This is a genomic window from Blautia luti, assembly GCF_013304735.1.
Taxonomy (GTDB): domain Bacteria; phylum Bacillota; class Clostridia; order Lachnospirales; family Lachnospiraceae; genus Blautia_A.
On record NZ_JAAITI010000006.1, the window covers coordinates 1 to 57,671 of the forward strand.

Sequence of the window (57,671 nt, forward strand, 5' to 3'; positions counted from 1 at the left end):
CTTCATAGGCTTCTGCCAGTGCATCCAGTCTTTCATTCAGTTCCGAAAGCCACTGGGGATCCTCCAGCTTTTCTTCCAGATAATCCGTGATCTCCGGATAGATACTGCGAAGATGTGGTAAGTCCTCTTCGTCAAAAACAATCTCCGCTACTCCTTCTGCCATATCCCCTTTCATATAGGCAAGAGCCTGGGCGTGTTCTTTTACTGCATTACTTCTTGCCGCATCCAATACAGACTGCGGTGCATATTCACCCTGGTCTAAAAGCTGATGGATACGTCCGCTGACATCTTCCCATGATAAAAATGCCTTATCTAAGATATGGTCTGTAACCGTATGCCCTACTGCGATCTGCATCCCGGTTTCATCAAACCAGACTGAATATTCATTTCCATCAATCTGAAAACCTTTTCCACCTTTACGGTATTCACGCTTCACAAACTCCGTATATTCCTCCGGTGTCTGTTCACTCATGAAATTATAGATGATCCGGAGCTGGCTGGCTTTCCGGTTTCCTCCTGTCCGTAAGATCTCATCAACAACTTGCTCTGGAATCGGAATTTCTCCGGCATAAAGGGCAGCTGCCCTTTCCTCGATCTGCCGTCTTTGTTCATTTGCGGTGGGATATTCGGGCAAAGATAAAGCAGAGGCGATCTCTTCCTCTGCTTTACTCAATCCATCTTCTCTTGTATCTTCGACTAACTGTATACCAATTCCGTCAAGATGCTCTCTTCCGCTGTTGCCATCAGTGCGTTCATGTGTGCTGTCCATGCCATCGGATCTGCTTCCTTGTCCGGTGCCGGATTCTTCTCCAGTAATTTCTCCATCTGGCTGTCCATTCTCTCCTGTGCTGCTTTCTCGATCTCTGCCAGATGGCTGTTCAGCTTCCCGGTCAGGAACAGGCTCTGATAAAGGCTGTTCTTGTGTTCTTTCAGAAATGTCCTCCGTAGCATCCCATATTTCCCGATCGTCACTTCTTCCTCTTCGACGGTCAGATTCGGAAACAGGTAATCTCCCTTGCGATGATATGTCAGTTCCATAATCGTTTCCTCCTTCATTTTCAATATTTTCTTCTTTTTTCGTTTCTGCATCCTGATTTTTATTTTCGCGTATTAACGTGGTAAAGCTATTATAATTCCTTTCATTGGATTTTTCAACCTCTTTTCTCGCTTCTTCCAGAGAAATTTTATGTACGGTCTTTCCAATATCAATCAGAATACTCTCACTGAGCTGGCTTGCCGCATTTCCAAGGAAGGTGAGAACTGACAGACGGTTATAATCTGTGATATGCATGAAGTCCTCTTCTTCCAGAAGTTCCATCGGGTCAAGCCCGCATCGCCTGGAAAGCAGATAGTAAACACTGTCTGTTGCCAGCTGACGAAAATCACTGCGGATCGTCACCTCATCCAGATCTTCCAGATAAGTACCTTCTACAGCATATTCCAATCCATCCAGGTATTCCTCCAGATTGTCATTGACCATTTCCCTTGCGACCGCCATCAATGCGTCCTGCAAAGTTGCCGCATCCTTTTCTTCCAGAGCATAGACTTCTGCCAGATGGGTGAGGATCTCTTCTCTCTGGTGTTCCTGCATCTTCCAAAGATATGGGCTTCTGCCTCCGGCTACCATGTGGGTATCCGAAATATCAAACACATAACGAAGTTTGGTATTCTGCCAGGTTTCATCAAACAAGGCAATTCCTCTTGCACCACGATTTACCCAGCGTAACATCTTTTCATTCCATAGTTCCAGTGATGCACAGGCTGTTGCGTCTGGACGCTGTGCATGGATCAGAAGCTGGTCTGAAAAAGAATACCGATATAACCTTGATGCTGTGTCCATATAATCCATCCAATCCCCTGGCGAACTGCTCACCGATACGGCATGTTCCTGCGCCAAGTTTCGGATGTCCTGTAGTTTAGACATTTAACTTCCCTCCTGTCAATAAAAAAACAGCCCACTCTTTTTAGAATTGGCTGCATAAAATGTACTTTACTTTTTGGAGAGAAAATGCTATATTCTAATTGAAAAGAGTAACCGCCCACAAGGTGGATGCTCCTGGATTAGGTTTTAATTTATTTTGCTCTCAAAGAGAGCTGCCTATCCTGTTGGCAGACAGGGTAGGCTATTTTTTTCGCTTGTTGTCCCTATTATCCAAATAGGCAAGCAAAGCAATCAGAAACGTACCGCCTAAGAACAATAAGCTCAAGACTTCGTATGTATCCATTCGCTCCACCTCCCTTCTTCTGTATCCCTTAAAGGGGATCTGAAAATCCAGGAGGTTTTTACCAACCCTGTACACGGTTACTCCAGTAATATTCTAACAGGTAACTCTCCGCAAAGCAATTCCTTTTTACTTCATACGGTTTTATATTCTGTTTTTCTCTTATCCTCTGGCCAATGCAGTTTCCATTCCAGATATTCCTCTTCTGTGATTCTTCCATCGCTCAGTTTCTGCTTTTTCCCCATCCATTCCTGCAGATAAGACATTGTTTTTTTATCCCTTATTGTGATTCCAACTGTTTCACTTTCTGAATCATTTAGCAGGAACAGATGAAAAAGCCCTCTATTTTCTTCATCCATCCAGAATAAAGTTTCCATTAATTCGTCCATTGTCGCAATTCCAGGACTTAAAAAATTTCGGACATCAACTTCCAATATTTCTGCTATCCGGATAAGCGTTTCCTGCTTCGGTGTACGCTGTCCACTTTCATATTGGGCGATTCTCACATCCGCACTACTTTCCCCATATCCTAATCTGCGTCCCAATTCCTTTTGAGTTATGTTGCGAAACATACGGATTTTTCTTATTCTTGCTCCTAATTTCAATTTCTTCTCCTTTTCAAAATGGGGCTGTGCAGTAACCACAGCCCCAGAACACTATTTATATTATCATTTGCGTTTTCTCTTAACTGTCACTACAGTTCCCAGACATCCTGCTGATACTGCAAGTGCCAGCACAAAAATAGCAATATTTGTATTATCTCCTGTTTTTGGTGAATTGGATACAGAAGCCGCATCAGAACCATGGGAACCAGGAGTGCTGACTCCCTGGTTTTCTGATGTTTCCGGAGTGTCTTTTTCCGGAGCTTTCTTATTTGTCAGATCCAGAGTATATTCAATCACAGGAGTACGGTCATTGACATATTCAAACTGAATCTTATGCTCGGTTTCATCAAGCTGATAGCCATCCAGTGTTTTTGTTTCTTTCAGGATATATGTGATTGCTTTTTTATACTGCCCATTCTTAAAAGTCGCAATCGGATAATTCTTTGATTCTGCATGGCCAGCACTGTCTGTTACCAGAGTTTCCAGAACTTTACCTTTGCTGTCACAAAGGGCAAATTCTACACCTTTCATTGGCTTCTTGGTATCTTTATCCGTTTTATTTAAGATTACCTTGCCCATTGCCTGTTCATCTTCCATTTTGGCTCCCTGAACATCTCCGGTGTCCTTAACCTCAAATGTCACTTTATTTGCCACAATATAGCCTTTCGGTGCTGTTTCCTCCAACAACGTATAAGTGCCGACTGAAAGTTTCTCTACATAATGGGGCTGATCACCAGACGTCCAGCTTTCCATAACTTCCTGGTTTTCATTAAGAATATACAGTTTAGCACCTTTTACCTCGCTGCTTCCATCTGTCATATCAACTTTACTGATCAGAATTTTTGTTGTATCATCCTGCATTTCTACTTTCTGTATATCTGCAGTATTTTCTACTACAAACGTAATGGATTCTGCAGTTGCATAACCATCAGCAGGAATTGTCTCTGTTAATGTATATTTCTTTCCAACTTCCAGTTCCTTAATGATGTGTGGTGTGCTTCCGGATGTCCACTCATCCACAACGTTTCCCTCTGAATCGAATACTTTCAGTTTTGCACCTGGTAATTCTTCCCCGGTTGTAAGATCTGATTTTGTGATTTCAAAAGTAGTTGGCTCATCTTCATAAGTGAACTCAAAGGATACTTCTGCAACCTCTTCTCCCGCATAAGCAAAATCAAATTCCTTGATTTCTTCTGTTGTCACAAATCCAGCAGGAGCCTGCACTTCTTTTACATAGTAGCTGCCATTGATTGGAAGATCTGCCGTAAATACAATCCTTCCATCCTGATCCGTAGCTTTCTGCTCGATCATGGTATCTGCTTTCAGGATTACTTCGCCTTCTGCATTTAAAATATCATTCTTTGTATAAAGTGCAAATACTCCGCCTTCCAGAACACGGTCTGTATTTTTTTCTTTCTTAACTACAGTTACTTTTGCTTTCTGGCGGTTATTCTGCCAGTCCTCATCATAAGTCACAACCGGAGTATTCTGATCACGATAAGTCAGATCAACCTCTCTGATTTCTCCATCCAGAACATATCCATCCGCCGTCTCTTTTTCCTTTACATAATATTTGCCTAAAGGAAGATCTTCTGATCTTGCATATCCAAGAGCATCTGTCGTAATTGTTGCTACCAGTTCGTCCTTTTTATAATAATCACTGCTTTCCCCATCTGCAGCCTTGATATCCTCCGCTGCATAAATTTCAAAAGTAACATCTTTCAAAGAACCTGTAACATAGCCAAATGCTGCGTCCATGCCGCCTGCCAGCATATCTTTCCAGGTAACTTCTTTGACAAATTCACCTTTTTTATTGATGATGATTCGTCCAACCGGAACAGCATCCTTCATTTCTACTTTTTGAACATCTGCAGTATCAGAAACTGTAAATTTCACTTCCTCCGCCTGCAGATAACCATATGGTGCAAACTCTTCCCGAAGTGTGTAGGTTTTTCCCACATGGAGTCTTTTTATTACATGAGCTTTTCCTTTTACAGAAGTCCATTTTTCTACTTCTTTTCCGTCTGAATCCAAAACCGTCAGTGTTGCTCCGTCAAGTTCCACACCTGTTGTAATATCTGATTTCGTAAATTCAGTTGTTGTCGGCTCATTCTTAAAAACGGTTTCCAGTTTTACTGTTTTTACTTCCTGTCCCTGATATTTCGCAGTCACCTCAATCTGCTCATCTGAAGATACAAAACCATCTGGTGCTGCCAGTTCTTTTATATAATAAGTTCCAAATGGCAGATCCTGCTCAAAAACAGTTTTTCCATCTTCACCTGTTACCGCTTTTGTAAGCAGTTCGTCTGCTTTTACCAGTACCTTATCCCCTGCTTTTATATCCTCTTTTGCGTAAAGACCAAACTCTGCTCCAGAAAGCCCTTTCTCATTTTCAGCATCTTTTTTCACAACTGACACTTCTACTTTCTGGCGGTCATTTATAAACTCTGCACTCTGTGAGATCACTGGTGTATCCTGGTCTGCATAGACGAAAGAAATCTTCTGTTCTTCTTCATTTAATACAAATCCCTCCGGTGCAGTCTTTTCTACAACTTTGTATTCTCCTAGAGGCAGATTATCAAGCTCTGCTTTTCCGGATTCATCCGTTGTCAGTTCTGCAACTTTTTCACCCTTTGCATATTTCAGGATTCTTTTTCCTGTGTCATCTTTCTGGAAATCAGCTGTATAAATATCCTCTGCAGCATACACTTCATATACTGCACCGGAAAGATTCTGAACTTCATACTTAAAATCATTCTTATAGGTCGAAAGAACCTCTCCTTTTTTCTGTACAGTGAGTTTTCCTTTCACCGGATGATTCTCATATACAACTTCAATGATTGCATCACCTGATACCGGATCAGTCTGATACAGGGTATTGGTGTCCACCTGTATTTCGACATAATTTTTGTTAATGGTATAACCGTCCGGTGCTGTTACCTCTTCGATTCTATAATGACCGATTTTTAAATTCTGCGGCAGGATCAGATATCCATCTGTATCTGTGAAATAAGAGATATGTGTAACGGTTGTCGGGTATGTAGTTACCTGCTCTACATATTTTTCATGATCCATATCATAAATTTTAAACTCTGTTCCCGGAATTAGAACAGATTTTTTAGTCTCATCATCCTGTTTGATAATTTTCAGTTTTGCAGAAAATTCTTTATCCAAAAGAACTCTCCATGTCTGCGGCTCTGTTGGTTTATTCTCTGTAATCCGGACAATAAAATCATCTACAGGTTTGTAATTATGGGGTGTTGTAGTTTCTCTCACCAGATATGTTCCATATGGAATTGCAATGGATTTTACATAGCCTTTCTCATTTGTAAAAATTTCCGTTGCTCCATTTTCACCGATCACAACCGGCTCTGCAGAGGAAAAATCATAATTTTCATCCTCTTTTACCACCAAAGAAGATACCAGATATGCACTAAATCCAGCTCCGGATAGTAATGCAGCATCTGTGTCTCCATTATTGGCAGCTTTAATAAGTTCAAACGGCTGTTTCTTCACCGTTTCCAGTGAGGTACACTCTTTTTCTACAACCGCTGTCAGATCACCTTCATCACTGCATACAAGATCATATTCATGCTCGTCTGCCAGATATCCTACGGATGGGGTAATTTCCTTGATGTAATACTCTCCAAGATAAAGATTCTCTATCCTTGCTTTTCCTTCTTTATCGGTAGTTAGCGTACCAATCTGGCTTCCGGCTTTATAAATAACGCCTGTCTTTCCATCTGGATGGGTAATGTCGTTTCTTGCATAAAGTCCATACACCGCATTTTCCAGGGAAGCATCTCCCTGTGCCTTATTTTCTTTTGTCTCGGCATCTTTTTTATTCAAAGAGATTGCAGCACTGACCCTGTCATTCACAAAAGTATGACTGAAAGAAATTTTTGCCTGTTCATCATTGGTATAACTGAACTGGAAAGAATAAGTATCTTTCTCATTTCTGACATAACCAGCCGGAGCCTGGACTTCTTTTACATAATAAGAAAATCCCACTGGAAGATCTGCTTTAAATGTTGCTTTTCCATCAGTACCAGTAATTGCAGTCTCAATCAGAGCATCTTTTTTTACTGCTACTTTTCCATCCACAGTTTTCATATCCTGCGCTGCAAACAGAGCAAAATGCCCTCCGGATAGTGTATTTTCAGTATCTTTGTCTTTCTTTATCACCTGCACCACTGCTTTCTGACGGTCATTTGTAAAGGTAGTCTCTGAGAAAGCCGCTTCTGCAGTCTGCCCTGCATAAGAAATGGTTACTTTTTTTGTTTCTTTTGCATTATAAAAATTTTCCGGGGCCTGTGCTTCTGTTACATTATAGCTTCCAAGCGGAAGATTCTTTACCGTTACAGAACCGTCCTCACCTGTGATCAGATTTTTCGCTACTTCTGCGCCTTTTTTGTAAACTGTTTTTCCACCTGCTGTTACAATATCCTCGGCAGCATATACGTTATAAACGGCTCCTTTCTGACGGCGTTTCTCATACTGGAATGAAGTTCCATTTTCATCAGATACAGCTCCTACAAAAACTTCTCCCTCTTTATAAACGGTCAGATTTCCTTTCTGCTCTTTGTCCGTTACAGTCTGTTTGGTTGTACTGCCAACTACTAATTTCACTCCATACGAAGAAGCCTGGACAACATAACCTTCCGGTGCTGTGATTTCTTTTAAGTAAACAGTATCCTGTGTCTTGGTAAGAGTTACACGTGAAGAACCATTGCTGTCTGTTGGCGGCATCTTAACAATCAGCTTTGTGCAGGCGTTATCACTATATACTCCATACACGGCTCCGGCCAGATTTTTTCCAGTATCGCCGTCTTTCTTTGTAATTTCAATAACTGCTTCTTCCGGCCAGTCAACTGTAATCTGCAGGTCAGAGGAATCTGTATAGTAGCCAAAACCAATGTCCTGTGAACTCTCCAATTTTAAGAGCATTGCATGGAAATCCAAAGGGAAATTAGATGTGATCGCATACTTTCCTTTCAGGCTACCCATATTGGCTGTTGTAGCTACAAGATGGAATTTCTCTCCACCCTTTACAGTGACATTTCCAGATGCCGTTTTTCCTGTGGTTTCATTAACAAGGCTTACTCCGTTCTCCAGATGAATGGTAATGGTAAATGCTTCATTTGCCTTCCAGGTAAAACTTTCTGTTTCCTTTCCCGTTGCATTAACGGAAAGTCCTGGAAGAAGTTTCATTGCTGTCGGATCAGGCATTTTAGCAAGAGCTGCTTTAATCTCTTTCAGCATATTTTTAGCGGTTGTAGAAAGCGCACCTCCAAATCCGGATTCGCCATCATATAAATAGTCAACCAGGTAATGCTGCATGGCTCTTGTCTCAGAACTGCATCCATATTTTTCCATGATGGATTTTACATTATATCCATTGAATGTATGTCCCCATCCTGGACCGCCATATCCATAGAACAAAGCTTTCCGCAGATACTTATCATCTCCGCCCTCATCCAGTTCAACCATATTTTTATATGTTGTCCCACTTGGAGGTGACTGCATGGAGTGCTGCATACAATACGCATTTACTGTATAAGTCTTTCCGCCTGCTTTGTAACGAACATATTTGTAGCTGTCATTTCCACCCTGTCCCATAACTGTATCAAACGGATGAAGCTGGCCATCTGAATAATAGTAATATTTATTTGCTTCAATATTTGTTGCATCATCCCATGGAGTATCGGTTGCAAGTAACATGATACCGTTTTCTGCCTGATCCATGGAAACACTTAGGTCAATGTCATCTGCTGGCATTTCAAAACTGAATTTATCCGATTCTTCGTGATAAGTCACCTCTGAATACAATAAATCTTCTGTATTCTCTGTCTGGTTTGCCTGTACTTTTGTTGTTCCTACTGCAATTAAGCTGCCTTGCGGCATATCTCCGGAAAATACAACGGTTTCTCCTGGCTGATACTGTCCATCTTCATGGTTCAGCTCAATATGAAATTCCTCTCCACGAACAATATTTACCTGATAATTTCCATCTGCATCTTCTGTTTTCTCTGTTCCATCTGTAAAAGAGTCGTCTGTCGCCTCTGGCATTTCTTCCGGATCTGTATCTGTAATTTCTTCAAATGTGCTGTCTGTATCCGGATTATCATCTATGGCAGGTTCTTCTGTTGAAACTTCCTCAGACGGGTTTTCCGGGATTGGTGTATCTATTGGCTCTTCCTCAACCGGAATTTCTGTCGGAGTTACTTCTTCATAGATTTCATCCTCTGACGGAATTTCTACATTTACCTCATCCTGCACAGGTTCTTCACTCTCTGCAGTGCCTATGGCTGGTTCCTCGCCTTCTGCTTCATTCTCATCTTCCTGGTTGCTTACAGATTCCTGATTCTCAGATTCAGCAACCTGCACCACCGCTTCCTTTACAATCAGCTTACGATTGATCTGATAAATTGGGTGGCCACTTACTGGCTCTACATAATAAACAGCTTTGTATGTATCTTCGTAATCTGTTGTAAAATCCTGCTTTTCCTCATTTTTTGCCTCATGGAAAGTGATCTTCACCTTTTTTTCATCTGGTATTTCCAGTCCGGTAAAATCTTTCTCCACTTCAAAAATACTGCCTGTTTCCAGTTCCAGATCTTTTGCTTTTACCACCTCATCTGCATCAAGTTCATTTTTTACCTCTTCGTATAACGGTGGCTCTTCTGGCACTGGCACTACATCTGCCGCATAGGACAGTATTGGAGATAGAATTGTAGATAACACTGTAAGCATTGCCAAGAATCCCGACAAAAATCTTCTCATATTTTTTTTATTCTTCATTCTTTTTTCCTTTCTTCCGTTCCGGGAAAATCAACTGAAACTTTGGATTTCCGGTTTCTGAAACCTCCATCTTTATAGTTGCTTCATACTTCCTTTTTGTTTTCTCTGATACCAGATCTTTGAAATGCACCTGCTTCTCACTCAGCAGCTTCCTGACAGTTGCTTCATCAAGCGTTTTTCCCTGACTCTCAAAAAATCGGTTATTTTTCCATAAAGTAAAACTGCAATCACTTCCTGAACAATAATAATTTCTCTTTCCCACATAAACCTTATTGCCGCATCTAGGGCATTTTCCAATTTCTTTCCGACCATCTGAAAATAGTTTCTGGTATTCTTCCACTGGCTGTCCATTATCACTTACCAATTTGGAAACCATTTTTTCAATTTCGAAGAGAAATTCTTCTACATTTTTCTGGCCTCTGGAAATCAGTGTCAGATCATTTTCCCATTCTGCTGTAAGTTTTGGTGATTTGATCATTTCCGGAAGAATCCTGATCAGATTTCTTCCATCTGCTGTAGGTAATATCTGCTTCTTTTTACGCTCAATAAAGCCTTTCTCAATCAGTTTTTCAATAATCGCTGCCCTGGTAGCCGGAGTTCCAAGCCCTTTTCTCTCTGCGTCTTCTATCGTATCCGAGCTTCCAGCGTGTTCCATGGCACTAAGGAGCGTATCCTCCGTATAATGTTTCGGCGGTGCTGTAAAATGTTCACTAAATTTTACAACAACACATTCAAATACCTGTCCTATTTTTATATCTGGAAAATCACTTTCCTCCTCTTCTGGCTTTTCTGCATTTTTCCCATATGATTTAAAGAACCGTTCTTCCAGTTCTTTCCATCCATATTGGAGAACATTCTTTCCAGATGCAGTAAACAGTTCTCCATGACAGGAAATTTCAGTCTTAATACTCTCATATATGTATTCCTGTTCCGATGCACATAATAACTTTGATGCAATCAGCATAAGAATTTCTTTTTCTCCACCCGGAAGTGCTTTTAAATCCGTGTTTGCAATTTCTACCGTTGGTATAATTGCATGATGATCTGATACCTTTTTGCTGTTTAAAAGTCTTTTTATCTCTGGTTCCGAACCCTTCATTGATATTTCTGGAAATACTCTATTTACCGCATCAATAACCAAAAACGCATTTTCTTCCATATCATCTGTAAGATATTGGCTATCCGTCCTTGGATACGTCACCAGTTTCTTCTCATAAAGGCTTTGGGTATAGTCCAAGGTTTGCTGTGCCGTAAATCCAAGAAGACGATTTGCTTCCCTCTGTAATGTGGTCAGATCATATAATTTCGGCGGCTGTACCTTTTTCTTCTCTTTCTTTACTGAAAGAATCTGTGCAGTTTCATCCTTCATATCCTCCATCATCTGAACGGCAGCACTTTTCTCTTTTATCCGGTTGCTTACAGCATCCAATCCATCCATCAGAAGATGAACCAGATAATACTTCTCTTTCTGGAAGTTCTCGATGCTCTTTTCCCGTTCCACCAGCATTGCAAGTGTAGGTGTCTGCACCCGACCTACAATCAACCGATGGTGATACAGCACCGTAAACAGTCTGGTGGCATTAATTCCCACCAGCCAGTCTGCTTCACTTCTCGCCACCGCAGAATAATAAAGATTATCATATTCATGTCCATCTTTCATCTGCTGAAATCCTTCCAGAATTGCTTTTTCCTCCATGGAAGAAATCCACAGTCTTTTAAAGGGAAGTTTACATTCTGCCTGGTTATATACCAGACGGAAAATCAACTCCCCTTCTCTTCCTGCATCTGTTGCACATATAATTTCTGTGACATCTGCTCTGTGAAGCAGTTCCTTTAAAACCCGAAACTGCCCTTTGGTACTTTCTTTAATCTGATATTTCCAATTCTCCGGGATCATGGGAAGTGTTTCATATTTCCATGCTTTCCAGTCATACCGGTACTGATCTGCACTGGCCAGTTCAATCAAATGCCCAATACACCAGGAAACCAGATACTCTTTTCCTTCCAGATAGCCATCTTTTACGTTTGTGGCATGAAGCACCTTCGCAATGTTTCTGGCTACGCTGGGTTTTTCCGCAATTACAAGCTGCAATTTTCTATCTCCTTTCTGCACCTGTCGCTGTAATTAAGTGAAACAAAGTTATTCCTCTGATTCTTCGTCTTCTACTTCACCTTCCATTTCATATTCTTCTAATTCTTCATCATCCTCACGAATTGTATCTTCTTCCTCCTCATCGTCGTCCTCGTCCTCTTCATAATCAAAAGAAGTATTTCTTCCTTTCATAAATTTCCAATAATAGTAAGCACCACAAACTCCTGCCAGAACCAGCAGCATTAATAAAATCGTGCCGGAATTATTGCTTTTCTTCTCAGGTTCTTCCTTTTCTTCCGGTATGATCGTAACTTCTGGTTCCGGTGTCTCTGTGATCTTCTCTGTTTCAAGTGGCAGTGCGGATTCTGCAATAGCCTGGTTCTGTGGAAGTGTGACCATGTTGGTATCCGTAAAGTTCAAAAGATCATTTTCGCCTACCTCTGTAAGAAGATAAACATTTTCATCCGTTTTATCCTTATCTACAATCAGATAAAAAACCTTATCACTTTTTGTCTTGATCGTATAAAATTCCTTTCCCCCTTTGTCCTGAACTGTTCCTGTTGTCATGCCGGAAGCAGAACTTTCTCCCTGCACCCGTCCGGTATCTGCTTCTGTATCCGTTTCATTTCCTGTGTTTTCTGGTTCTGTTGGTGCAGTAGCAGTCTCGTTCGTTGTCTGATGTTCCGTTACGGTTGCCGTAGCACTGGTGGGCTTACTTGCAGTTCCATCGGCTGGCAAAGAAGCTGCATTCTGCTCCGTTCCGGAAACCTCTGTATTCTCTTTTACTGCATCTGGATTTTCATAATAAGGGTTTCCTACTTTATAGATCTCTGACATATTTCCTGCTTTGTCTTTTGCCTGCAGGGTAAAGTATTCATAGGAAGTATCCACTTTTTGCAAACGGACATTTAACGTATTATTCGTCAGTTCTGTGAATTCATTTCCATTGACATACAAAGCAGCAATTCCCGATTCCGCATCAACTCCCTGCACGATCAGTATCCCATTCTTCGCAGCCGCAATAATAGTTGGTTTGGTTTTATCAAAACACTCTATGTAACGATTCTGCTCATAAGTATTTCCATTCTGATCGGTAACTCTCACATAAACACTACAATTAGAAGAGATGGATACTTCCATATTTCCGGTTATGTCTGACCATCCTCCATTTTCTGAAAGTCTTGCTTCTACTTTTGCAATAGAAAAAGCACCTGTATTCTTTGTATCTTCCACTTGAATTTTTACGGTTGCCGTATCTGTCTGCCAGCCTTCGGGTTCTGTAAAGGTAATCCCTACTTCTGGTGTTTCCGTCACATCATTTCCTGCATCTTCCTGTGCCTGTTCCACTGGATCTGCATGAATTTCAACTTCTGATCCATCTGAAAAATCAACATCTTCCGGGCTGCTTTCTTCTGATGATTCCACTTCTACATTATCTGCCCATACAGTCAGACTTCCGGGCGAACTATAAAAGAAAGCTCCTGCCGGAAGTCCTGCTAACGTAGCTGCGGTTAAAAATACAGCTGCTCTTTTATGAAATTTCTTCATTTTCTGTCTGCTCCTTTTCTCTGGTTTCCAATATCTTTTTTTGTTCCTCCTTGCTGATATCAATCATCAACTGAAGTTCCTCTGCGGAAACTCCATTGCTTCGGATAATTTTTAGATACTCCATATCCTCTGCCTGTTTCTTCTGTTCTTCCAGATCCCTTGCTTTTTTCTGTAGCTTTTCAATCTTAACGTAGGTTCTTGCAAGTTCTTCTTTTATTCGTTCAATGTTCAAATACGCCCCTCCTTATGGCCTGCCAAAAGCATAAAAATGAGACTGCCAGTATGCAGAATTAATGGACGTATACTGAATTGGATTTCCACAATGGATCATCTGTCCATCTCCGGCATAAATTCCTACGTGGGTAACCGGCTCTCCCGCATCATACGTCCCAGTAAAAAAGATAATATCTCCTGGCCTTGCTTCTTCTGGTGATACAGGCATACAAATGTCATAAATTCCCTGTGCAGTAAGTCTTCCCATATTGCAGACACCCGAATTGGTAAACACATAGCTTACAAAACCAGAACAGTCAAAAGAAGTCTCCGGGCTGGAACCGCCCCATACATACGGCATACCAAGATATTTGTCTGCTTCCGCAAATAATCTCCGCACAGTCTCATCATCATAACTGCCGCCTCCACCATACAGCCCGCTATCTCCGGTACTGATATAAAAAACAGGATTATAATATTCCCCATCTTTGACCAGTTCCAAATATAACTGGCTTCCGGTTGCACTTCCTGTACTTCCCGTTGTACCAATTACAGTATCTGTTGTTACTTCCTGACCATTTGCTACCGAAATGCTCTGCAGATAAGCGTATTTAATCTGCACACCTTTTTTATCCTGCGTAACTACATAATTTCCAAAAGTTCCGCTATATCCTACATCTACAACAAAACCATTCATCGCTGACTTCACTTCTGTTCCCTGTCGTACATTAACCGTCACACCTCTGTGAAGTTGTGTCTGCCCGGTTCCATTGTTTACAGAATACCCATAATAGGTACTGATATAGGCATACCAGTTTAACTCAACCGGAGTTTTATATGTCTGTAAATTTCCTCTGTTGGAATAGACCTCTTCATAAATTTCCTGCTCATCCTCTTCCATTCTGGACAGAATAACACTTCTAAGCGGTTTTGCCTGAACAGAAACATTCAGTACATCTGCAGTTACTGTACGGGTAACTTCCACAGAGTTCTGATTGCCCTCTGCCAGAAAACATTCCCAGGTCTGATGACCATGTGCCTCAGCTACTGCGTGATTATCATAATAAACATCAAACTGGACACCATACTGGGCAAAGTTTCCAGTATCTTCTACGGTGTACTCAATCCCATTCATCACCACTTTCGTCCCTATTGGAAGAAATGGGTTTGCAGCATCAACCGCAAGCGTATGATTAGCCTGTGGCATTGCCCCTGAAGCAGTCGGTCCTCCACTCCACACGCCACAGCAGATGGGACAGTTACAATATCCACTGGTCACAACATTTCCCAATGACTGCCCTACCTGTATCGTAGATGTTTCCTGCCGGGTTTCACTTTTTTCCTCTACGGTGATTCCGTACTGTAAAGAAAAAATTGTTTCCAGTTCTCCTTTTATCTCTTCAAACTTAAAATCCCCATACCTGGCAGTCAGATAACTGATCAATGTATGGGGATCATGGCCGATTTCACCAATGTTATATCTGTATTCATCTTTTCCTGGATACCGGGCTTCCATCTGGTTTATTTTCTGTTGAAGACTGGCTTCCAACTGCGTATAATACAACTCTGCTTTTTCAATTTCGTCCGGATCCGCAATGTAACTGGAAGCAATTACCGTAGAAATTCCATTAGAAAACATAGCCGAACAGGAAGCAAATCCTGTCATTACGGAAAGAAGCAAAATCAATAACAACCCCATTGAGATCAGAGTAGTTACATTTCTTACAAATACCTCCTGTGCCTTTCTTGCAATTTTAGTAGCAAGATTTACTGACCGGATTGAGGTGTCTTTTGTTTCTTTTGCAATCTTCCCAGCCCGGTATGCCATCTGATACTCTCGCTTAATCCTCTGCTTCTGTATTAATTTTCTGATCAGCTTTTTCTGCATCTCTGGATGTTCTTCCAGATATTTCTGATATTGATACCTTGCTGCACTCTTCCAGGCTCTTTGCTCTAAACGGTTTTCTTTATGTATCTGACTGCGGTTCTTCCGGATATTTCGACTGCTATGTTCCTGTAATATCCACTCACTCGAACGCACCAGCTTATGTGCTGCATCTACAGCACTGTTTTCCTCTTCGTCTTCGCCTGCTTTCTGATATACTGCATTTTTTAATGCTTTCTTTGGAACAGAAGACAATGTTTTCTTTTTACCATCCGTTTTCCCTGTTTTTTTATCGAAATATAAATGATACTTTATCTTTGCCTTCTGTTCCTCATTTGTTTTCTTGGTATAAACAGAATCTTTCGGGACTTGGTTCTGCCTTTCAGCTTCCAGTTTTCTTGCAGCCTTATCCACTTCCTGATAAGTTTTTATTGTTTTTCGGCTATATTTCTGCTTTCCTTTTTTTCGGTTTGTAGAAACATCATTCTTCTCTGCCTGAAAATGTCCTCCATCTGTTTCAGCCGAAGTTTTCTTTTCTTTCTTCAGACTTCCATCTGTCTCCAGTTTTCCAAACTGCAGTCTCTGCTGTTTCTTTTTCTGTCGCTGATACTGGCTCCTGTGTTTTTCTTTGCGCTCACGTATTTCTACCGCTGAATCCACAGATACACCTGCAGGCTTGTCCCGGTATCTGTACCGTCCCTGTGTTTTTCGTTTTCCCGGAGGACTGTTTGCAGCCTCTTCTTTTTTGGCAGGATTTCCCTCCTGAACTTTTTCGGAAAATTGTTTCTTTTCAGCTTTTTTATGAGAGTTTTTCTTCTTTTCAGAAGTAATAAATGCCTGTTCTACATCCTTCTGTTTATAAGGCAACTCCTGATCGCTGTTTGTAACTTTTCTGGTCTCCTTTGTTGCAAGATTTTCCTCAACCAGACCATTTCTGGTCATACGGCTGACTTTCTTCTCTTTCGCCGTATATTTTTGTTTTCCCAATGTACCTCACCTCTGCTTTTTTGTCCGTTAAGTCTGAATCTCATCCGGTTTAGTACTCATCAAAGCATAGGTTCTGGTATCCTGCGGATATCTGTCTGCAAAAGGTATGATTACATTTCCGTAAAAAAGCAGCCCTTCTCCTGCATTACTGTTATTTACAAAAGAAATCTGATGCTTGGAAATATTCAATTTCTCCGCAAGGATCTTCTGATCCCCGCTGTGCTGATTTAACATCAGGATAAAATCACTGTTTCCCACAATACTTTCTACTGCCAGAGAGCCAAGAAAATCTGTTACATTCTGACTGATTCCTGTAATGATTCCACCCCACTTACGAAATCTCTTCCACATTTCAATAGAATAATTAGCAGTCTGTGGCTGGTTCAGCAAAAGGTGAAATTCATCCACATAATAACGGGTTGATTTCCTGCGACTGCGGTTCTGTGATACTCTTGTCCAAACCATATGCTGGACAATCAACATCCCTGCTTTTCGTAGTGTGGTTCCAAGTTCCCGGATATCAAAGCATACCACTCTGTTCTGCGTATCGACATTACTTCGATGGTTAAATACATTCTGCGATCCTGTTACATACAACTGCAGACTGTTGGCAATGTTCTGTGCTGCTGGTTTATCTGGTGCATAAAAGTTCAGACGTTCATAGAAATCCTGCAAAGTCGGCATATTTTCCGGTTTTGGATCATTGTAAAGATATTTTTTATAAATGTCTTTTACACACAGGTCAATCATGGAAACCTCATCACCATTTAATTCTGCATTTTGAGGTTTCTTCATAATGACCTCGCAGAAAGATGTGATAAACTCTGCTTTATCAGCAATAATGGTATCAATATCCTCCACATCGCCATTAATCCTGTATTTCTCCGGATGATAAATAACATCCAGGTTCACTTCCATAGGATTGATGTAATCATTACTTTTTGCACTGATTTTAATAACTTCACCATTTAAGGCATTTACCAGCGGAAAATATTCTCCCTCCGGGTCACAGATAATAATGTCATCGTCTGTAATCAGGAAAACATTGAGAATTTCTCTTTTCGTTGCAAAACTCTTACCGGAACCAGGAGTACCCAAAATCAGGCCGTTAGGTGTTTTCAATCGTTTCCGATCCACCATAATGAGATTGTTTGACAGTGCATTTAAGCCATAGTAAAGAGCTTCACCGCCTTGGAAAAGTTCCTGTGTGGTAAACGGAACAAAGATTGCTGTAGAAGTCGTAGTCATAATTCTCTGTATTCCAGTCTGGTTCATTCCCAGTGGCAGTGATGCCACAAGTCCCTGTTCCTGCTGATATTGAAGTCTCCGTATATTGCAATTATATTTCTGGGCGATTCCTGCAGTCTGATACACAATATTGTCCAGTTTTCTCTTATTGTCCGCTGTATTCATCAGCAAAAAAGTAAGTTCAAAAAGTTTCTCATTCCTAGACTGGATTTCATTGAGCAATCCCTCCACATCCTCTCCGTATGTAGAAATGTCCGTTGGAATAATATCCATATCATATCCGCTTCTGACCGCTTTCTTCTGTTCTTCAATTTTCATTTTCTGAATATTTGACAGCGTACTTTTCAGGCTTTTAATAGCTGCCTTGGGATCAATTGGACGCAGGTGCATATTGATGATAAGATTCTCTTCCAGATCCAGCAGATCTGCCAGCAGTTTATCCGTAAGTTCTGGTGATGTAATCTGTAAATATGACACGCATCCAAAAGTCTGTCCCATCCTAAAATAGCTGTCATTGCGAAAATCAAATCCGGTAGGTGCAATAAAGTCTTTTGTCTGCAGACCTGTTTTTGCAACCATCCCATAATGGAAATGGAAAGATTCTTTTGTGTCCATATTCATCACATCATGCAGAATTTTCAGACGTTCTACCCCATTTAAAGGCTCTGCCATGGCTCCCATCACCTTAAAATTATTCAATACACTGGCTTCAATTCTCTCCAGCCTGGATTTTGCATTTCGCAGATTATCCGCCTTAATGGAAAATGTGATATATTTTGTTTTTACAAGCCCGTTATTTCCTTTGGAAAGCTGCATTTTCAACATATCCGAATATTCTTTCCGGATATCATTGAAACAGTCATCCTGCTCTGGAATATCAATATTTTTTGCATACTCATCAAAATTCACCTGTTGATTAAGAAATGTAATTTGTACCTCAACAGAGCTGTCAAATGAATTCAGGAACTCACAATAGTTCTCAAAAATAGCCGCTTTATCATCATTCTGCGCTAACTGGTAATTTATATCGTAAAACTGCACCATTTTTGAATAATAGTTATCATCCGTCCTGCAGATACCATCCTTATATATTTCCTTATATGGAATCGTATCCTGCGCTGTAAAAGGCTTCCTCTTCTTCTGATTCTCCGCTTTTATCATCCGAAGTTCTTTCAGACGCTTTTTTTCTTCTTTCGTAAGTCCGGTTTTCTGTTTCTTATTTTTTTCGGTCTGCTTTTTTAAGGAAATGGAACGGATTTCTCGCTTCCCTGGCTTCTTTTGCCTTTTTCTCAAGCCATGCACCCTCTTTCTCTAATTTATCGTACTCTATAATCCGGTCATATAAGTTTTGGGAACGATAGAACCTGATTCCAGGTCTTAAAAATTTCTGCCGGATAATGTGAAGCAATATTTTCTCTGCTGGAAATCCATCCTTTTCATACATTGCAAAAAAGAAAAATGGCAGCATCACTATGATCATAAGCGTTGCTGCCACATCTGTTCCCAGTCCTGCTTTTGTCAGCAAATAGACCGGAACACCACAAATTCCTGCCAGAGAAAAACATATAATTTGTCTTTTAGTTAAATTCAGTGCTAATTTTGTCTTTATTTTTGAAAAATCTTTCGGCACTGGAACATATGCCATATTCTTGTTTCCTCCTAATGTGCATTGAAGATTGATTTTGCCAGGGAACTGGTCTTAAACAGGCTGAAACATAAAATAACTGTATATGCTGCAACTGACCAGATAGCTGTATGAAGATTATCCGCAACTGTAATAGCATTTACCAGAACTGCATAAATCGCAACACATACCATCATAAAAAATCCCTGGAATCCCAACGCTAATAATGCCTTCACATAATTATTTCCAATACTTCCCCATTCCCTGTTCGTAAATGTTGAAAACGGAATAGGTGCCACAGAGACATAAAGATATATTTCTATCATTCGTCCATATAAAATGACGGTAATCAGGACTGATATGATTTTTAGACATAAACTGACCAGCATCGTTTCCAGACCAAGCCCCAGTAATTCTCCGATTCCCATATCTTCAATCTGCGTTTCAAGAAGCGTTTTCAATGCTTCTGTAACATCAATAGATGCGGAACCGGTTATCATACCGCCAGCATTGGATACCACATGATTCGCTACATCAAAAATTGCCATCGCAATATCAAAAGTATGAGTAACCAGATATACCGCTACCCACATCTTAAAAATGTATTTGAAAAACATAAACGTATCCGTATCGTGCATATTGTTTTTTTCCATAATCATGGAAATCAGCTCATAACACAGTACAAATGTAATAATCATCCCCGCAATGGGGACAATGACATTATCCGACAGATTTTTTATCATGGAAAAAATGCCACTGTTCCAATTTTGGGGTGTTTTCCCAACCTCTGTAGCAATCGTTTCTACTTTGGTATTTACATCGGTGAACATGGTATCCAGGTTTGATGTGATCCAGCCTGTTAGCAGATCCTTTATGAACTCTGTTATTTTTTCGGTTATTCCACCCATTTATTTATCCAAACAAAGTTGCAAGCTGTGGAATCAGGTTTATTCCAATCAGTACGATGCCACCGCCCGCCATCAACTGTTTTATTCCTTGTGACTTTGCTGATGTGTGATAAAGAAGTAGTAGAAGTGTAAAAAATTTTGCCGTTCCTATCCGGCGTTTGCGCATTGCGCCGGATAGGTCGGGCGGTCATTCGGGCAGGTCTACCTTGCCAACGAAAGAGTAATAAATATCAATGTCCTGTCTGCGTGTGCCGTTCTCGTCATAGCTGCACTCATGCACAACGATTTTCTCCACAAACTCACGCAAAAGGGTAGGGGTAAGTTCTTCAAAGCTGGTGTACTTGCGGACAACATTCATAAACTTTTCTGCGTTTACCGTGGCTTCCTGCGCTTTGGAAAGCTCTGCCCGGATAGCGGCGGCTCTCTCTTTCAGTTCTTTCTGCTCGGCTTCATAGTCTGCCGACAGCTCCGTGAAACGCTCGTCTGAAATGCGCCCGGTCACGCTGTCCTCATACAGCCGCTTGAAGATAGCGGATAACTCGCTGATACGCTTCTCGGCGGCTTCCAGCTCCTTTTTCCTTGCGGCGTTCCTGCGCTTGCCCCCGTCCTCGTTCTGCTCGATCAGCAGCTTCATAAACCGGGCTTCGTGCTTCGCTGCATAGCTGGTGACTTTCCGCAGATTGTCGGTCACTCCGGCGGTCAACAGGTCGGTGCGGATAAAGTGCGCCGTACAGTCACGGGTACGCTTCTTGTAGCTCCCGCAGATATAACAATCCTGCTTGCGGGTGGCGTTCTGGTAACGCTGCTGGTAAAGGACGCTGCCGCAGTCGGCACAAAAGAGTATGCCGGAGAATAAGCCCACTTCATCATAGCGGTTCGGGCGTTTGCGCTGCTTGCGTAACTCCTGCACACGCTCCCACATCTGGGTGTCAATGATAGGCTCATGGTGGTTCTCGAAAATCGCCTGTTTCTCAATGGGGTTCTCTACGCTGTGCTTGGTCTTGTAGGACGGCTTCTCCGTCTTGAAGTTTACCAGACAGCCCGTGTACTCCCTGTTTTCAAGGATATGTACCACGGTATTGGTCGCCCACTTGCACTCATAGCCGGGGTGGTAGCGGCGGGTGCTTCCCGTCCGACGGTATTCCAGCGTTCCCGGCGTGGGGATCTCCTGCTCTGTGAGCATACGGGCTATCTTGGTCGGCCCGTTCCCGGCAAGGCACAAGCTGTAAATCTGCCGCACAACAGGGGCGGCTTCCCCGTCAATGATAAAATTTTCGTCCTCGTCCATAAAGTAGCCGTATACGGGTTTGCTCGTGACGGGCTTCCCGCTCATACCCTTAGACCGTTTTACTGCTTTGATTTTCTTGCTCGTATCTCTCACCAGCCATTCGTTAAAAATGTTCCGCAGAGGGGCAAAATCATTGTCGCCCTGTGCGCTGTCCACTCCGTCATTGATAGCGATAAAGCGGACGCCTTTCTGTGGGAAAATCATTTCCGTATACATTCCCACTTGCAGATAGTTTCGCCCTAACCGTGACATATCCTTGACGATAACGGTGCCGACTTTTCCGGCTTCAATGTCCGCAAGCATGGCTTGAAAACCGGGTCTTTGGAAGTTCGCCCCAGAATAACCGTCATCTGTGTACCATTGCAGATTGGAAAAGCCGTTCTGCTTCGCATAGGTTTCAAGAATACGCTTCTGGTTTGAAATAGAATTGCTCTCACCTTGCAGCTCGTCCTCGTGGGATAATCTCGGATAAAGGGCGGTAATAAGGTTTCGGGTGGTCTGTCTTAACATAGTGTCCTCCATTTCCGACAGCCAGCCCCACTATTCCGTATGACTATCATACCACACGCCGGGGCTGGCTGTACAGTCCTTTCTGCTTCTTTACGTCCCGTCAAATTGCCGATTTTTGTGTAGCAGCTTCCGCTTCCAGCACTTTCAGCATTTTATCGGCGGCGGTGGCGGTGGTGTCCTGCTTGAAATAGCCGGAAACGACAAGGACAGAATTACCTATGCGGATTTCCGTCACGCAATCCGGGCGGCGGGTGCTGCGGTCATTCTTTGGGGTGTTGGTCATAGGCGGCTCTCCTTTCTGTTCATCAGCTTTTTCAGTTGTCCCATTTTCTCCTGCGCCGTGGCTTTTCGGAAGTTGCTCCCGGTAAAGCGGACAGGAGAACACATTTCAATCAGACGGTCATAAATGCGGGCGTGGGCGGTGTCCTCCGGGTGCTGCAAGTCCTCCAGCGTGAGATTAGTCGTGACGATCAGCGGCCTGCCGCTGCGGTAACGGCTGTCAATCACGTTGTAGACCTGCTCTAAGCCGTATTCCGTTCCCCGTTCCATTCCAAAATCGTCAAGGATAAGCAGCGGGAAGCTGCAAAGTCGGGAGATATATTCATTCCTGCCCTCAAAGCTGGCGGCAAGGTCACCCAATATCAATGCAAAGTTTGTCATGCACACGGGGATTTCACGCTCCATAAGGGCATTTGCGATACAGCCCGCAAAATAGCTCTTGCCTGTGCCAACGCCGCCCCATAGCAGATAGCCAATGTTGCGCTCTTTCATGGTTTCCCAGTTCTCCACATAGAAATGGGCGTGTTCCATTTGCGGGCACTTGCCGTTGTCGTTCTCAAACGTCCAGCCCTGCATAGCCGGGTCTGTAAAGCCCCGCCGCTTCAACCGCTCGACAGTTTCAAGGTGACTGCGCTGTTTCTCTGCGGCTTCCCGTTCCTCACGCTCTGCCCGCTGGCAGTCACATTCTGCCGGGTGGCGGTCACGCCCCAGCCATGCGGCGGTTTCTTTGGGGAAATAGCCCTCTTTGGGCTTGTGGCACTTCCCGCAGTATAAAAGCCCGTCCTCGCCGGTGTAGTCCTCCGGCTCCGGCGTGGTGTCGGTCATATTCAAAATCATTTCATCAAATCCATTCGTCATAAGCTCTCGCCCTCCTTACAGGTATAATCGGGTATGCCCTTTTTCGGGGCTTTCTTGGCTGCGTCCTCCTGCGCCCACTTGAAAATCGTGGCTGCATGGCTCTTGTATTTCCTCCCGCTGGAAGCGATATGGCAGGATAGGCGGTCAATGTAATACTCCCACTTGCCGGGAAGCTCTGTTTTCAGCCCGTCAAGCTCCGTATCGGAAAGAATGACATTGTGGTATCTGCCATAGGCGGCGGGGGCGGGGTGTCCCGTTTCTAACTCTCTCTCTTTTTCTATTTCTATATCTATCTCTTTCTCTATCTCTATCTCTGGTGGACAAATGTCCGCTCGATATGGTGGACATTTGTCCGCCCCTGTCTGCGGCAGGGCTTTTTGTTCCTGCAAAGCCAGCCGCGCCCTGCGCTTGCGCTCCCCCTCGGTAGAGGACTGGCCGATTAAAAGCTCAATGTTGCTCATGTAGAGTGCGCCGCTTGGCAAAGGCTCCACAAGCCCCAGCTTCATAAAGATTTTCAAAGCTCTCTCTACGGTACCTACCTGCTGGCGGGTAATGGTCGCAATCATCTGGGCGGTGTAGGGGATATTCTCGTCAAGCTGCAATTTCCCGCCGTTTTTCAGCGATTTCAAGTACAGCTTCAAGAGAATGTTGGAATAGATAACGCCGTCCTGCATACTTTCCAGCAGAACGATTGCATCATCGTCAAAATAGCTCTCTTTCAGCTTGAGGTAGTAATATTTGCGGTTATCTGCCATAGGCTGCGTCCTCCTTTTTCCAGCGTTTGGAATAATAGCGAGGGCATAGTATGATAACCGCCCGGAAGCTCTGTTTGCAGTCACGGGTGCAGCCCCGGCATAGGTCGTTGTAAGTGATACGGTTGCGGTGGTTGAGGAAGAAAGACCATTCCAGCCGCCGCTTCTTGCTCATTCTCGGCAATGGTAAGCTCCTTTCTGCCGTTCCTATCGGTGTAGCGGGATAGGGGGCATTTTCTGTATGTTCTCGGTATCATTTTCGGGCTTTTTCTGCCCTGTAAGCCCCGTTTGGAAGTCGGGGAGTATTGCGGTAAGGGTTCATATCATACCTGTATTTTTGTAGGGTTTCGGTATCATTTCGGGGCGGTCTTTAACGCTCCTGTTCACGCTTTTTCTGCTGGCTCGGTGCGCCCCTTAAAATCTGGTCGATATTGCGTCTGACTGTCTGAAGCTCCTGCGCCCGCTGGCGTTTCTCCCGGTAGTCGTTATATCCGGCGTTCTTCTGGACGGTAAGCTGCTCAATCTCCCTTTGCAGGGCTTTGCTGGCTGGCAGCTTGGTTATTCCATGCTCCCGGAAATAACGGGCGGCTGTGTCCGCTATGATAAAATCGCTTTCGTGCTGTTCCCGGTAGGCTCTCCGGGCTTTCTCCGATTTCTGCGCTTTCAGACCGTCACGGGCGGGCTTCGTGCCGATATAGCCCAAAAGGTTGCGCTGCAATTCCTTTTTCTCCCGGATAGCGGCTTCCAGCCCTTTCAGTCCGGCAAGGCTCTCCTGCGTGGCGGTGTTGGCTGCGGAAATGGCAGCGTCCAGCTCGTCCGGGGAAGAAAAGCCATACTGCTGGTAGAGCATGAGGGTAGCCGACATCTGTTTGAGGTTGTGCATGGTCGCCCACTTCTCATAGCCCCGTCCTTTCCCCTCGGCTCGCTTGGCGGCTATGTCTACCATGCGCTGTACAGCGTCATTGTTCGGGGCGTTTTTCGCTTCTTTTTTCGTCCGTAAGCGGTCTTTGATACTGCCGGGGTATTCCGCTATGGCTGCGGGTTTTTCGGCGGCTCTGGCGGCGTTCTGCTCCAAAACGGAGAGGACAGCAGCCCGGTCAAAATCGTCCCCCAGCTTCCGGGCGGTAATTGGCTTCGTCCTGTCCGGCGTGAGGTAACTTAGCCGCCCCCGGCTCTCCTTGACGGTCACACCATGCCGGAGAAGCAGGGCGGCAAACTCATCAAAGCCGGAAGCAGCGGCAAGGGCTTCCCGGATAGTCCGGCGCAGCTTCGCCTTATCCGTTTCAAACTTGGTCTGCCGGGGCGCGATACCGTCCGCAGCAATAGGGGCGTTGGCTCTGTCAAGGGCAGCCTGTCCTTTCTTCTGCGCCCAATACTCACGCTCGGTAATGCGTTCTTTGCTGCCGTTCAAAAGGTCTATCTGGTAAAGCCCCTCGCTGTGGCACATCTCCATAACTTCGGCTTTCAGATAGTTCATAGCTGCGTCCGTACAGCGGTGCTTGCAGCCTGCTTTCCTGTCCGCTGGCCTGTCCATGTGGGGCAGCATGGGAACCTCCGCAATCCGCAGACTGTTAATGACGATATGCACATGGATATTTTCGGTGTGGCTGTGTCCGTCCGGGTGGGTGCAGACAAGGGCCTGGTGTCCGGGGAAATGCTCGGCGCAGAACTTCTCGCCCAGCTCCTGCGCCCGATCAACGGTCAAGCCGTTGTCCGGGCCGTCCCGTGGGTCAAAGCTGATGATGTAGTGGTGGCTCTTTACGTCCTCCCGTTTCTGGTTCTTGCCGTAGCGGAGATTGGAGCGCATACAGGCAACGGCAAAATCCTCCCCGCCACAATTCAGAGAGGATATGCGGTAGTCTACCCTCGGTATGAGCCGCCCGTCTGCGTCAAGGGTGGGCTTCATGGTAAACTCGTCATGCTCGAATGTGAGGTATTTTTCAGCGTCCCCGTAGTTGGCATTTTTAGAGCTGATATGTTTGAGTATCGCCAACGGCTTCACCTACTTTCTGCAAGACTTCAAACTTCAAGGCGGCAAGGTCGGCGGCGGCTCCCCGCACTTCCTTTTCCAGCCCCCGGTAGGGGCTTCCGTATTCGTTCAGGCTCCGGGCAATCTGGTTTAAGTTGCCGCCGATTTTCCCGTACTCTGCCGTGAGCTTGGAGAGGGCGGCAAGCAGCCCGTCATTGACCGGGGAAACGGTGACAATGGGGCGTATGGTCGCTTTCCGTATGGCTTGCCGGATAAACTCGGACTGGCTGATTTCATAAGCCGCCAGCCGCCCGGTGAAGTCGGCGTATTCTTCATCGGTCATGCGGGTCTTTACCACATGACGGCGGTGGGGCGTATTGTATTTCTTTCGCATGGTCTGTGACCTCCTTTCTCGCCCGACAGGGCGCATAGCAGGGTTTGGGGAAGGCACTCCCCAACAAGATTCCCGCAGGGGCAAAAATAAGCGGAGAGCGAATTTTGGCACCTCGGTAGAATCTTGCTCTGAAAAACTCCGGCGTTCCCCGGCTCCCGTCCTTTCCGCTAACAAAACGTTTCAAAAGGGCTTTGCTACCCGCTATTCCGGCTTATCTTGAAAATTTTCCTTTCACTACCTACAACACCACGCAAAGCAAAATGGACGGAGATTTTTAGAATTTCCCCTCTATTCCCTACAACACCACGCAAGCCGGAATAGGCGGACAATGGCAGTATTTTTTTCTTTGATACCCTCTACGGATAAGTAAGGGATTTTGCCAACTGCGGCGGCTATTTTCCCTTTTGTTTTTTCATACTGGGGATTTTCAAAAATGCCAAACAGGAACGAAAAAAAGCAGCAAATCTGTTGAATAGATTTACTGCTTTCTGGTTGCCGGCGAAGCGGCGGTTATTCAGTTGTAGGCGGTAGGGCTATCTCCCAAAGCGGAACTTGAAAATAGCTGTGAGAAGCGTCTGGGTGATGTAGTCCTCTGTATCTTGGTCTACCCGTCCATTCACACGGGCGGCACATTGTATGCGGCGGCGGTAATACTGCAATACAGTTCCCACCGCTTCCGGCTCCCCGCTGGCGGCTTGGACGATTGTTTCATAGGGGAGAAGCCTATTATTTCTCATATGCCATTCCCTCCATTTCCGCTTGGAGCTGCCGTAGGGCTTTTCGGATATGGTAGCCCGCTGTGCTGCGGCTGCGCCCGTACTGTCTGCCAATTTCGTGCTGTGGAATACGCTTGAAAAAGGACAGGTAAATCATTTCCCGCTCCCGTTCGTCCAGCCGTGACAGGGCTTCCGCAAGTAAACCGCTGCTGAAAATGACCGTATCGCCGCAAAGGGTAAGTATGTATTCCTCGTCCGGCTCCGGGGCTTGGAAATATTCATCTGTCGTGCCTAAAGGGTAGTGCTTTTCGTCTGTGAGGTATTCAAGGGATATTTCTCTTTTGTGCTTCCTGCTCCGTGTCCTCGCTGCGTTGATCGTTGCATTTCGGATAACGACTTTGCAAAAGGCATGGAAAGTGTACTCGATATGTTCCCGATATTCTTCTGTACAGGTCATGGAAAATCCCCCTTTCCTCCCAAAAGGGCTGTGGCTGGTTAGTAGTTGCTTTTTATGATAGTAAGGGGCGGCAGCACTTTAGGCTGTCGCTCCTTGACTGCCTAACTGCAAAACCGGGCGGGGCTGTCAACGGCGGGCGAAGCCCGTTCATCTTGACCGTTGACTGGCTCGGCCGGGTTTGCTATTTATCCGGCAAACTTGAATTTATTTTAAGCTATCACGTTTTACCTTTTTAAGCCTTACTATCATTACCATAGGAATTTCTTTATTGTTTTTGAAACATTCTTCATAAAATCCATCAATGACAAATCCAGCTCTGAAACAAAGGTTAAAAATATCTTGTATGGAACGATGATAATAAATCTGCTCCTCCGGCTGCCCTTCGATCGCTATATCATAGTAACTGTGCGGTGTCATATATTTTTCAGTCAATGTGATAAAACAAGGGTGCTGCGTTGCAAAGACAAAAATCCCGTTTTCCTCCAATAGTTCATAAACAGCCATAAAAAGCGGTTCAATATCCGTAATATCCATAATTGCCATATTAGAAACTGCTTTCGTAAAGGCTCGATTTCTTTTTAATCCTAATAAGCTTTCTCTATTGGTCGCATCCGCTACGCAAAACTCAATTTGTTTTGCATATTGTGATCGCCGTCTTTTAGCCAATTCTATCATTTTTTTGCTGTAATCAAAAGCGACGACCGAAGCGCCTCTCTGTGCAAGATACGAAGAATAATTTCCATTGCCGCACGCAATATCCAAAATGTAATCCGAAGGATCAGGAGAGAGAAGTTCCGTTACTTTGGGACGTACTACCTCTCTGTGAAATTCATTGGATTCGTCACCCATTGCATCATCCCAAAATTGTGCGTTTTTCTCCCAGATCTTTTTGCTTTCCTCTGTTCCCATGTTCTCTCCCACTCCCAAAATTTGCCTTTTTGCTTCCATTAAATCTTCCTTACTATATTCCATTGTTACCCTCCATAACTTCTGATTGTTGCCGTCTTGACTATTATGTATCTTTTCTTTCCAAAATGGTATAGGCTTTTATTTTTATAATGCTGCAAAACTTTTCTTCTGTAAGGTATTCAAAGGATATTTCCCTTTGCCGCCGCTATTGGAAAGCCAAAAGCAGCGGCTTTTTTACGCGATATGACCGAAAAGACTAGAAAGCAGGATATGTCATCATTTGTCATTTCTTCTCAATGTAATAACTGCATGGCATATCAAGCCAAATACAAGAGAAAAACAGCCACCGCCAAATAGTGATGCTCCCCACCCTGCACCCGACATTGTCATAAAACCGCCAACAAAGAAAATACCAATGCCAAGAAATATCCCGACACCATAAAAAAGTCCAATTGCCATATCATACTTATTAAATTGTCGTTTCTCTTTTTTTCACATGTTTCCATTTTTGTTATTACCTCCTTCGCAAAATCGTCCATGTGGACTCCAAAAAGAAAACAAATTTTTTTCAACGTATTTAAATCGGGTTCATTAACATCTCTCTCCCAATTCGATAGCGCCTGCCGGGTAACATTCAATTTCCCAGCCAGTTCTTCCTGTGTCATTCCCGATTGTGTTCGCAGATGACGTATTTGCTTTCCTGTTGTAATATCCGTCTGTTTCTGGTTCAAAATGGTTCCTCCTCTCTGATGCTGATTTTATCAATGATATTTCGCAATAGCCAGCAATGAACGTTTGCATTGCGCAAGATGTTACATTATCTTCTGAAACATATGCCGGATCTTGTCTAAACGGCTGTTCGGGCGGCGTGGCTGAAACACAGGCTCGCCGGAAGTTTCCTGATACCCTTTTAATTCTGTAATGCAGACACTTCTTCCATTTGTATAAAAATTCAAATCATTTCTATATTCACCAATACAACGGGCAGGGATTTCCCCCTTAAAAATAACTTCATCTTTTTCAAGTCTGGTTGATTCAATGATTGCGCAATACTTTGGTGCGTCATTATAAGCCCGTGAAAGATATTCCTGCGGTGCAAAAAGGGTAAAGGAAAGGTATGGTTCCAACAGTTGTGTTCCTGCTTTTTTCAATGCCTGCTCCAACACGACAGGCGCAAGAAAACGAAAATCAGCGGGGGTGCTGACCGGGCTGTAATAAACTCCATAATCAAAACAAATTTGGCAGTCTGTCACTCCCCAGCCATATAAGCCCTGCTCCATTCCATAACGCACACCCTCCATGACGGCATTTTGAAAACTTTGGTTTAAATAGCCGAGAGATACCTCGCTTTTATATTGTGTTCCGCTTCCAACAGGAAGCGGTGTTACAGTCAAACCAATAGATGCCCAAAACGGATTCGGCGGCACTTCAATATGAATCGTGTAGCTCGCTTTTTTTTGCGGTCTTTCCAGATAAATAACCGAAGGCTCTTTCATAGCCACGCCCACATGATATTTTTCTTCTAATAGCGAACAAATAACTTCTAACTGTACTTTTCCCAAAAAAGATAATATAATCTCATGTGTAACAGTATCAATGTCAAAATGCAAAAGAGGGTCTGTATCAGCAATCTCTGTGAGGGCATTTAACAGGGCTTCCCTTTGCTCCGGCTTTTGCGGCTCTACCGTTGTCCGAAGTAATGGCATGGGATTATCAATCCGTGTTTTGTGAGGCAGGAGTTTTTCATTTCCCAGAATGTCGTTCAGTTTCAAAGTATCATCAGCTAAAATAACAATTTCTCCCGGACAGGCATGGTCAACCGGGACGATTTCACCATTTGACGGAATACACATTTCTGTAATCTTTATTTTTTCCTTTTTTGACAGCAGCAGGGTATCCCGTAAATGGAGCGTCCCATGATACAGGCGTAAATAAGAAAGCCGTTTTTTCCGCTCTGTATACTCAACCTTAAAAACATATCCACATAATTCAGACTGAATATCGTCTGTTTCTGTAATGAAAGTTTCTGTAATCGCTTCAATCAGTTTTTCTGTTCCTAAATTGTCTTTTGCACTCCCATGATAAACAGGAAACAAAGAGCAGCATCTGGTTCTTTTGCACTTTTCATATTGTAATTCCTGTATATCCAAAGAATCCTCTGCAACATATCGTTCTAATAGTTCATCGCTTCCGGAAATAATCATATCCCATTTGTCCAAATCAGAAATATCGGTCATGGTTATCTTTGGCGACAGGGAAACCTCCTGCATGACAATCATATCACTGGTAAGTTTATCTTTAATGCTTTGGTAAACACGCCGCAGGTCGATCCCATTTTGGTCTATCTTATTTATAAAGATAATTGTCGGAATGTCCATTTTCTGAAGCGCATGGAATAATATACGGGTTTGTGCCTGTACGCCGTCTTTTGCCGAAATGACTAAAACAGCTCCGTCAAGGACAGATAAAGAGCGGTATGCTTCGGTTAAAAAATCCATATGACCGGGAGTGTCCACGATATTGATTTTATAATCATTCCAGCAAAAAGAAGTAACCGCTGTCTGAATGGTAATTCCGCGCTGCCGTTCCAAAATCATAGTGTCTGTTCTTGTAGTTCCTTTATCCACGTTTCCTTGTTCCGCAATCGCTCCACTGGTGTACAGCAGGCTTTCCGTCAATGTTGTTTTTCCTGCGTCTACATGGGCGAGAATTCCAATATTGATTATTTTCATGTGATTGTCCTCCTTTTACAGCCCCAAAAGGGCATAAAAATCCCCAGCAGTAAAATACTTTTACCACTGGGGATTATAATTTGCGGACATACACATATACAGCATACACCTGTTTGTGATTGCTGTTTTTCGGATATGTCAAAATTGATAAGGCAAAAGTATTCTTAAATTGGGTACAAAAAACCAAGCCCCCACAAAAGGGACTATCATAATCCTTTGTTCCCACTATTTGATTATAGTTTTATTTAAGAATACCTTGCCGCATATTTTTTACTCCTTTTTTGGAATGATGCTATTATATCACATTAGTTTTAGGAAAGAAAGTACCTAAAAGAAATTTTTCTTCCCCTTATATGTAACAATCATACCGACTTTCTGGCGTTCAGAATGGTTTCTGCTGTCTGCTGTGGTGTTTGGTTGGAATTGTCCAGCCAAAAGCCGATCCGTGGTGTTGTCTGCATAAATGTATCGTATAAGGTTTCAACCGTAAAGCCGGAATAGCCTGTTTTCTCCCTGTATCGTTCCCTTCCTTTTATTGTTTCCACATCTGGACAAAGAACGACAACCTCAACAGGGTATTTATGCGGCACAAAAAATATGTACATGTAACTAATTCAACACATTTATAATTTGAATAGGGACATTATAGCATTTACTAAATACAAATTCAATGTATACGGAAATAAAGATATAAGGAGTGGGAAGGATTCCGCCGTAGTCGGCATTGTAGGAAAATCCAAAAGTTTAGATTTTCCCACAATGCTTATCTTTTGGTCTTTGGTTCGGAATAGTGTAGTGCTGGCGGTCTATCTCTTGTTTTCGGTTGCTTGCTTCCTTACCGTACATGAGCATTTGCACCCGGATTGTCCGTTCCATATCCTTCCAGCAGATTGATCACTCCCCAGGCTGCAAGTCCGGCTCCGATCGCACAAACCAATGTTTTTAAGGTCGTAATTGCCGTTGTAAAAAATGCCATAAGTGTACCTTTGGAAAACTTACATTTTCCAGTCCTTTCTTAGATTTTTTCCAGAAAGGGAAGAAAACACTATATAACCCCTGCCTTTTGTGCTACACTAAGCATAGGATTTTCTACTTGGAAAATTCCTCACACGTACAGTCGGTATATTCATTTTCGTCGATGGATACCGACTGTTCCTTTTTTCCAAATTATTCATGATTTCCTCCCATGATCCACTTCCCGACAATTTGTCGAGAAGTTACATCTGATACAGTTCCACTTCATCCTCTGGTTTCAGTATCAGATTAGTACTCAGATATTTTTCAATATCAAAGGTATTCTTTTTGTCATAATCGGACAGATATTTGTAGTTTTTATGTTTGCAAATATCGTATTTATTTGAGAAAAATGGTCTGACACCTCTCACCTGCAGAATACATTTTCCTCCGTCCATAACTGCTATTTCATCCTGGCTCATCAACTCCTTTCCTGTTTTCTGGTAGTTCATTCCATAAGACCGCTGACTGCCTCTCGTATCCGATGTGTTATACAGATCTATGGTTTCTTTTCCCAAAATCTCCGCTATTTCCTTTAATGTCGTTTTTTCCTTTCCACCCAGGAATAAGGTCGTATCACAGTTCCCTTCGATGGTATCGGCATTATCCTTATAAATTGCCTTAAGCTGAGACTTTGACTGCAAAATAATAGAAGCTGAGATTTCCCGGCTTCTAATCGTAGCAATCAGTTTTTCGAATTTAGGAATTTGTCCGATGTTCGCAAACTCGTCCAGGAGACACCGCACATGAATTGGAAGTCTGCCTCCATATACATCATCAGCTCTGTCACAGAGCAGATTAAAAAGCTGTGTGTACATAATAGAAACAATAAAATTAAAGGTATCATCGGTATCTGAAATAATAACAAACAATGCAGTTTTCCTGTCACCAACCAGATCCAGTTCCAGTTCGTCATAACTCATAAGCTCCCGCAGTTCCGCAATATCAAAGGGTGCGAGTCTTGCACCACAACTGATCAGAATAGATTTTGCTGTCTTACCGGCGGCCAGCTTGTATTTTTTGTACTGCCTTACCGCAAAATGGTTCGGGTCTTTCTGCTCCAGTTCATCAAACATCAGATCTACTGGATTCTTGAAATTCTCATCATCTTCCCTGGCTTCTGACGCATTGATCATTTCCAACAGAGTATTAAAATTTTTTTCTTCTTCCCTGCCTTCATACCAGATATAGCCAATCAGGGCACAATAATAGAGTTTTTCCGCCTTTACCCAAAAATCCTCACCTGATTGCTGCCCTTCACCTTTGGTATTAGCAATAATGGTTGTTACCAGTTTTAGAATATCTTTTTCACTGCGGATATATACAAATGGATTATAGTGCATGGATTTTTTGAAGTTAATTGTATTCAAAACTTTGATTTTATACGGTTCATATATAACTTTTCCCTCTTTGTCCCGCATGATTTTTCCATTCTCATCCGTCATTGGACTGCCTTTTGCCAGCATACTGCCAACTTCCAGAAGCACAGTTCCCTTTGGATCAGTAATCACATAAGAGCTGTGCATCTGCATAATGTTAGGCTTTACAAAAAATCTGGTTTTTCCAGAACCGGAACCGCCAATTACCAGAATGTTTTTATTCCTGGCGTATTTCGGATTCTTTGGTCTGCTTGACATAGTAAGACTCTCTGTTTCTGTGAGAATAATATTATTTTCAAATTCAGGATCAGCATATGGTCGTATATCTTTTTCTGTTCCCCATCTGGCAGAACCATACTCCACACCCAGCCGATATTTCCTGGCATTTTTCGTGCGGTAAATAATAATAAACTTTACAGCCACGCCTCCTGTAATTCCCCAAAACAGATCCATATGATTCAAGCTTGGCCAGAGATTCCGAAATGCCAGTTCAAAATAAGTAATAGTGTTCATAAATTTATCCCAGGAAGTTGCTCCGGTGTTTACCCGATACAGCCAGGCAATCTTATTGAAAAAATAAGCAAACATCAGATAGGGGAAATTAGCTAAAAACAGCTTTTTCTGATCTGCCCTCTTCAATTCACTTGCCTTATCCGTAATCTGATTTTTCACATCCGCAAGAATTTTTCCTGGGATACTCTCTGAAGAAAAAAAAGCTTTTCCAGATATTTTTCTCTTTTTCGGAGAGCCTCTGATATGCTGAACTTTTCCTCTTTTCTTCTTATGCTGCTGTTTTTTCTCCGTCATAAACTCTGCCCTCTGTCTTTCTGCTGTTCTCTTGCTCGTTCTCTGTTCTTTCCTTTAGACACAGCATCCTTAAAGTGCATAAGTTTTTTCATAATAGATGGTTTATCCTTTTTATTCATCTGTACACCCAAATATTTCTTAAATGCCAGATTCATCATTTCTGTATCCTGCCCTTTAAAGAACACATAGTAAGTCGGTGGCTTGGTCGAACTGTCTTTTTTCAAGGCAAAATCTAAGCGGTATTTCTTCGCCACACGCTCAAAAGACTTGATATTTCCATCTGTGATTTCAATATTGGATAAACCAGAACCCTGGCTTTTCAGTTCTTTGTATGACTGTTTTCCAACCTTGTAAGGATTCTTTCCCTTTTGCTTCTGTCCTGACAGATACTTCCGCAGCATATTTTTTAACACGTCGGCAGTCACTCTTGCAGTTTTAACCGACAATGCGATTGTTTTCTGTGTAACTTCTTCCTGCAATTTGCACGCCTCCTTTCGATTCTGATCCGCAAATTACGGTGGTACTAACAGATGGGGGAGATATATTTTCATTGGAATTTGACTCCTTTCCACTTCCCGACAAATTGTCGAGAAGTCATGGGTTTTAATTTTCCACTGTCTGCTTCAATAAATAAATTGTGCTGAACTGCACATATAACTTTTCTTCTTCCCAATCCATCTGATCCATCAGCAGGCATTGGAATAATACATCTACATCCTGCAATTTATAAATCCTGTTGCACGTTTCTGACAAACCTTTTAATTCCGGAATCTCTTGCATCGCATTTCGTCTGTGCATAAGACATTGCAAGTATAATGCTTCAAGATGTTTCTGGCTGAAAATAAGTGCTGTCGTATCCTGTTCATTGACTGTACATTTACGTTTTTCTAACTCTTCTTGGGAAATGTCCAGAAAACATCGGATATTTTCGACATATACATCACCATCAAATGTTGGATGCTTTTTCTTAATCCATCGTTTTGCCGCTACCTCCATATTCTTTCTGTCTCGATCAGATCTGGCACTACGGAAATTCAGCCTTTTGCCCATTTCTGCATAGATATTACTTTTCACCTGCCGCTCTGCCAAAGCTGCGTATTCTTCATTGCGAAAAAAATAATCTAAAAGTTGGTTCATCTTAGCCTGACTATCTACCAAATGATAACATTCCTCGGAAACCCCCAAACCTGCAAATGCAACTGGCGCACTTCCTTTTTTGATTTCTTTTTCAATTACTCTTAAAATGTCTCTCTGTGATTCCATTTCTCGGTTTCCTCTCTCTTCTTCATTTTTCTGATTCTTTTCACAAATCATCAATAAATTTTCATCTGCTCTTTTCGCTGTCAGTGTCAGTGAATAACAAACAAAGATCAGCAACAGTGATACCAATGCACTTCCAACACCAATCATAAAAACTTTTCCCCCACCAATACATGAAGCAATCCGTCCCATTTAAAAAACGGACTGATTTTTTTCAGCATAGCAATCAAGTCCGCTTCATTTTCTATTTCAATATCCAAAAATTCTATTACACTAATTTCAAGTCCATCCGCAATTTTCTTTAATTGTTCTACTTTCGGCTTTCGTATGCCTATTTCATACTTCCGAATTGTATTCACATTAATTCCTGTTCGTTCTGCAAGCAGCTCCTGCGATAGCCCTCTCTGTTTCCGAAAATAACGAATCTTTTCATTTATCTCCATGTCTTTCATCTGTTGAACTTCTCGACAATTTGTCGGGAAGTTGTTCCCTTTCCCTGTTTTCTTTTCCTTCATATCCATACATAGATATTTCCTCATCCAATAGCCTTGCAACCATAAAGCAACAAGACAGCAAAAACAAAAGCACTATTCCTGCCATAATAATAATTATCAAATCAATCACATCTCATCCTCCTATGTAAGCGGTACAGAAAAAGCAGCCTTGACAGACTGCTTTTTCAATCACCATATTCTATTTTTGTTCTCATGTAAAAAGGCTTCCGAAATTGTGCGAATCCCAAACGCTAATCCATCTATGTAAGCGTCTCTCTGTTCTGTTTGTTTAAGATTTAAAGTATATTCCTTGTAATCCTCAAACATTGCCTGCAGATCCGGACTCATTAGACTTATCATTTCCTTTTCTAATGTTTCACACAGTTCCTTTGTCTCTTCATAACTTTTACTTTGTGTCTCACATTGATTCATTGGATAAATGCTATAATACAATTTTTCCAGTTGCTTTTCGCTCATTTTTGATCACCATTTCTTTCAGTCTTTTTATGATCCATATAATTCCAGAAATGCCGTTTTTTAGCAAAATGCCTGCTACAGCTAATAATCTCCAGGCAAGAACCCCTATTCCAATCAAACTTCCTACCATCAGTTTAAGTACCACCAAACCAAGCATTTCCCCTGTCCCCACATTTCTTGGAACGACCAGCAAAAACATTTTCTGGATTCCGAAAGGTATTCCCACAAAAAGCAATAATTTTCTCCAGTCTAATATTTCACCATTCATGCACATAGGGTGAACAATTAAGCAGATAATCATAGCTATTGCACCAGGAATTATCAATTTTGTTATAATTTCTTTTCCTCTCATATGCCACCTCCGTACATATCATGATTTACTTTTGCCTGGTAATAATTGCCTATTGTCGTTATTGAATTCATAAGACAGGTAAGCAAGTACGCTTTTATGTTCTTTACTTCCCTGGTATTCTCATGCAGACAATCAAGTACATACTCTATGTGGCTTTCTTCCAGCAACAATAATCTGCTTTTTACGAACTGATATGGGTATTTCACTCCACTGATCGTAATATTCTCCCGTTCTATGCTGATTGTTTCCACAATTAGTGCCACAATTTCATCCAACTGTTGCTGTTCCCCTAGTCTGCATCGTTGTACAAGACAGTCATATTCAATATTTCTTTTTACAAGTGCAGTATTCATCTGGAATAACTCCATCTCTTCCATCAAATCCATTGACTGCTGTTCGGAAGAATCTGAAAGATTGATAAGATCAGTATTATTCCTGTCCGTATTACTAATATCAGTATAATTATATTTAGTATTAATTGGGTCGATTTTTCCGACCTCTGTAGTTCTGATTTTTCGACCACGATAAGTCGTATTTTCCGACCTCTTGAAGTCGGTTTTTCCGACCCCTTGAAGTCGATTTTTCCGACCACGATAAGTCGATTTTTCCGACTCCGATAAGTCGACTTCTTCGACCTCTCGATTTTGTTGAATACTCTCTTCGGATTCATCATTGTTTTTAACATCTTTTGATGTCCTTAAAATAAAGTTCTTTACATAAATAATATCCGGTTTACCAAATCCTTGTTTGACTCTTTCAATTAATCCGATTCCCTTTTTGGTATCCAGTTCTGCAAGCGTTTTCATTGCTTTATCTCTTCCACAATTCATATACTGAATAACCTGTTCAACAGTAAAAATAATATAAACCTTACCCTCTTCATCAAACCATTGATGTCTGATAGATAAAGCCATTCTGTCCAGCATCAGCCCATAAAGAACCTTTGCATCGCTGGACAGATTACGGAAATATTCATCTGTGAATAATACTTTGGGAATACGGTAAAAAGCAAACTGTTCCGATTCATAATCGTGAAAATAACCAAACTCTATTTTTGTGCTTTCGGATTTTGCCATTTTGCTTTCCCTCCTTCCCTCGTTATTGGCTTTTCTTCCAGTTATCAAGCAGTTCATAGATAACCTGTTCAATCTGTTCTCTGTTATATTCCTTTGGAAAATACTTTCGTATTTTCTTTTCAGTTAAAGTAACTTTTCCTGTCTCTGTTTTCTTTTCATTCAGAATAAGCTGTACCGCTAATTCTGTCAGATTACCTTCATCGCTGTATTGCTTCAGTTTTGTCGCCATTGAACCTGTAACAGAGCTTGCTCCAGACACTATGCAGTCTTTCACCCAAATCTGCTCCGTTTCTGATAAATAGGTTAATGAAACACCTACTGTAAAATTAATCTTTCCTTCATCCAACAATTTCAGCAATTCCGGAATAAGACAGGTCAAGCGTATGTAACGCTGAACGGTTCTTCCACTGTCACCGGCAGCCTGTCCAACCAGATCTGCACTGTCAACAGAAGCTGCGTTTTCGTCTTTTATGCCCTGATGTTTTACTGCATCCATCTTCATCTTATAAGCATATGCCTTTTCGCTTGGAAGCAAATTTTCTCTCTGTATATTAGAATCCACCATAACGATTACGGCTTCATCATCGGTATAGTTCCGTATGAGTACTGGCATTTTACTTTTTCCAGCCAGTTCGCAACCACGTTTTCTCCTGTGACCAGCAATCAGTTCATATCCTCCCTCTGCGCGAGGACGTACCAATGCAGGATTTAAGATGCCATAATTCTTGATACTTTCTACTGTTTCAGCCATTTTTTCATCATCATTTACATGAAATGGATGATTTCTAAAAGGATGTAACTCATTTAATGGCACTTCAACAATCTGATTAAGAGTATTCTGTTCAGCTTCATTGATTCCAAGCAATTCATCATAAGAAGTAAGCTGAATTTCTTTCTTAGGTTTACGCATGATTCAGCACCTCCTGGACAAGTGCTTGATAACTGTACGCACCTTTTCCTTTTGCATCGTAAGAAAAAATACTGACACCTTCTGATGCAGTTTCGGCAAGAGCTTCTGTTCTTGGAATTGTCTGATCAAAAATTATAATCTCTGCTCCATAAGCATCTCGTACTGCCTGCTTATTTCTCTTTGAATTATTATAATGACTGCTGTCCATTGTAAACAGAATCCCTTCAATCTGTAAATCAGGATTAAATCTCTGATGAATGCCTTTCACAACTTTCAGTAATTCCATGAGGCCATCTGCCGCATAGTATTGAGGCTGCACCGGAATCAAAACGCTATCAGCTGCACTTAACGCATTAATTGTCATCATTCCCAACGAGGGCATACAATCAATCAGGATATAGTCATAATCATTTTCCAAAAGTTCCAGATATTCTTTTAAGACTTTTTCTCTGTCCTCTACCGTAAATAATGACATGTCCATTCCCGAAAGAAGTTTATTAGATGGAATTACATCTATTCCTTCCTCATGGTGTAAAATTGCTTCCCTGGGATCAAATTCTAATCCCATAATGATATTTTCCATCATTGTTTTCAATGTTACCCTTAAGTTCTTTGGAAAACCAAGTCCCATTGTCAAATGTCCCTGTGGATCAGCATCTATCAGCATTACACGTTTTCCAACCTTAGACAGTCCTACTCCAAGATTAATAGTGGTTGTAGTCTTTGCTACTCCACCTTTTTGATTTGCGATTGCGATTATTTTGCACATGATATAATTCTCCTGTTTTTCTACTATTTTTTATTTACATTACTTTTTTCAATTTCAGCATAAGCTCTATAATATTTGCTCGTCCCTTTATTGGAATAAAGTTCCGATAATTCCATAACTTCAATTTTAGGATGACGCTGCAGGATTTTCTGAAACCATGCAATATCATTTTTTGTTCCCATCAGTCTCACTTTCAGCATTAATCTATTCCTCCAAGCATGGCATGTAACTTTTGATTGTACACTACATATTCCGGATAACGGATCTGTATTGCCTGCCAAAAATATGGTGCATATACACAGCAGAAGATATCCTCTACTGTATACTGTCTGCACTCGTTTACCTGTTCCTCTGCATCTTCATAATCCCAAACGCTTGGCGTGCTGTTACAGTACAGATTAAATGCCATCCTTACCACTTTTAAGCTACCGCTTGTCTGCCATCCTTCATGTAAACATTTCGTTTTAACAGACCCCGTTTTAAAATTATAAATTCTGTCAGCATTTTTTCTGGTATCTCCATTAATACCCAGACAATAACACAATGCCTTATGGTACACATCCTGATACCGTACTTCTTGTAATTTTTCATAGTAGAATTTTTCATGTGCATCACTGATAAAAATAATGTTTTCTGCTCCTAACGCTGTACTTTTCATTTTGAACCTCCTTGAAATAAAAAAGGACCTTACCAATTGTTCTACCAATTAATAAGGTCATACTATATGTTACTTTTCTAAATTCGTGCTAGGGATTCCTCTTTAGTAAAAACTTAGTAAAACATCCCTACTGGTTCAAAAATATACTGTAAAATCAAGGTTTTTCAGAATTTTGCTAAGGTAGTGCCGTGGCAGCAAAAGGCTACTTTTATCATAATTCCTATATTCCTCCATAAATTTCAAGTTTCAAAAAACTGATTAACATTTTTATAGCTGGTTATATTTACTAGATTTACCTTTTGCCTTATCTACAGGATATTTCTTTTCATTCTGTGTCATTTTCATATTAATGATCTCATCTGCGTCAAGTCCCAGTTTATCTAATAAATTCTGACTATAAACCATTACATCAGCAAGTTCTTCTTTCACATGTTGCAAATCATATTCTTCATCTGACCACTGAAAGCATTCCAGCAATTCTGCTGCCTCAATGACAATTGATTTTGCTAGATTTGCCGGTGAATGAAACTGATCCCAATCACGGTCTTCTGTAAATTTTCTTATTCTTTCTATTGTTTCCTGTTTCATAAATCCTCCACTTCTATGTACGGTCTTAAATATTCTCTTAAATTTTCATCGCATACATAAAGATATGTTCCTTTGATTCCACGGGTCATCAAAACATAATATATATTCGTTATGTATTCTAAAAGTTCTTCGTATCCAGCTGTTCTCTTTCCGTTTTGGTCAAAATAATACTCTGGCCGTACTATAATTTTTTCTGTTACTTTATCATAACCGATATCTTTACCAAGAATCACATATGCATAGTTCAAATCATATCCCTGAATCGAATGAATACACCCTACTTCGTTGATTGCCTCCTTCGTATGAACCCAGCCCTCCGTACAGTGATTCCATTTTTTCTTTATCCCCTGGATCTCTATATCTTTTAACTCATGTTTCTTCTTACTTATCCATGGCCATGCGTACCCGGCAAGCATTCGGGATAATCCAGTTTCTGCTTCTTTTTCATACATATCTTTTTCAAATTTGCTGAAATCGGAATATAGCTTAAAACTGTATTTGTCCGAAGTATACTTATGGGAACACTTTCCGGAAAGAATATCTTTGACAAAATCAATATAATCATTTCCACCTTTTACTCTCATCTGCGTCATCAGAGTAAAATAGACAATTGATCTTTCTTGAAATGATTCTCCCATTTTTTTATTGAATCTCTCAAAATTAATACCGGATGGTCCCACCACCTGCATACGGTCATAAAACAATACTGCACATTTCGATTGCTTCAAAACCCAGTCCAGTTCATCTGCATCTGTTGTAAAGCCAAGCCTTTCACAATTTTGTTTAAACGATCCCATATAAGAAATATTTCTGTACTGATGTAATCTGTGTGCTTCATCTACAAGTAAAATATCATATTTGTTTTTCGCAACATCTGATGGAGAAAGGATTTGTGACGGCGAGAGTCCGTAAACACTCTTAAATATCTGTTTCATTGTTTTTCTTAATGATGTCTGCGGAACAACAAATCCTATTTTCTTTCCGGCATATGCTTCACTGTCTGCAAGATACTTCATAAGATATACTGCAACAATAGTTTTCCCACTTCCTGGCATTCCATTTACTACAACACGGTGAACCAAACCTTCTTTAATTTTTATAAGAATTTCTTCCACCGCTTTTCTCTGACTGTCGTTTAATTCTTTATAAGGTGAATATTTAAATAAATCCGAATTTTCAATTTCTTCAAGAGAATGCTTTACCAGTTTTTGTTTCTGTAATTTTCTCCAGAGAGCTTCAAACTTTTTATCATACTCTTTTTTCTGATAATATTGTTTATCCGCTATTCCAAAATTCTTATTTGTAACCTGAAACAGTTCATCTGCAACAATATACTGAATCAATTTTGACTCATAATCAAACGTTACCGACTGATTAAACAATCTTGAGTATATAAAATGAACTTTCTCAAAAATACGTTTTTCTTCAGCTATTGCATGTTGTATCATTCGAGTTTTTACATGGGTTGACTCCCCAATATATGCCTGTTTTCCATTTTCAAGAATATAAAGCATTGGCCAATTGTCCAGATATTCTTCATCACTGTATTGACCTTTCTTAAAATTACCTTCTATAATCTTAAACATATTTCAATCACATTCTTTTGTTTTTGTATATTTCTTTTATCATTCCACTTCAAATCCAAATTCCACCCATCCATTTCCCCATTCTCCATGAATCAGGTAGATCATGTCTTTCTGTACATCTTTTATCGTATAGTTTCCATCTTTTTCTTCTACTTCCGCTTCTGCTCCTGCGCCTGGATCGCTTTCTCCGGAAAGTTCTGCCGGAAATGCGGTTGCTGTTACTTTTTCCGGCTTTGTATCAAAGTACAGTTCCATATCTGTAGTTCCATCCACATTCATAGCCGGAAGCTCTGTCCACTGAGTAACTGCCACACTGTCTGCGGTTTCATTCTGTTCAACTCCATCTTTGTCCGCATAGCTCCAGCTGTATCCACCTTGCATGGCAGAAGCACTGACTTCACCGTAAGATGCCCGATAACCGACATTCAGATATGGCAGTTCCCCGGGATCTTTTTCCGGCCAAAATTCATCGAGAATGTCCTGATACTGGTCGGCATCGGATGCTTTTCCTTCTTTGACAACTTTGATCTTTGTCACGCCTGGATACTGGCCAGGATAGGATTCCAGCATGATCCCGTCGCCGTAGATTGCTACGATATCGCCTCGGTTCAGATCATCCTCGGAGATTTTTTTCCCGGTTTTATCCTGGATATTTTCAGGCATTGTCACAGTAAAAACATTTCCGGTTCCCTCTCCTACCATCAGGTGACCGTCTTCTCCCGCCGGGATATACATGGCCTCTATGGGTTTCGCTGATGAAAATCCCTGACATCCCACAAGCATACTCCCCGCCGCGATCACAATCGCTGTTAAAAAACATTTCCATTTTTTCATAATTACACACTCCTATTTGTAGCTGATCTCTATCGCTGTTACTTACCATCCTTTAAATACTGAAACCTGATATGCCCCAATGTTTTCCGGATCTTCCAGCGCCTTTTTTCTCCAGGAATTTGGAGAAAGCCCGGTGATCTTTTTGAAATTCCTCATAAAAGTGGACAAAACCGTGTATCCGACTTGCTCGGATACGCTCTCCACCGAACAGTTTCCTTTCATCAGAAGTTCACAGGCTTTATTGATCCGCACCAGATTCAGATATTCAAGGGGCGTTGCATTCGTATATTCTAGAAAGATCCGCCTCATATGCGTTTCACTTAACTCACAGCTTTTAGCAAGATCCTTCGCCATGATATTTTCCATATAGTGCAGTTCCATATAGTTGATCAGTTTCCGGATATAATCCATTGTATCCGAAAGGGGTTTTTCTTCAGTTTCTTTCTGATCCAGCCGGTCAAAAAACAGCAGCAAATTCAGCCCGAAAGTCAATATTGCATACTTATAGTTTGACCTTTTGCACTGTTCTTCCTCTATAATCATCTGCATCAGTTCTACTGCTCTTTTATTACTTTTTTGATCCAGCACAAAAACTTTCTGTTCCAGATCCTTTTTTAATTTTGTGTACTTCTCCGGCACATCTGCAAAACATTTTTTCAAAATAGTATCGGAATCAACAAACAGATATTCCCACTTTTGCTTTTCATCTGCCTTTTCAGGATCCGGACATGTCCTGTGCGGAATGTTACGGGGAATAAATGTAATCGTCCCTGCATCATAAGTAAGCTCTCTCTCCGCAAGCTGCACCGTTCCTTTTCCATAATGGCAGTAACCAATCTCCAGATAGTTATGAAAATGCATATTGTCCATCCCGTAAACGGTTTCCCATTTTTCCCCGGTAAGCACCAGAACAGGCATATCCTGTGAGATTTCATAGTAACGATATTCTGCTTTCTGCATTTATTGTCTCCATATTCTGTAAAAATTTTCTTATGTTTTCTTTTATTTTATTAGAAACCCTGCAGAATAGCAATAATATTTTGAACAGATGATCCTCTGCTCTTGAATCCCGTATATTTTCATGCTAATATATCCAATTAGACGAAAAAACTATAGAAACACAAAAACTGGAGGAAGTATGAATCAAAAAAGTACATCTGCTCCCATAGCAGAAAACAAAATGGGCACCATGCCTGTAGGGAAACTTGTATTGAACATGTCTCTGCCAATGATGATTTCCATGCTGGTACAGGCATTGTACAACATTGTAGACAGCGTTTTCGTTGCCATGCTCTCCGAAAACGCTCTGACTGCGGTTTCCATGGCCTTTCCGCTGCAGACTCTTCTGATCGCGGTAGGTGCCGGCACCGGAGTTGGTATGAATGCACTACTTTCCAAATCTCTCGGCGAAAAAAATTTTGAAAAAGCCAACCGTACAGCAAGCAATGCGGCATTTTTATATGGATTAAGTTATCTGGTATTTCTGATTCTTGGATTTACCGTAGTCAAACCGTTCTACGCCAGCCAGGTACATAACGCAGATCCTGAAATCCTTAAATTTGGAGTCGAATATCTCAGCACAGTCATGATGTTCTCCTTTGGCCTGCTCGGACAGTTTTTCTTTGAGCGTCTGCTCACATCTACGGGAAAAACCATCTTCAGCATGACTTCCCAGCTGTGCGGTGCCATCACCAACATCATCCTGGATCCGATCCTGATCTTTGGTCTTCTTGGTGCTCCGAAAATGGGTGTTACCGGAGCTGCCGTGGCTACTGTGATCGGACAGTGTGTAGCCTGCATCGTTGCCGGAACCTGCAACCATAAATTTAATCATGAAGTACAGCTCAGCTTCAAAGGTTTCCGTCCTAATCTTAAGATCATTGGCAATATTTATGCAGTAGGCATTCCATCTATCATCATGCAGTCTATCAGTTCCATCATGACCTACTGTATGAATCTGATTCTGGTACAGTTCACAGTTACTGCAACTGCAGTATTTGGCGTTTATTTCAAATTACAGAGCTTTTTCTTCATGCCTGTGTTTGGACTTAACAATGGTATTACACCGATCATCGCCTACAATTACGGGGCACGCCACAGAAAGCGTATGCTTAAAACTGTCAAAGTCAGTATGTTTATCGCATTCTGTTTTACATTTATTGGTTTCCTTGCCTTTGAATTTATTCCGAAAACATTGCTTGGACTGTTCAGTGCTTCCAGCGATATGCTCGCCATCGGTATCCCTGCCCTTCGGATCATCGGCATCCACTATCTGATCGCGTGGTTCTGTATCATTGCAGGAACTGTATTCCAGGCCCTTGGAAAAGCTATCTTCAGTATGATCGTATCCATCATGCGTCAGTTGTTCGTTCTGATACCGGCAGCCTATATTTTATCTTCGATTGGCGGACTTCATGCAGTATGGTGGGCCTTTCCCATTGCAGAAATTATTTCACTGATCGTATCTGTGGCCTTCCTGCTCGTTATAAACAAAACCATTATCCAGAAAATTCCGGAAGAGTAATCCAAAATTTTCTCAAATCTTCAAAAAATGCTCAGACCGTCGTGATCTGAGCATTTTTTATTTTCTTTTATGACAGTCTGTCAAGCAGTTCATAAACTCTTTCTTTGGTAATTTCTGCTACTTTTATCAATGTTTCTTCTGCTGATGGGTTTTCTGCGGAATTTATAATGTTCTCCTTGCCTGTAATCCAGTCCAGTTCTTCCTGTGTCAATGTATCCATATCTTCAGAAGAGAGTGCTTCCTGTAAATATGACCAAATCTCGTTCAGACAATTATCCCAAATTTCATACTGTTCACTTCCCGTTAACGCAGAAGATGCTTTCTGTTCCGCTGTTTTTACACTTTCTTCTGCCTGCTGTCTGTATGAGGAAGTCTCTGGCTGCGTTGTTTCAGCAACAGTCTGAGAGCCAATTTCGCTCAATGACACATAAGGTATATTCATATGTGAATATTTTCCCCTGATATTCTGTCCCTCTTCCTCAGAAATTGGTATGGAATAATCAGTACAATCTTCTGTTGTTGTATAAAACCATGGATTTTCCGGATGATCAAAACCATCTAGAAAAACATTTTCTTTTATCTGTAACTGTCCGGAAACAAAATCATAATATTTAAAGCTGGAACTCATTGCTCCTCCTGAAGCTTCATTTGCAATGGTATGATCCTCACATAAATAATATCTGTCACGTTCTCCACTGGAAATGACAAGCGACCTCTGTCCATTAACCATTGTATACAAATCAAAGAACATGGATGTATCTGCATCCGCATTAACAGATCCTATCATCAATTCCTCAATACCGTCACCATCAATATCCATAGTACAATATCCCAGGTCACTGCTGCTCATTTCATATCCGGCCAGATAACACAGATTTCTGTCACTGTAATCCGACATTGACCAGTTTGCATTTACTCCATTATAATACTGCCGGATTATTTCATCGTATTCCGGATAGCTGGTAATCGGACTGTCCTGTGAAGGATCGCTGTTTTCCGATGATCCTGGTGATAATACTTCCTGCAGAAATTCCAGAACCTGCTGTTTATCCATATGGGGAATCTCATCCTCTGCTTCTCTTTTTGTTTCTGCCACAGCCTCTGTCTCTATACAGCTGTTTTTCAAATTTTCCGTTTCATCACCATATTCCTGCATAGTCAGCTGGCGCTGACTGCCATCTGTATAAGCAGTATATGTGACCGTATCCTCCAATTGGCTGCCCTGCATTTCATACAGTATGGCAGCATTGTTCCAGTCCGCGTCATACAGACTCTCCCGGAGATGACAGTCTTCTTCTCCTTCTGTATTTCCTTCATAAATTACAAGTCCTGTCTTACCAGTTTGCGGATCTGTATATCTGCCAACTTCACTTCCCCAGCCATTAAACACACAGCTCACTTCTCCGTTGGAAATATCAAGAATTCCCGCAATATTATTTGCAGCCGCAGCTGGTCCCGTTACCCACACTTCTACACGGTTATCTCCGTCAAAATCCGCAACTTTAACTTTTTCCGCAAATATATCAGAGAAACTGATATCTCCGAAGATTCCGTCTCTGCCATCAAGATAATCACTTAATTCATGGCTTTCCACATACTGGCAGTACAGTTCCATATCATTTTCAAAATATGGATCTATATCTGCATTATAAATTTCATTTACCTCAGCTGCATAAACATTACTGCCCGGAAACACCGCAACACCTGCACCCAAAAAAGTTACCAGAACTGCCAACTCTAATCTTTTCTTTTTCATAGTATTTACCCCTTCTTCTGTTTTTTATTTCACATTCCTCTTCCTCTGCTTAATACTCTACGCATTTGAAACGGGAATGCTTATTTGTCTTCAAAATCAATCAGCTCTCTTATATCCGTTACTTCCAGAGCCTCTGCAATTTTGGAAAGATGCTCAAAATTAATAACTGTACGGGTGCCCCGCACAATGTCACTGATTGTAGATTCCCGGATCCCGGACATTTCCGCCAGTTTTTTCTGGCTGAGTTTTCTGCTTTCCAGCGCTTCTTTCACTTTTAGTTTTACGACAAATTTTTTTTCCATAATTAGTTCATCTCCTGCTGAAGTAATACCGTCATATATGCAAGATTCCAGATATTTGAATCCTTACCTACTGCATTTGGATTATCACCGATTGCAGATGCAAAATTCATAATCTGATTTGTCAGATTCTTTTTGCATTTATCCCATACAGTAATTGGATTTACTCCATTTTTCCATTCATATTTACCTGTCTGTTCATTCAGTATAACCAAAGACCGGAAAGCTGCAACTGTCGGATAAATCAGTCCATCCGAAATTTTGTAATAAATCTCATGAAGGCCAAACTTCGAACTGCCAATTACCTTTCCGTCTTTATATCCGGAATATTTTTTACGTCCGTATCTTCCACCGGTTTCATTAAATGCAGTCGCAAATTCCATCTCAATAGCATCATATAAATCAAAAATATCCGGCATAATATTTACATACCTGCGGTAAGATTCCGGATCTTCCAGATAAAGTTCCAGCATTTTGGCCTTGGAAGAATACGCCCTGATCGGATGTGTCATTGAATTAAACTTATCAATATTAAACATGTTGATAATTGAAACAATCTCACGTGCATCAATCATTTTCAGTCTTTTATTATTTTCTTCATCAAAAGCCTGCTGATTCTGTTTGAACGCAATCCGGCTGAAAAATGGCATTCCCTCAAGCCCCTCTTTAATCGGATCAAATTTCTGCTGAAGCTCGGCCATGGATTTTTCATCTACCTGAACCGATGTATTACGTGCCTCTGCCAGCTTTTCAATAATATCTTCCACACCTGTCATCACTTCAAACTGAACATACTGGTCAAGATCGGCATCTCGATGTTCACATACAATTTTGTAAGTATGTCCACCATCAATATTACCATGAAGCATACTGTCTGCAAAGTCAATTTTTACTTCTTTTGTCTGATTATTGTATGTACAGCTCTTTGCGGAAAGGACAATTCCCCGATTTTTCAGATGGAAATAGCCATCGTTACTTTCCAGGGATTCCTGAATTGCCTGTGCGACCCCGGATGTAAGTCTCTGGTCACGGGGATTGGTCGCCATTGGAATCCCACCCGGCACATCACAGATCTTTACATAAAACACATATTTTTTCGCCAGACTATTAAATGGGTCATCCAGTTTACGAAATGAATTTTCTTTTACGTACATGGTTTTTGTCACAGACATTATGGTTCCTCCTTATAAAATACCGTTATTTACGCATATCGCTTTTTCAGAATATCGCAATATCGTTATTTTGTCAATATCATTTTTTGCATTTGAAACAAAAAATCTGCACCCTTCCATCTTACGATGAAAAAATACAGATTTTATGCTTTGGAATGTATTCAAACAGCTTCCCGGATCCAGTCAGCTGTTTTATTTATGTTGCATCATAGCATATTCAATAAGTCATACACTCTTTCTCTTGTAATTTCCGCTGCTTTTTTTAATGCCTCTTCTCCCGACTGCATTTTTATGGTATTTATAATATTCTCCTTATTCTGAATCTAGTCCATTTCCTCCTGTATCAGAGTTTCCATTTCTTCAGAAGAAAGAGCTTCCTGGAGATAGCCCCATACATCATTTAAACACCTGTCCCAGATTTCATACTGTTCATTTCCTGATTCCGCAACAGATGCCTGCTGCTCTGTTTCATTTACTTCCTGTTCTGCCTGCTGCCAGAAAGAAGATGTCCCGCTTTCTACAACAGCACTCTGATTATTAATATCAGCTAACGATATATATGGTATCGTCTCATAAGTATATTTGTTAATGATATTTTCTGCCTCTTCCTCAGAAATTGGATTGGAATAGTCTTCATAAAAAGTTGTTGTTGTATAAAAATACGGATTCTCCGGATGTTTATCTCCATCTGTAAAAATGCCTTCTTTTAACTGCAACTGACCGGAAACAAAATCATAATATCCCCAGATGGACAATGCAGCTCCGCTGGAACCTTCATTGGCAATGGTCTGATCCTGGCACAATAGCCGATCTGAGCCACGCCGGTCTCGTATCCTGCCAGGTAACAAAGATTATGTTCTCTGAAATCCTCCGTTGACCAGTTCAGCACCATTCCATTGTAATACTGATTTACAATTTCGTCATATTCCGGATAATCGGTGATGGAACAAGACGGGGACATGATTCTCTATTGAATTCACAGCAATACCTGTACTAATTGCCGCAATAAAAAAAGTTATTTTCAATATTTTCCTTTTCATAATTTTCCCTCTTGTAGTATTTTACCTGATTTTTAATAGATAATCTGATATAAAATTTCTCCATCTTTTGCATCTGCACGTATTTCATTTACTACATTTACTCCTGAAATTTGCAAATAATAATCATTTTTATCGGAAGTTACCCTTAATATTCTCGTTCTTTTTTCTTTCGAAATCAGTTCTGCATCTTCAAGCTTCTGACCTGTTACTTTTTCAAAAGTATCTGCGATTGCAACTGCATGGTCTTCATCACAGTTTAATATTTTCTGCAAAAAAACATATTCCCCTTCAAAGGTTAATTCCTGTTCTTTATTTTTGGAGATTTCTTTTTCTGCCTTTACTGGCATTACTTCATTTTTTCGAAATACACTTCCCAAAAATCCAAATACTCCCATACCTATCACCAAGCTTATTATTATATTTTTTTTCATATTATACTACCCAACCTGCAAATTTTCTGGCATCTCTTTCTATTGGCTGATCCCTGTATGCCTTAAAACCATCCGTTTCTATTCTTTTATAATTTTGAATATTATTGCGCCACTCTGTTACTGTGCCCGGATCGACCTGAAACGCATCCGGATTTTCAACCACTGCATGTTGATACCCATGCCGCATTTCATGGGCCATAGTGTCCATAATCTGTTTATAATTTCCTGCATCCGCAAGCAAATCCTCATTAATACACATAGATTTATTGTAATCCATATAATATCCATATGTAATATAACCTGGCTCAGCTTCAATTGGCTGAATTGTTATATCTGTCAGCTCTATTCCATAAATCCTCTGCATTTCTGCAAACAATTCCGTCAGAATCTGTTTTCTTTCCTCAACGGAAGCCTTTTTCCATGTCTTCTTACTGAATCGTTCAGATTTAAGCAGATCACGAAGTTCCTTCGCCATTGCCTTATCACGTTTTATCCGGGCAGCCTTGTCCGGATCATCCCACACACCTGTACTGGCCCATTCTTTAAAATTGCTCCACCAGCCACTTAATCCTTTTCTTCCACTGGATGAATTTGTATTATTATTCTGCTGTCCCAGGATATTTCGTTCACAGCTTAAATATAAATCTACCGCAACATCCAGGCCGTTTTCCAGAGATGCCAATTTTTCGATGAGTGCTTCCATATTATTCTGGGAGTTGCGAAGGGATGTCCGGATATTTGCTGTAGAAGCCGAATTTATACTTATATTTCTTCTGACCCGCCCGACTCCATCCTTTACACTTCTGACCTGCTGTATCATATTATCAAAATTGGAGCTGCAATCTTTTACAACATATGGCTTAATATCAAACTCCATCCTTCTTCACCTCTTCCATCCCCATAATAAGTTCACGATGTTTTTTCAGCATCCATCCACTTAATATCTGTATCAGCTGTATTTCATCCGCACATCCATATGTAAACTGCATATTTTCCTGTCTGTAATAGTATGCTTTCTGATCTTTGAAAACAACATATATAAAAAACTGATCTTCTTTACTGCTCCCATGTCCTTTCATCCATAATTCGTTTTTCCCGGATGAACTTAACAAAATATCTTTATATAAAGTTTCCGTTATCTGCTGCGGTAATATTTCTTTATAATTATCTTCTGTACAATACTCTGAAAAATCCCCTGTAAATTCTTCCTGTTTTTCTTTGATTTCAATATCCTTTAACAGATCTGCAAAAACACCGATAATATAATTTCCCGTTGGCAGCCAGAGAAATTCTCCACCCTCCTTATAGGCACTTACCATAGTAATCAGATCATCCACAAAATAAAATCCGTGAATCACATATTCTTTTTCTTCATGAAAATGCAGAATCACTCTGTTTTCGCTCATCAAGTACGCATTGAGAAGTTCCTCCGCCATGGCATCCATCTCAAGAGTTTCTTTGTCAATAATTCCTGCGTCAATAAAAGCGTCCTTAAGCATGCTCTCTTCTTCTGTCCCAAAAGTTTTTCGTCTCTTTTCATCTGAAAGCATATTCAAGATGTCCAATTTCAAATAAAACTTTTTCATAAAACCTCCCTCTGTATAATCAGGTATCCAGATTATCTGATTCGCAAAATATTGTTTCTCTGTTCTCAATGAAAGCATTTTCACTCTCGCCATTCTATGGCATTTTCCGTTTTTTTCCTTGGTCTGGCGCAGGGATTTTCCGCTGCATAGCCGATGGCCAGTGCTGCATAGAGTTCTCCATTCAGCCATTCGCTCAGCTCTTTCTGAGCAAAAAATGTATCACAGATCCATAAACTTCCAAGCCCAAGCTCCGTAGCGGTAAGTGTCATATTTTCAATGGCAGCACCTATGGACTGTGCATTGCAGATTTCCGATACACGCTCATCCATAGTCGGTGTCTTATCAAAAGAGGCCGCAATTTCATTCACAATAAAAATGATCACCGGAGCCTGCCTCATGATTTGAAGGGTATGCTCCGCACCGGTTATATATGGTCTGCTGTCCGGAATAAATGGGCTTATTTTTTCCCTTGAAATTCCTTTTTCCATCACATTGCAGACCTCTTCTTTTGCTGCGCCAGCAGCTACGATAAATCTCCACGGCTGCCGGTTTTTAGAAGACGGCGCCAGCATTCCTGCATGCAGGATCTCGCTGATCTGCTCTCTGGAAACCGGTGCGTTTTTGTATTTTCGGATACTTCTTCTGTTTTTGATCACTTCCAGCATTTTTTGCCTCCTGATTCGAGTTTTTATCTATACCATCTTCACATAACAAAATATTATCTCTGGTTATCTTCCCGTCTGATAAAATTCGTACATGCTTCTGTCTCTGTCGCAGGATAAGGCACCCCTTCTTTTTTTCCAAGAGCAAAACATCTCATCATCCATACCATGTTTCTGGCAAGATTTCTCATGGTCTGCATTCCTTCTTCATCCTGCGGTGCTTCTTCCCCGTACAAACCATGCACCATGTTCCAGTATGTAGAACCGGCAACCGGCATCTGTGCGATTCCGAAATATTTATTCAGACCATCCAGCGCCGCGGTCGTTCCGCCTCTTCTTGCAACAGCCACAGCTGCTCCCGGTTTGAATTTAAAAGCATCATAAACTTCATCACTCCCCGCACTGTAAAACGCACGGTCCAGGAAATCATAAATCCTTCCACTGGGATGTGCAAAATACACCGGTGTTGCAAAAACAAAACCATCTGCAGACTTCGCTTTTTCTACAAAATCATTCACACCGTCATCTTTAAACACACACTTTCCTGTTTTCTGACAGACATTACACTGCAGACAATCCGCGATCGGCTTTCCGCCCACCTGGATCACTTCGGTTTCTACATTTTCTGCGTGAAAAACTTTTTCCATTTCTTTGATTGCTGCCATTGTGGTTCCGTTGGGGTGGCTGCTGCCGTTTAGTAATAGTACTTTCATGTGAATGCTCTCCTCTTTATTTTATAAAAAATTTTACAGTTTCCCTTTTAATTCAATTGAGACATGTCCATGACCTCCGCCGGGGATATACGGCCCAAAACATACAAAAACTTTTTTTCCCTGCAACTACATCTTGAACCCCTAATTTCTTTCCATCTTTAAGACGATAAGTTAAACCATATTCTCTGGTTTCTCCAACTCCTCCAGCGTACCATTTAGAAATGAATCTAAAACATATATAACCATTCCGATTATAAGTCACACTACATTTGTTTGTATAATAAATGTTTTTATAAGAAGAATTCTTTAATTCTTCAAAATAATTAAATAAATTCTTTTTATATTGAAAAGTCGACTTATAATCTTGTATTAAAGATTTATTTATTTTTTGAATTGCTGAACTATTTCCTTTGATTTGCGGCAACTGGTAAAGATATTTCGCTGTTAATTTTTTAGATTTTTTAATTTGCTGTTTATTTTCAATTCTATATGTAATTTTTGTTGTAGCAGCCTCTGTCGGATATTCTGTAATTCTGGACGAAAAAACAATTGCACCAATAAGGCCTATTATTAATATCTGTTTATAAATATATTTACTCATACTTATATCACTCTTTCTTATTTTATTCTTCCATAAGATTATCGGAAGAAAACGCCGATAAATTTTATAATTTCATATGTTTTTCCATATCATATTTTCCCCATACACCACAAAAATCCCTTCCCGCATCGCACGTCCACATCCCGGAAGTGATTTCCCTCATTCCATTCCAGCACACACTCTATCTTCTCATTATTCCTGTACCAGCGATCCATTTCTCGAATATTCTGCCCGACCTGCCGCATTACAGCATTCCGGGTTTTCTCTTCACGGTCTCCCAGACTGAGATATACCTGTTTCGTTCGGATCTGTTTTGTTTTCGCATATTCCAGCCATCCGGGGAACCATACGGATGGCGATATTCCGGCTGCTGCCGCAAATTTGACAGTACTCTTTTCCTGGTAAGTGCTCCACAAGGCAAACAGTCCTGCAAGGGAATAACCTCCCAGAATTACTGGAATGTCTTTTATATCTTCTTCTAATTTATATCGTCTCATGATCTCCGGTATCAGCATTTTTTCTATAAATGCCAATGTTTCGCCTGCACCTTCTCCGAAGGATTCTTTTCCGAATACCGCCGGAGCGCACCAAGGTGACAGATCCTGGTTCCAGTCTTTTACCAGAAATGCAGCCACCAGAAAACTCTTTTCTGTGTGTTCTGTCATAAACCGGATCTGCCCGTCCAACATCTGTGCATGCGGTTCGTTAACTGGCTGAATCAGAAAATATTCCGGATTTTTATTTGCATAGACAAAGCAGGTGATTTTATTAATCTCAAAAATATTTTTTTCCATAATTATTTCTCACGACACATAATACCCAATCTTATCCCTTGCCATCCGATACTGTTCCAGCGACATAACTACCTTTCCTTTGCGGGTATCAATGAGTCCATCTTCTTTCAGTTTTGTAATGGTACGATTGATGGTTTTTACAGTCATTCCCAGTTCTTCCCGGATTCCTTCCCTTGTTTTCCGGAGGATAACTTCGCCCTTTTTCTCGATGTTGTGGGCGGAGGCAAATTTCAGCATGTAGTCCAGGAACAGGAACGTAGGAGGATAAAAAAGTCTGGCGCCCCGGTTGTAGGAGGAACGGTAAAGTTTGTATGCGATCTTGTGAGCTACCAGGCGCAGAAGATGGATATCCTGGGCAATCCACATCTCAAAATCTTCTCTGGAGATCATAAATACCACGCATTCTGTCAGTGTTTCGATAGATACGGATGTGAGAGGTTTTTCCGCAAGAATCGTAACTTCACCAATAAAATCAATGGGCTCGTTTTTTTCGATCATAAATACATTTCCATTTTCAAATTCATTGATTACCCGGTGATCTCCGCTGCATACGATCCCGAAATAATCCAGAGGATAGTCTTTCTGATGGATGATAGTTCCCGGTGGAAATTTCCGGATGGTGTAGCGGGTTTTCAGTTCTTCCGGCATATTTTTGAAATAAGTTTCTACCTCCGGATAGGTTTCGATCAGTTCTTCCAGTGTCATTTCTTTCCTCCAACAAAACAATAATAAATATTTCTTTCATTATACCATGAGTTATTCTATAAATTTATATTTTTTTCCAAAAAGTCCCTTTTGTCCTTTTTTTTACTTTTTCAAAAGTGTACAATCCTCGCCGTAAAGAGTTCAGACAGGCAACTGTATTTTATCTGCTTTGCCCGAAGCTCTGTACCGGATCGTTATAGAATACATCCGAATCACTTTACCAGCAGTTTTTTGCATCCAACCTTGTTGCTGATACACATGGGAGCCCCGAAAAACTGTCTGATACATTTTAGGGAGGTAAGAAATGAAGCAACAGGAGTTTATGTATTCAGGCCTTGGCGAGCGCCTGAAAAAAGAATGGAAAATCTATCTCGCCGCACTGATCTTTATCATAATTGCTGATTCCATAGGACAGATCAAGATTCCCCTGGGACCAGGAACTTTGATCTTGTTTCCTATTTTTTATTCTATTTTTCTTGGTATCCTTTCAGGACCTCAGATCCTGAAGATATTCAAAAAGCCTGAGGTAAAGGCTGCATCCAAACTGGTTATCGTATGTATCTGTCCTTTTATCGCCAAGCTCGGCATCAATGCAGGCGCAAGTATTGAGACTGTGATCTCCGCAGGTCCGGCACTTCTCCTTCAGGAGTTCGGAAACCTGGGAACCATCTTTTTGTCACTGCCTATCGCACTGCTCCTTGGCCTGAAACGTGAGGCTGTCGGTGCCTGCCACTCCATTAACCGCGAGACGAACCTGGCTTTGATGCAGGATGTATTCGGACCGGACTCCCCTGAAGCACGCGGAAGTCTTTCCATTTACATCATCGGCGGAATGGTCGGAACCATCTTCTTTGGTTTTATGGCAACCGTAATCGCTTCCACCGGCCTTTTTCATCCGTATTCACTTGGTATGGCTTCCGGTGTTGGCGCCGGCATCATGATGGCAACTGCCACCGCTACGTTATCAGAAATGTTCCCGGCAATGGCGGATCAGATTGGTGCACTTGCAAGTGCCAGTGAAACTATTTCAGGCATCGATGGAATTTACATGGCCCTCTTTGTAGGTATCCCGCTGTGTAATTGGCTTTACGGAAAACTGGAACCAAAGCTTGGTCCGATCCATGACAAACTGGCTGGAAAAGGAAAAGGAGAGAAATAACAATGAGATATATTGAGTGGGCTGTAATGTTTCTTGTGGCAGGTGTTGGAATCGCCCTTGCCAATTTTGTAGGATTTCAGGTAAACTTTATGGATTCTGTTCCAGGCATCCTGATCCTCCTTGCGATTTCTTTTGTATCGGTAGTGATCAGCAAACTGGTGCCTTTCAAGCTGCCGGTGATCGCTTACTGTTCTCTTATCGGACTTCTTGTTGCAAGCCCGTTATGCCCTGCCCGTGAGTTTGTGATCGAAGCTGCCGGAAAGATCAATTTCACCGCACCGCTGACCATGGTTGGTGCTTATGCCGGAATCTCCATCAGCGACCAGCTGAAAGAGTTTGCAAAACAGGGATGGAAAATGCTTCTCATCGCGGCTCTGGTCATGATCGGAACCTTTACCTGTTCTGCTATCATCGCCCAGATTGTTCTGTCTCTGACACATGTGATCTGATAAATTCATGGACTTTCTTCGGCCGGCTGGTGTCTTTTCACTGACCGGCTGTTTTTTCCTGTCACACAAAACAAAGATTTCAAAAATCAGCTTTAATCTGGGAGGTAAAAATGAACGAAAAAACAACTTGTGATATCTTAATCCGTAACACTTCCATCCTGGATGAAAACTTCCAAATCCGGCGCAGCATTTTCATTGCCATCCAGAACGGAACCATCCTTTCCATCACCTCTGAAGAGCCTTCCTGCCTTACAGCCACAGAAACCATCGATGGAAAAGATCTCCTGTGGATGCCAGGCCTTATAGACGGCCATATGCATACCGGGCAGCAGCTTCTCAAAGGTGCGGTACTGGATGAACTGCCCATGATCTGGACCAGGATCATGCTGCCTTTTGAAAGCACTCTGACTCCGGAAAAAATGCGTCTCAGTGCCAGCCTTGCCGCCCTTGAGATGATCAAAAACGGAACTACCGGATTTGTGGACGCAGGAAGTTATTTTATGGAAGAAGCTGCCAGAGTTTACCTGGCTTCAGGCCTTCGCGGCGCACTTTCCCATTCATCCATGGATCAGGGAAATT

The 57,671-nt window shown here is 41.6% G+C and carries 56 protein-coding genes and 2 pseudogenes (1 of these 58 running past the window's edge); 4 read left to right on the top strand and 54 right to left on the bottom strand.

The window, feature by feature from the left end; all coding sequences use genetic code 11:
• The 42 genes and pseudogenes from G5B06_RS19585 to G5B06_RS04945 form a co-directional block, all read right to left on the bottom strand.
• Window positions 1–769: pseudogene (locus G5B06_RS19585) on the bottom strand (DNA methylase); the annotation flags it as partial.
• Window positions 697–1,089: a TnpV protein gene (locus G5B06_RS19590; RefSeq protein ID WP_334297580.1), complete on the bottom strand. Its 393-nt coding sequence runs from the start codon at window positions 1,087–1,089 to the stop codon at window positions 697–699. The pseudogene G5B06_RS19585 and the gene G5B06_RS19590, both read right to left, overlap by 73 nt.
• Window positions 1,090–2,123: 1,034 nt before the next feature.
• Complete coding sequence (locus G5B06_RS18935) at window positions 2,124–2,225, bottom strand: putative holin-like toxin (protein ID WP_015524590.1); 102 nt, start codon at window positions 2,223–2,225, stop codon at window positions 2,124–2,126.
• Between the two features lie 131 nt (window positions 2,226–2,356).
• Window positions 2,357–2,827 carry a helix-turn-helix domain-containing protein gene (locus tag G5B06_RS04755; RefSeq protein ID WP_173771461.1) on the bottom strand — a complete coding sequence of 157 codons (471 nt, stop codon included), beginning with the start codon at window positions 2,825–2,827 and terminating at the stop codon, window positions 2,357–2,359.
• A 63-nt stretch (window positions 2,828–2,890) separates the two neighbouring features.
• Window positions 2,891–9,628: a SpaA isopeptide-forming pilin-related protein gene (locus G5B06_RS04760; protein WP_173771463.1), complete on the bottom strand. Its 6,738-nt coding sequence runs from the start codon at window positions 9,626–9,628 to the stop codon at window positions 2,891–2,893.
• Entirely contained in the window at window positions 9,618–11,720 is a 2,103-nt protein-coding gene (locus G5B06_RS04765; protein WP_173771465.1) for a DNA topoisomerase 3, read from the bottom strand. Before G5B06_RS04765 ends, G5B06_RS04760 begins: the two co-directional genes overlap by 11 nt.
• A gap of 48 nt (window positions 11,721–11,768) precedes the next feature.
• Window positions 11,769–13,268, bottom strand: coding sequence for a CD1107 family mobile element protein (locus G5B06_RS04770; RefSeq protein ID WP_173771467.1), 1,500 nt, complete (start codon window positions 13,266–13,268; stop codon window positions 11,769–11,771).
• Complete coding sequence (locus G5B06_RS04775) at window positions 13,252–13,500, bottom strand: DUF4315 family protein (protein WP_021652602.1); 249 nt, start codon at window positions 13,498–13,500, stop codon at window positions 13,252–13,254. Before G5B06_RS04775 ends, G5B06_RS04770 begins: the two co-directional genes overlap by 17 nt.
• A gap of 12 nt (window positions 13,501–13,512) precedes the next feature.
• Window positions 13,513–16,353 (bottom strand): CD1108 family mobile element protein, encoded by a 2,841-nt coding sequence (locus G5B06_RS04780; RefSeq protein ID WP_244094530.1) that lies wholly within the window; start codon window positions 16,351–16,353, stop codon window positions 13,513–13,515.
• Window positions 16,354–16,380: 27 nt separating this feature from the next.
• Entirely contained in the window at window positions 16,381–18,762 is a 2,382-nt protein-coding gene (locus G5B06_RS04785) for a VirB4-like conjugal transfer ATPase, CD1110 family (RefSeq protein ID WP_117640066.1), read from the bottom strand.
• Window positions 18,763–18,817: 55 nt separating this feature from the next.
• Window positions 18,818–19,246, bottom strand: a complete 429-nt coding sequence (locus G5B06_RS04790) for a PrgI family protein (RefSeq protein WP_059085511.1) — start codon at window positions 19,244–19,246, stop codon at window positions 18,818–18,820.
• A gap of 14 nt (window positions 19,247–19,260) precedes the next feature.
• Window positions 19,261–20,133 carry a VirB6/TrbL-like conjugal transfer protein, CD1112 family gene (locus G5B06_RS04795; RefSeq protein ID WP_005426566.1) on the bottom strand — a complete coding sequence of 291 codons (873 nt, stop codon included), beginning with the start codon at window positions 20,131–20,133 and terminating at the stop codon, window positions 19,261–19,263.
• A 4-nt stretch (window positions 20,134–20,137) separates the two neighbouring features.
• Window positions 20,138–20,299 (bottom strand): Maff2 family mobile element protein, encoded by a 162-nt coding sequence (locus tag G5B06_RS19775; protein ID WP_118169863.1) that lies wholly within the window; start codon window positions 20,297–20,299, stop codon window positions 20,138–20,140.
• Window positions 20,300–20,320: 21 nt separating this feature from the next.
• The gene (locus tag G5B06_RS04805; RefSeq protein WP_002605633.1) at window positions 20,321–21,931 is read right to left on the bottom strand and encodes a recombinase family protein; all 1,611 of its coding nucleotides are present in this window, start codon (window positions 21,929–21,931) and stop codon (window positions 20,321–20,323) included.
• Window positions 21,932–22,031: 100 nt separating this feature from the next.
• Complete coding sequence (locus G5B06_RS04810; protein WP_002605634.1) at window positions 22,032–22,214, bottom strand: transposon-encoded TnpW family protein; 183 nt, start codon at window positions 22,212–22,214, stop codon at window positions 22,032–22,034.
• Window positions 22,211–23,068, bottom strand: coding sequence for an ATP-binding protein (locus tag G5B06_RS04815; RefSeq protein WP_002605635.1), 858 nt, complete (start codon window positions 23,066–23,068; stop codon window positions 22,211–22,213). The genes G5B06_RS04810 and G5B06_RS04815 overlap by 4 nt, the downstream gene beginning before the upstream one ends.
• Entirely contained in the window at window positions 23,065–23,823 is a 759-nt protein-coding gene (locus G5B06_RS04820) for a phage replisome organizer N-terminal domain-containing protein (RefSeq protein WP_002605636.1), read from the bottom strand. The genes G5B06_RS04815 and G5B06_RS04820 overlap by 4 nt, the downstream gene beginning before the upstream one ends.
• Window positions 23,813–24,004, bottom strand: a complete 192-nt coding sequence (locus G5B06_RS04825) for a hypothetical protein (protein WP_006058351.1) — start codon at window positions 24,002–24,004, stop codon at window positions 23,813–23,815. Before G5B06_RS04825 ends, G5B06_RS04820 begins: the two co-directional genes overlap by 11 nt.
• Before the next feature lie 186 nt (window positions 24,005–24,190).
• Entirely contained in the window at window positions 24,191–25,813 is a 1,623-nt protein-coding gene (locus tag G5B06_RS04830; RefSeq protein ID WP_002602093.1) for a relaxase/mobilization nuclease domain-containing protein, read from the bottom strand.
• Window positions 25,785–26,183 carry a plasmid mobilization protein gene (locus G5B06_RS04835; protein ID WP_002602094.1) on the bottom strand — a complete coding sequence of 133 codons (399 nt, stop codon included), beginning with the start codon at window positions 26,181–26,183 and terminating at the stop codon, window positions 25,785–25,787. Before G5B06_RS04835 ends, G5B06_RS04830 begins: the two co-directional genes overlap by 29 nt.
• 533 nt (window positions 26,184–26,716) lie before the next feature.
• Window positions 26,717–26,920 (bottom strand): helix-turn-helix domain-containing protein, encoded by a 204-nt coding sequence (locus G5B06_RS04840; protein ID WP_002602095.1) that lies wholly within the window; start codon window positions 26,918–26,920, stop codon window positions 26,717–26,719.
• A complete protein-coding gene (locus G5B06_RS04845) occupies window positions 26,910–27,356 on the bottom strand; it encodes an RNA polymerase sigma factor (protein WP_002602096.1) in 447 nt (148 codons plus the stop codon). The genes G5B06_RS04840 and G5B06_RS04845 overlap by 11 nt, the downstream gene beginning before the upstream one ends.
• Window positions 27,357–27,560: 204 nt before the next feature.
• Window positions 27,561–28,328, bottom strand: coding sequence for a class I SAM-dependent methyltransferase (locus tag G5B06_RS04850; RefSeq protein WP_002602097.1), 768 nt, complete (start codon window positions 28,326–28,328; stop codon window positions 27,561–27,563).
• Window positions 28,329–28,651: 323 nt separating this feature from the next.
• Window positions 28,652–28,996, bottom strand: coding sequence for a helix-turn-helix domain-containing protein (locus G5B06_RS04855; protein WP_002602098.1), 345 nt, complete (start codon window positions 28,994–28,996; stop codon window positions 28,652–28,654).
• A gap of 81 nt (window positions 28,997–29,077) precedes the next feature.
• Window positions 29,078–30,997, bottom strand: coding sequence for a tetracycline resistance ribosomal protection protein Tet(32) (gene tet(32) / locus G5B06_RS04860; RefSeq protein WP_002602099.1), 1,920 nt, complete (start codon window positions 30,995–30,997; stop codon window positions 29,078–29,080).
• An 847-nt stretch (window positions 30,998–31,844) separates the two neighbouring features.
• A pseudogene (locus tag G5B06_RS04865) lies at window positions 31,845–31,973 on the bottom strand (Maff2 family mobile element protein); the annotation flags it as partial.
• 241 nt (window positions 31,974–32,214) lie between these two features.
• Window positions 32,215–33,978 (bottom strand): VirD4-like conjugal transfer protein, CD1115 family, encoded by a 1,764-nt coding sequence (locus G5B06_RS04870; protein WP_330416433.1) that lies wholly within the window; start codon window positions 33,976–33,978, stop codon window positions 32,215–32,217.
• Between the two features lie 215 nt (window positions 33,979–34,193).
• Window positions 34,194–34,676: a PcfB family protein gene (locus G5B06_RS04875; RefSeq protein WP_117457903.1), complete on the bottom strand. Its 483-nt coding sequence runs from the start codon at window positions 34,674–34,676 to the stop codon at window positions 34,194–34,196.
• Between the two features lie 124 nt (window positions 34,677–34,800).
• A complete protein-coding gene (locus tag G5B06_RS04880) occupies window positions 34,801–35,607 on the bottom strand; it encodes a hypothetical protein (protein WP_129974458.1) in 807 nt (268 codons plus the stop codon).
• Entirely contained in the window at window positions 35,604–35,909 is a 306-nt protein-coding gene (locus G5B06_RS04885) for a helix-turn-helix domain-containing protein (RefSeq protein WP_227094345.1), read from the bottom strand. Before G5B06_RS04885 ends, G5B06_RS04880 begins: the two co-directional genes overlap by 4 nt.
• The gene (locus G5B06_RS04890) at window positions 35,887–36,081 is read right to left on the bottom strand and encodes a hypothetical protein (RefSeq protein ID WP_173717691.1); all 195 of its coding nucleotides are present in this window, start codon (window positions 36,079–36,081) and stop codon (window positions 35,887–35,889) included. The genes G5B06_RS04885 and G5B06_RS04890 overlap by 23 nt, the downstream gene beginning before the upstream one ends.
• A gap of 59 nt (window positions 36,082–36,140) precedes the next feature.
• Window positions 36,141–36,428, bottom strand: a complete 288-nt coding sequence (locus G5B06_RS04895; RefSeq protein ID WP_015541255.1) for a DUF6809 family protein — start codon at window positions 36,426–36,428, stop codon at window positions 36,141–36,143.
• Window positions 36,394–36,780: a DUF6050 family protein gene (locus tag G5B06_RS04900; RefSeq protein WP_005426609.1), complete on the bottom strand. Its 387-nt coding sequence runs from the start codon at window positions 36,778–36,780 to the stop codon at window positions 36,394–36,396. Before G5B06_RS04900 ends, G5B06_RS04895 begins: the two co-directional genes overlap by 35 nt.
• Complete coding sequence (locus G5B06_RS04905) at window positions 36,777–37,856, bottom strand: DUF6017 domain-containing protein (protein ID WP_227094344.1); 1,080 nt, start codon at window positions 37,854–37,856, stop codon at window positions 36,777–36,779. Before G5B06_RS04905 ends, G5B06_RS04900 begins: the two co-directional genes overlap by 4 nt.
• 22 nt (window positions 37,857–37,878) lie before the next feature.
• The gene (locus G5B06_RS04910; RefSeq protein WP_059085507.1) at window positions 37,879–38,766 is read right to left on the bottom strand and encodes a ParB/RepB/Spo0J family partition protein; all 888 of its coding nucleotides are present in this window, start codon (window positions 38,764–38,766) and stop codon (window positions 37,879–37,881) included.
• Window positions 38,759–39,535 carry a ParA family protein gene (locus G5B06_RS04915; RefSeq protein WP_005426615.1) on the bottom strand — a complete coding sequence of 259 codons (777 nt, stop codon included), beginning with the start codon at window positions 39,533–39,535 and terminating at the stop codon, window positions 38,759–38,761. Before G5B06_RS04915 ends, G5B06_RS04910 begins: the two co-directional genes overlap by 8 nt.
• A 23-nt stretch (window positions 39,536–39,558) precedes the next feature.
• The gene (locus G5B06_RS04920; protein WP_005426617.1) at window positions 39,559–39,735 is read right to left on the bottom strand and encodes a hypothetical protein; all 177 of its coding nucleotides are present in this window, start codon (window positions 39,733–39,735) and stop codon (window positions 39,559–39,561) included.
• A complete protein-coding gene (locus tag G5B06_RS04925; protein WP_005426619.1) occupies window positions 39,735–40,193 on the bottom strand; it encodes a DUF6075 family protein in 459 nt (152 codons plus the stop codon). Before G5B06_RS04925 ends, G5B06_RS04920 begins: the two co-directional genes overlap by 1 nt.
• 267 nt (window positions 40,194–40,460) lie before the next feature.
• Entirely contained in the window at window positions 40,461–40,781 is a 321-nt protein-coding gene (locus G5B06_RS04930; protein WP_148446569.1) for a nucleotide pyrophosphohydrolase, read from the bottom strand.
• On the bottom strand, window positions 40,778–42,367 hold the full coding sequence (locus G5B06_RS04935; RefSeq protein ID WP_148446571.1) for a DUF2075 domain-containing protein: 1,590 nt from the start codon (window positions 42,365–42,367) through the stop codon (window positions 40,778–40,780). Before G5B06_RS04935 ends, G5B06_RS04930 begins: the two co-directional genes overlap by 4 nt.
• Before the next feature lie 39 nt (window positions 42,368–42,406).
• Window positions 42,407–43,201: a hypothetical protein gene (locus tag G5B06_RS04940; protein ID WP_173761959.1), complete on the bottom strand. Its 795-nt coding sequence runs from the start codon at window positions 43,199–43,201 to the stop codon at window positions 42,407–42,409.
• A gap of 42 nt (window positions 43,202–43,243) precedes the next feature.
• Entirely contained in the window at window positions 43,244–44,161 is a 918-nt protein-coding gene (locus G5B06_RS04945) for a helix-turn-helix domain-containing protein (RefSeq protein WP_173771469.1), read from the bottom strand.
• A gap of 178 nt (window positions 44,162–44,339) precedes the next feature.
• On the opposite strand from G5B06_RS04945, the gene G5B06_RS04950 reads away from it, so the two are divergent.
• Window positions 44,340–45,725: an MATE family efflux transporter gene (locus tag G5B06_RS04950; RefSeq protein ID WP_173761957.1), complete on the top strand. Its 1,386-nt coding sequence runs from the start codon at window positions 44,340–44,342 to the stop codon at window positions 45,723–45,725.
• A gap of 67 nt (window positions 45,726–45,792) precedes the next feature.
• On the opposite strand, the gene G5B06_RS04955 is transcribed toward G5B06_RS04950, so the two are convergent.
• The 12 genes from G5B06_RS04955 to G5B06_RS05010 all read right to left on the bottom strand — a co-directional run bounded on the left by G5B06_RS04955 (window position 45,793) and on the right by G5B06_RS05010 (window position 55,484).
• A complete protein-coding gene (locus G5B06_RS04955) occupies window positions 45,793–47,481 on the bottom strand; it encodes a lysozyme inhibitor LprI family protein (protein ID WP_173761956.1) in 1,689 nt (562 codons plus the stop codon).
• 80 nt (window positions 47,482–47,561) lie between these two features.
• Complete coding sequence (locus tag G5B06_RS04960; RefSeq protein WP_148446583.1) at window positions 47,562–47,783, bottom strand: helix-turn-helix domain-containing protein; 222 nt, start codon at window positions 47,781–47,783, stop codon at window positions 47,562–47,564.
• Between the two features lie 2 nt (window positions 47,784–47,785).
• Complete coding sequence (locus G5B06_RS04965) at window positions 47,786–48,952, bottom strand: AIPR family protein (protein ID WP_173771471.1); 1,167 nt, start codon at window positions 48,950–48,952, stop codon at window positions 47,786–47,788.
• 323 nt (window positions 48,953–49,275) lie between these two features.
• Window positions 49,276–49,755, bottom strand: coding sequence for a hypothetical protein (locus G5B06_RS04970; RefSeq protein WP_173761954.1), 480 nt, complete (start codon window positions 49,753–49,755; stop codon window positions 49,276–49,278).
• 269 nt (window positions 49,756–50,024) lie between these two features.
• Window positions 50,025–50,423 (bottom strand): hypothetical protein, encoded by a 399-nt coding sequence (locus G5B06_RS04975; protein WP_148446588.1) that lies wholly within the window; start codon window positions 50,421–50,423, stop codon window positions 50,025–50,027.
• 1 nt (window position 50,424) lies between these two features.
• Window positions 50,425–51,300, bottom strand: a complete 876-nt coding sequence (locus G5B06_RS04980; protein WP_148446590.1) for a hypothetical protein — start codon at window positions 51,298–51,300, stop codon at window positions 50,425–50,427.
• On the bottom strand, window positions 51,290–52,009 hold the full coding sequence (locus tag G5B06_RS04985) for a hypothetical protein (RefSeq protein ID WP_148446592.1): 720 nt from the start codon (window positions 52,007–52,009) through the stop codon (window positions 51,290–51,292). The genes G5B06_RS04980 and G5B06_RS04985 overlap by 11 nt, the downstream gene beginning before the upstream one ends.
• Window positions 52,010–52,089: 80 nt before the next feature.
• Window positions 52,090–52,674: a nitroreductase family protein gene (locus G5B06_RS04990; RefSeq protein ID WP_148446593.1), complete on the bottom strand. Its 585-nt coding sequence runs from the start codon at window positions 52,672–52,674 to the stop codon at window positions 52,090–52,092.
• A gap of 53 nt (window positions 52,675–52,727) precedes the next feature.
• Window positions 52,728–53,384, bottom strand: coding sequence for a flavodoxin family protein (locus G5B06_RS04995; protein ID WP_148446595.1), 657 nt, complete (start codon window positions 53,382–53,384; stop codon window positions 52,728–52,730).
• Window positions 53,385–53,436: 52 nt separating this feature from the next.
• The gene (locus G5B06_RS05000) at window positions 53,437–53,985 is read right to left on the bottom strand and encodes a hypothetical protein (protein ID WP_173771473.1); all 549 of its coding nucleotides are present in this window, start codon (window positions 53,983–53,985) and stop codon (window positions 53,437–53,439) included.
• Window positions 53,986–54,074: 89 nt separating this feature from the next.
• Complete coding sequence (locus tag G5B06_RS05005) at window positions 54,075–54,779, bottom strand: alpha/beta hydrolase-fold protein (protein ID WP_148446599.1); 705 nt, start codon at window positions 54,777–54,779, stop codon at window positions 54,075–54,077.
• Window positions 54,780–54,788: 9 nt separating this feature from the next.
• Window positions 54,789–55,484 carry a Crp/Fnr family transcriptional regulator gene (locus G5B06_RS05010; protein WP_148446600.1) on the bottom strand — a complete coding sequence of 232 codons (696 nt, stop codon included), beginning with the start codon at window positions 55,482–55,484 and terminating at the stop codon, window positions 54,789–54,791.
• A 304-nt stretch (window positions 55,485–55,788) separates the two neighbouring features.
• Here G5B06_RS05010 and G5B06_RS05015 point away from each other — a divergent pair, with 304 nt between their 5' ends.
• From G5B06_RS05015 to G5B06_RS05025, 3 genes are all read left to right on the top strand, one after another.
• A complete protein-coding gene (locus G5B06_RS05015; RefSeq protein WP_173761951.1) occupies window positions 55,789–56,643 on the top strand; it encodes a DUF3100 domain-containing protein in 855 nt (284 codons plus the stop codon).
• A gap of 2 nt (window positions 56,644–56,645) precedes the next feature.
• On the top strand, window positions 56,646–57,092 hold the full coding sequence (locus G5B06_RS05020) for a hypothetical protein (RefSeq protein WP_148446604.1): 447 nt from the start codon (window positions 56,646–56,648) through the stop codon (window positions 57,090–57,092).
• 110 nt (window positions 57,093–57,202) lie between these two features.
• Window positions 57,203–57,671 carry the start of an amidohydrolase family protein gene (locus G5B06_RS05025; RefSeq protein ID WP_173761950.1) on the top strand. The gene runs 854 nt beyond the window's last position, so only the first 469 of its 1,323 coding nucleotides appear in the window; the start codon lies at window positions 57,203–57,205; its stop codon lies beyond the right edge, outside the window.

What these genes read in the sequence shown, in the direction of transcription:
- G5B06_RS19590 (WP_334297580.1), bottom strand. Translation starts at nt 1,089, where the DNA reads ATGCAGAAACGAAAAAAGAAGAAAATATTGAAAATGAAGGAGGAAACG.
- G5B06_RS18935 (WP_015524590.1), bottom strand. Translation starts at nt 2,225, where the DNA reads ATGGATACATACGAAGTCTTGAGCTTATTGTTCTTAGGCGGTACGTTT.
- G5B06_RS04760 (WP_173771463.1), bottom strand. Translation starts at nt 9,628, where the DNA reads ATGAAGAATAAAAAAAATATGAGAAGATTTTTGTCGGGATTCTTGGCA.
- G5B06_RS04770 (WP_173771467.1), bottom strand. Translation starts at nt 13,268, where the DNA reads ATGAAGAAATTTCATAAAAGAGCAGCTGTATTTTTAACCGCAGCTACG.
- G5B06_RS04785 (WP_117640066.1), bottom strand. Translation starts at nt 18,762, where the DNA reads ATGATAAAAGCGGAGAATCAGAAGAAGAGGAAGCCTTTTACAGCGCAG.
- G5B06_RS04790 (WP_059085511.1), bottom strand. Translation starts at nt 19,246, where the DNA reads ATGGCATATGTTCCAGTGCCGAAAGATTTTTCAAAAATAAAGACAAAA.
- G5B06_RS04795 (WP_005426566.1), bottom strand. Translation starts at nt 20,133, where the DNA reads ATGGGTGGAATAACCGAAAAAATAACAGAGTTCATAAAGGATCTGCTA.
- G5B06_RS19775 (WP_118169863.1), bottom strand. Translation starts at nt 20,299, where the DNA reads ATGCGCAAACGCCGGATAGGAACGGCAAAATTTTTTACACTTCTACTA.
- G5B06_RS04805 (WP_002605633.1), bottom strand. Translation starts at nt 21,931, where the DNA reads ATGTTAAGACAGACCACCCGAAACCTTATTACCGCCCTTTATCCGAGA.
- G5B06_RS04810 (WP_002605634.1), bottom strand. Translation starts at nt 22,214, where the DNA reads ATGACCAACACCCCAAAGAATGACCGCAGCACCCGCCGCCCGGATTGC.
- G5B06_RS04815 (WP_002605635.1), bottom strand. Translation starts at nt 23,068, where the DNA reads ATGACGAATGGATTTGATGAAATGATTTTGAATATGACCGACACCACG.
- G5B06_RS04820 (WP_002605636.1), bottom strand. Translation starts at nt 23,823, where the DNA reads ATGGCAGATAACCGCAAATATTACTACCTCAAGCTGAAAGAGAGCTAT.
- G5B06_RS04835 (WP_002602094.1), bottom strand. Translation starts at nt 26,183, where the DNA reads ATGCGAAAGAAATACAATACGCCCCACCGCCGTCATGTGGTAAAGACC.
- G5B06_RS04840 (WP_002602095.1), bottom strand. Translation starts at nt 26,920, where the DNA reads ATGAGAAATAATAGGCTTCTCCCCTATGAAACAATCGTCCAAGCCGCC.
- G5B06_RS04845 (WP_002602096.1), bottom strand. Translation starts at nt 27,356, where the DNA reads ATGACCTGTACAGAAGAATATCGGGAACATATCGAGTACACTTTCCAT.
- G5B06_RS04850 (WP_002602097.1), bottom strand. Translation starts at nt 28,328, where the DNA reads ATGGAATATAGTAAGGAAGATTTAATGGAAGCAAAAAGGCAAATTTTG.
- G5B06_RS04870 (WP_330416433.1), bottom strand. Translation starts at nt 33,978, where the DNA reads ATGTTTGCTTATTTTTTCAATAAGATTGCCTGGCTGTATCGGGTAAAC.
- G5B06_RS04880 (WP_129974458.1), bottom strand. Translation starts at nt 35,607, where the DNA reads ATGATTGGTGTTGGAAGTGCATTGGTATCACTGTTGCTGATCTTTGTT.
- G5B06_RS04885 (WP_227094345.1), bottom strand. Translation starts at nt 35,909, where the DNA reads ATGAAAGACATGGAGATAAATGAAAAGATTCGTTATTTTCGGAAACAG.
- G5B06_RS04895 (WP_015541255.1), bottom strand. Translation starts at nt 36,428, where the DNA reads ATGAGCGAAAAGCAACTGGAAAAATTGTATTATAGCATTTATCCAATG.
- G5B06_RS04900 (WP_005426609.1), bottom strand. Translation starts at nt 36,780, where the DNA reads ATGAGAGGAAAAGAAATTATAACAAAATTGATAATTCCTGGTGCAATA.
- G5B06_RS04905 (WP_227094344.1), bottom strand. Translation starts at nt 37,856, where the DNA reads ATGGCAAAATCCGAAAGCACAAAAATAGAGTTTGGTTATTTTCACGAT.
- G5B06_RS04910 (WP_059085507.1), bottom strand. Translation starts at nt 38,766, where the DNA reads ATGCGTAAACCTAAGAAAGAAATTCAGCTTACTTCTTATGATGAATTG.
- G5B06_RS04915 (WP_005426615.1), bottom strand. Translation starts at nt 39,535, where the DNA reads ATGTGCAAAATAATCGCAATCGCAAATCAAAAAGGTGGAGTAGCAAAG.
- G5B06_RS04920 (WP_005426617.1), bottom strand. Translation starts at nt 39,735, where the DNA reads ATGCTGAAAGTGAGACTGATGGGAACAAAAAATGATATTGCATGGTTT.
- G5B06_RS04925 (WP_005426619.1), bottom strand. Translation starts at nt 40,193, where the DNA reads ATGAAAAGTACAGCGTTAGGAGCAGAAAACATTATTTTTATCAGTGAT.
- G5B06_RS04930 (WP_148446569.1), bottom strand. Translation starts at nt 40,781, where the DNA reads ATGAAACAGGAAACAATAGAAAGAATAAGAAAATTTACAGAAGACCGT.
- G5B06_RS04935 (WP_148446571.1), bottom strand. Translation starts at nt 42,367, where the DNA reads ATGTTTAAGATTATAGAAGGTAATTTTAAGAAAGGTCAATACAGTGAT.
- G5B06_RS04940 (WP_173761959.1), bottom strand. Translation starts at nt 43,201, where the DNA reads ATGAAAAAATGGAAATGTTTTTTAACAGCGATTGTGATCGCGGCGGGG.
- G5B06_RS04945 (WP_173771469.1), bottom strand. Translation starts at nt 44,161, where the DNA reads ATGCAGAAAGCAGAATATCGTTACTATGAAATCTCACAGGATATGCCT.
- G5B06_RS04950 (WP_173761957.1), top strand. Translation starts at nt 44,340, where the DNA reads ATGAATCAAAAAAGTACATCTGCTCCCATAGCAGAAAACAAAATGGGC.
- G5B06_RS04955 (WP_173761956.1), bottom strand. Translation starts at nt 47,481, where the DNA reads ATGAAAAAGAAAAGATTAGAGTTGGCAGTTCTGGTAACTTTTTTGGGT.
- G5B06_RS04960 (WP_148446583.1), bottom strand. Translation starts at nt 47,783, where the DNA reads ATGGAAAAAAAATTTGTCGTAAAACTAAAAGTGAAAGAAGCGCTGGAA.
- G5B06_RS04965 (WP_173771471.1), bottom strand. Translation starts at nt 48,952, where the DNA reads ATGTCTGTGACAAAAACCATGTACGTAAAAGAAAATTCATTTCGTAAA.
- G5B06_RS04975 (WP_148446588.1), bottom strand. Translation starts at nt 50,423, where the DNA reads ATGAAAAAAAATATAATAATAAGCTTGGTGATAGGTATGGGAGTATTT.
- G5B06_RS04980 (WP_148446590.1), bottom strand. Translation starts at nt 51,300, where the DNA reads ATGGAGTTTGATATTAAGCCATATGTTGTAAAAGATTGCAGCTCCAAT.
- G5B06_RS04985 (WP_148446592.1), bottom strand. Translation starts at nt 52,009, where the DNA reads ATGAAAAAGTTTTATTTGAAATTGGACATCTTGAATATGCTTTCAGAT.
- G5B06_RS04990 (WP_148446593.1), bottom strand. Translation starts at nt 52,674, where the DNA reads ATGCTGGAAGTGATCAAAAACAGAAGAAGTATCCGAAAATACAAAAAC.
- G5B06_RS04995 (WP_148446595.1), bottom strand. Translation starts at nt 53,384, where the DNA reads ATGAAAGTACTATTACTAAACGGCAGCAGCCACCCCAACGGAACCACA.
- G5B06_RS05000 (WP_173771473.1), bottom strand. Translation starts at nt 53,985, where the DNA reads ATGAGTAAATATATTTATAAACAGATATTAATAATAGGCCTTATTGGT.
- G5B06_RS05005 (WP_148446599.1), bottom strand. Translation starts at nt 54,779, where the DNA reads ATGGAAAAAAATATTTTTGAGATTAATAAAATCACCTGCTTTGTCTAT.
- G5B06_RS05010 (WP_148446600.1), bottom strand. Translation starts at nt 55,484, where the DNA reads ATGACACTGGAAGAACTGATCGAAACCTATCCGGAGGTAGAAACTTAT.
- G5B06_RS05015 (WP_173761951.1), top strand. Translation starts at nt 55,789, where the DNA reads ATGAAGCAACAGGAGTTTATGTATTCAGGCCTTGGCGAGCGCCTGAAA.
- G5B06_RS05020 (WP_148446604.1), top strand. Translation starts at nt 56,646, where the DNA reads ATGAGATATATTGAGTGGGCTGTAATGTTTCTTGTGGCAGGTGTTGGA.